Here is a 54,957-nt window from a genome sequence, read left to right as displayed (position 1 = left end):
GTCGCGATGTATATCGCCCATGTCGATCTGGGGCTGTCGCTGACGGAGACCGGCGGCCTGTTCGAGCGCGATCGCACGACGGCGGCGCATGCCTGTCGGGTGGTGGAGGATCGCCGCGATGACGGCGATCTCGATCGGCTACTGGATGCTATCGAGGCGGTTGTCGTGGCGTGGAAGTTGACGCTGGAATGCTGCCGGCGGCGCGCGGTCCCGGGGAGGACGCACTGATGGCGGCGCGCAAGGCCAAGCTGAAATCCCGCATGCCGACCGTGGGGCCTGCCTTCAACGACGCCGAGAGCCCACTTGCGTGGCTGGCGCGGCGCAAGGACCGATCGGGCGCTCCGATCCTGGACGAGGCGCAGTTCAGAGCCGGCGAACGGCTGCGGGCGGATTTCACGCGCGGACAGATGATGCCGCGCATGTCGGTGGATTTGTCGCTCGGCATGCCGTCGGGTGGGCGAAGCGGTGCTGCGGGCGGGGTGCAGGATCTCACCGATACGGCGATGGCCGCCCGCGAGCGGGTCAACCGGGCGCTGATGACCGTCGGGCCGGAGCTCTCCGGGGTGTTGATCGACGTATGCTGTTTCTTGAAGGGGCTGGAAACGGTTGAGCGTGAACGTGGCTGGCCGGCCCGCTCCGGCAAGGTGGTGCTATTGATCGCGCTCGGTCGGCTCGCCGGCCACTACGGCTATACCGCCGAGGCGCGGGGCGCCGATCGTTCCGCCGGTCCGCGCCATTGGGGCGCGCCGGATTATCGCCCGAAGGCGTAGAAATAGATTTGTCGCTCGCGCCAGCTCGCGGCTGCGCGGGCGCGGCCTTAACGCTGGCGCGCGGTCGCGCGCTGGCTTTGCAAATCCGGGAAAGGGAGAATTGGGCCGCCTCAGGCGGCGGCGAGGGCGGCTTCCGCGTCGCGGCGGATGCGGGCGACCATCGCCGTCAGCCCGTTGGAGCGCTGCGGGGTCAAATGCTCGCGCAGCCCCAGCGTGGCGAGCGTCGCCTCCGCATCGGTCTCCAGGATGCCGCGGGCGCTCTGGCCGGAATAGAGCGCCAGCAGGATCGCCACCAGACCGCGCACGATCAGCGCGTCGCTGTCGCCCTTCAGGTGAAGGTGCGGTCCATCCGGCTCCGAGGCGAAGGTGGTTTCCAGCCAGACCTGGGACACGCAGCCGCGCACCTTGTTGGCCTCGGTGCGCGCCTCCTCCGGAAAGGGCGGCAGCGCCTTGCCAAGCTCGATCACGTAGCGATAGCGCTCTTCCCAGTCGTCGATGAGCTCGAACGCCTCGATGATGGTGTCGATATCCTGGATGTCTTCGGCCATTCCATTTCCCTGCAACACTCCCTCCATATAGGCAGGAATGGCGTGCGGGGAAATCCCGTGCGCGTTCTTCGGCCGGTCAGGGGCCGCCGCGCCAGCGCTGCCAGAGCTTCTCGCCGATCAGACAATCGATCTTCGGCGCGTTTGGTCGCAGATCCTGGGCGGGCACCACGCGGGGCTGGGCTCCCGCGATCTCTAGGATCAGCTTGCGCCGGATGGCTTCGGCGAACTCGTCGGCATCCTTGACCACCACCATGAAGGCCCCGAAGCCGCCGATCACGCAGTCCTCGTAGTAGACGTCGAGATTGTCGACCTGGAAGAACGGGTCGTAGGCGGAACGGCGGATCATGATCGGCAGGCCATTCACGGTGACGCCGGCCTCGATCAGCTTGTCGCGCTCGGCGGTCACCGGACCGCCCATATTGTTGGGTCCGTCGCCGGAGATGTCGATCACCCGGCGGAAGCCCTCGTAGCCGTTGTCGTCGAAGAGCGTGCCGGAAAAGGCGAGCGCCCCGGATATGGAGGTGCGTCTCAGCCGGCCGATCGGGGCGTCGGCCAACTGGTGGGCAAACGCTTGCGCGCTGTCCTCGCCATCGACCACGGTCCATGGCACGCGCACGTGCTGTAGCCCGGCGCCGGCCCATTCCACATAGGTGACCGCGATCCGACCCCAGTCGCCGCTCTGGATGGCGGCCGTCACTTCCGGGTCGAGGAAGGCCGCCATGTAGCCCTGGCGCTGGAGAATCTGCTCGTCATGGTCCATCGACCAGGACACGTCGACAGCCAGCACCAACTCGATATCGACGACGTCGTCCACTTGGGCCGCCGCCGAGAGCGGGTACCCGGTTGCTAGGGCCACCACGGCCCGCAGGATCCACCACCGCACCGCTCGGTCTCCTTCGTTCGAGCGTTTCCAGGCGAAGTGGGAACCGGTTCACCGTCCGGAAACGCGTAAGACAAAGGCCCCTCTGCCCGCGACACCGATCCCATTGACTAGGTTAGGGCGGGAAGGCGGCGGCGGCGAGACGAAAGGACGGGCACGCCGTGTCACAACTTTGAGCGGCGAGAGCCCGTTTGACGGACACGGACCTCAAACCGAAACGGCGCCCGATCCGAAGATGCGGGCGCCGCTGCTCAAATGATGGTCAGCCGAAAGGGCCGTTTCGTTTACGTCGGGAATTAGGCCCGAAGCCGGGCATTGTCCGGATCGAACGGGGATTCGGCCACCACCGTCGCCATGTGGCGCTTGCCGAGGATGGAGATCTCCAGCTCGGTCCCGACCTCGGCGAGTTCCGGACGGACCATGCCGAGCGCGAAGCTCTGGTCGGTCCGCCAGCCGAAGCCGCCGGACGTCGCACGCCCGACCAGCTTGCCGTCGACATAGATCGGCTCATTGCCGCGCGCGTCCGCCTCCGAAATCTCATGCACGTTCAAGGTCGCGAACGCCCAGTCGAAGCCCTGCTGCTGGCGCTTGACCAGTGCGTCGCGGCCGATGAAGCCGGCCTTGTTCAGGTACACGAACCGGTCGAGACCGGATTCCAGCGCGGCATATTCCACCGACAGCTCACGCGGGATCAGCCGGTAGGACTTCTCGATACGCATCGCGTCCATGGCGCGGATGCCGAACGGCTTCAGCCCATAGGGCTTTCCGGCCTCCATCAGCAGATCGAAAATGGTGGTCTGCATTTCGATCGGATGATGCAGCTCCCAGCCGAGCTCGCCGACGAAGTTCACGCGCAGCGCCTTGGCCGTGGCATGGCCGACATTGATGGTCTTGCCGCTGAGCCAGGGAAAGGCGGGCGTCGACAGGTCCGTATCGGTTAGCGTCTGCAAGACGTTGCGTGCCTCCGGACCGGCCAGCACCAGCACGCCATACTGGGTTGTCACCTTCTGCAGCATCACCGAGCCGTCGGCCGGCAGAAGCTTCTGCAAGGTATCGAAGTCGTGCCGCTCGAACGCGCCGGCGGAGACCAGATAGAAGCGCTGCGGCCCCTCCCGATAGATCGTGAACTCCGAGCGCACGCCGCCCGACGGGGTCAAAAGATGGGCAAGTCCGATCCGGCCAATCTTCGGGATGCGATTGGCGACGAGGGAATCGAGCCAAGCTTCCGCCCCCGGACCCCAGACCTCGAACTTGGAAAAGGCCGACATGTCGAGCAGGCCGGCCTGCTGGTGAACGTGGCGAGCCTCGGCGCCCACTTGCTCGAAATAGTTCGACCGACGGAACGACCAGACCTCTTTCACCTTGCCGTCGGCGGCGGGGGCGGGATGGTTGTGGTTCAAGAGCACGTCCGGCTTGTCGAGCTTGTCGGCGTCGATGCCGAAGCCTTCCGGGGCGAACCAGTTCGGCCGCTCCCAGCCGTAGACGGAGCCGAAAACGGCGCCGAGCTCCTTCATGCGGTCATAGCAGGGCGCGCGCTTGAGCGGCCGGCCGGCCAAACGCTCCTCGTCCGGATAGTGGACGGTGAAGACGTTGGCGTAGGCCTCCTCGTTCTTCTCGCGCAGATAGCCGCGAGTGGCATAGGGGCCGAACCGGCGCGGGTCGACGCCCATCATGTCGATGGTCGGCTCGCCTTCCACGATCCATTCCGCAAGCTGCCAGCCGGCGCCGCCGGCCGCCGTCACGCCGAAGGAATGGCCCTCGTTGAGCCAAAAATTCTTCAAGTCCCAGGCCGGGCCGACGATCGGCGAGCCGTCCGGGGTATAGGCGATGGCGCCGTTATAGACCTTCTTGATGCCGACTTCGCCGAACGCCGGGACGCGGGCGATGGCGGTTTCGATATAGGGCATCAGCCGGTCGAGATCCTCCTGGAAGAGCTCGTATTCCGACTGGTCCGAGGGGGAGTCGACGTAGCAGCACGGCGCGCCGACCTCATAGGGGCCAAGCAGCAGGCCGCCGGCCTCCTCGCGCATATACCATGAGGAATCGGCCTCGCGCAGCACGCCCATCTCCGGCAGCCCCTGGGCCTTGCGCTCCTTGATGGCGGGATGCGCCTCGGTAACGATATACTGATGCTCCACCGGGATCACGGGCAGGTCGAGGCCGACCATGGCACCGGTCTTGCGGGCGAAGTTGCCGGTGGCCGAGATCACGTGCTCGCAGGTGATGTCGCCCTTGTCGGTCTTCACCAGCCATTCGCCGGAACGGGTCTGCTCGATGCCGAGAACGGTGGTGTAGCGGTTGATCTCCGCACCCCGCGCACGGGCGCCCTTGGCGAGGGCCTGGGTGAGATCGGCCGGCTGAACGTAGCCGTCGTCGGGGTGCTGGATCCCGCCCAGAAGACCGTCGGTCTCGCACAGCGGCCAGATCTCCTTGATCTCATCCGGCGTCAGGATCTTCACGTCGACGCCGATCGTCTCCGCGATGCCGGCATAATACATGAACTCGTCCCAGCGATCGCGGGTGCGGGCGATGCGGATATTGGAGACCTTACGAAGGCCGACGTCCTGGCCGGTTTCCGCCTCCAGCTCCTCGTAAAACTTGACGGAGTATTTGTGGATCTGGCCGACCGAGTAGGAGACGTTGAACAGCGGAAGCAGGCCTGCGGCGTGCCAGGTCGAGCCGGAGGTCAGCTCCTTGCGCTCGATCAGCGCGACATCGTCCCATCCCTTTTTGGCGAGGTGATAGAGGGTCGAGACACCGACCACCCCTCCGCCGATCACGACTGCGCGCGCATGGCTTTTCATGGCAACCGACTCCAAATGTGACCCGGTCCGGCCCGTCGCCGTGGGTCGTTCCCCGCATTCCGTTCGATCTGGAGCATCTGGCGGTTTGTCCACGTCGCCCGATGCTCGTATTTCGGTGGCGCGCCGTTATCGCGAAAAACCGGTACCCACTTTTTCGCTCGGCGCTTTGAGCTTGGCAGTCTGGTCGGGGGCGATGCCGGAGCCGAACCACTGTCCGGCTGCCACTATGGCGGGGCTAGGGCGACCGCGATCCCGTGAATGCGACAGACGGCCCGTCGCCCGGCGACATCGAGCACGCAACAAGTGGCGGTGGGACGGTGCGTTGAGCTCATGCCGACGGGCGGTCGGGCTTGCTTCGACAGCTCCTCAGAAAAGCGGGAACCGATTTTCCGGCCGGGACTTGTCAAAAAAAGCGCGACCGCTCTCGGAAGCTTGGGAAATTACCGGACAGGAGCAGGAAAGATTTTCCGCCCGTCGGCTGATCCGTCTCAAAGACCGGGCCTTCGGAGCCTGACAGGAGTGTCCCGCCGTCTGTGAAAGGAACCGCCCATGTCCGAGCGTGCGCCCCGCTCCATTGCCCTCGTCCAGGGCCATCCCGATCCCAATCCGGACCACCTCTGTCAGGTGCTGGCCGACGCCTATTGCGAAGGCGCGCGCGGCGCGGGCCATGAGGTCGCCGTCATCGATGTCGCGAAGCTGGATTTTCCGATCCTGCGCTGCCCGGCCGCCTTCGACAACGACCCGGTCCCGGAGGTATTGGTGCCAGCGAAAGAGGCGCTTCTGGCTGCCGACCATCTGGTGGTGGTCTTTCCGCTCTGGCTGGGGACCTTGCCGGCGCTCACCAAGGGCTTCTTTGAGCAGGTGCTGCATCGGAGCGACATGTTTGAGGATACCAACGGGCGCGGCTGGCCGAAGGGGCGTCTTGCGGGCAAATCCGCCCGGATCGTCGCGACCATGGGCATGCCGGCGGCCGTGTTTCGCTGGTGGTATTTCGGACACGGCGTGCGAGCGTTCGAACGCAGCGTTCTCGGCGTGGTTGGCGTCAAGCCGATCCGCGAAACGCTGTTCGGCGGCGTGGAGACTGTCGACGATGCCCGGCGCACGCAGTGGCTCGACACGATGCGAAAGCTCGGCGCAGAGGCGCGGTAAGGCAGCCATTAGGGTGAAATTCCCCTGTTTACCTACCGGCCTCGTCTTCTACGATATCGCGCGGAGAGACTGAGCGCGGGGGCGAGGCCAGTGAGCAATCGATCGATCCTTTTTTCTGGCGAGGCAGGTTTGCCGCGCCGCTATCTTTCCCGTGCAGCCGGGGTCTTGGTCTCAGGAGCCTTGGCAATGGCGCCCGGGGTGGCGGAAGCCGATATCTCGATCCCGGAGTGTGGTCCGCTGGCGGAATGGGCGGAAGAGGGACCGAAAAGCGATCTCGACATTGCGATCGGGGGGCAATCGTCCAGGCCCCGGCGGGTCATTTTGCCCGGTGCCTTTCGCACGTCGGAGGCAGCGACCCTGTTCGGGTCAACGGGCGAGAGCTGGACCAAGCAGGAGATGCGCCAGCTCGAAAATGCGCTGCGGCGCTGTGCCCATGCAGCCGAAGACGCCGATCAGGCTGCGGCGCTTGCCGCAGCGCGCGAGTGGGCAAAGCAGGGTCAAGACTATCTGGGCGCCAGCGCGGCGGCGCTGAAGCGGGTTCCCGGCGCGCTCGAGACCATCGCCGCGCAGCCCTTCAGCCTGCCGATCCTCGTGTTTCTCGAGACGCTGTCGCAAGAGCACACTGCGGAGACCTTCACCAAGCTGCGCGGGATGCTTCGCGATCTGCCGCCGCCCCTGCGTGCGGGCGGGTTGGTCGAGTTGAACATCCTTAATTCCTGGGGGCACCTGCCGCCGGACGCCCTGGAGGAGCGCTTCGCTCCGGAAGTGGCTCGCCAGCTCGACGTCCGCCGGGCGGAGCTTGCCGCAATCTTGCTGGCCGAGATCGAAACCTTGAAGACGGGGCCTTCGGCCAGGCCGGATCCGGCCACGATGCGCAAGCTCGACGAGCTTGCCAAAGCGCCGTTGCTCGACCTTCTGGACCCAACGCGGCGCGAACAGATCGAGGCTGCGATCGCCGAACAGAAGGAGGGCATGGCTACGGCGGCAGCCTCCGAGGTGGACCAATGGCTCGAAGCGGTCCAGCCGGGCACCGGCGGATTGATGATGCTGATGGACCTTCATTCCAGCCATGCCTTTCGCTCGCTCTCCCGCGAAGAGCAGGCGGAGGTTCGCCAGCGGATCCAGGCGCTCTATCCCGACGTGATCCGCGGCGCCTCGGCGGAACGGATCGAGCGGATCAAGACGGCGCCGGAAGGACCGAAGGGTCTCAACCGGTCGCTGTTGGACTATGATCGCCAGACGAGCCTCCTTGCCGACCATGGGATGGAGGCGGAGCTGAAAGACTTCAAGGCGGCGACGATCCCGCTCCTTGAAGAGCGCGCGGAAGCGGTGCTCCAGACCTATTATCTACCAGCGCTGCAAACCGCTCCGGTAGACGAAAAGACCTTGCCCGGGTTGGCGCGCGAGCGCTACCGGGTCCGGGACTGGCCGGAACCGCTCGCTCCCTATGCCCAACAATATATCGACGCCGTCGAGGCACGCCTGGCGGAGATCGAAAGCGCGCTCGCGGCCGCCGAGGCCGGCCCACTCGTCGGTCGCACCTACCGACTGGCGTCTGGCAATACGCTGATCGAGAAACTGGAGTTCATCGACGACAGCCGCGTGCTGGTGTCTCTGTCCACCGGGCTGGTGCAGGCCGGGACCTACGAGGAACTTCCGGGAGGTCGGGTCATTTTGACGTCGGAGCGGTCCGGCAATTTCGTCGTCGAACGCGATGGCCCGCGCCTGGATGCCGGCCAGTTCGTCTTTGAGCGGGTCCGCGAGTAGGCGCGGCCAGTCGGTATTTTCTTCGATGGGGAAGGCGGGGCTCGACCAAAGAAAAAGCCCCGGACGAGGATCGTCCGGGGCGTTATGGGGGCTTCCAGTCCGTGAGGCCAGCGCGCGACTGCACGCCAGCCGGTCAGGCCGCCCACGCGAGCCGCGAGTAACGCGTGCTGGCGTGAGCGAAAAGAGTCTTTAGACGCAAATCCGGACGGAAAACCGGTTTCCACTTTTCCTGGATTTGCTCAGAGCCCCTTGACGATCTCCTCGACCATCTTCTTGGCGTCGCCGAACAGCATCATTGTGTTGTCCTTGTAGAACAAGGAGTTGTCGATGCCGGCGTAGCCGGAGCCGAGCGAGCGCTTGACGAACAGGCAGGTGCCGGCCTTGTCCACGTCCAGGATCGGCATGCCGTAGATCGGCGAGGAGGGATCGTCGCGCGCGGCCGGGTTGGTGACGTCGTTGGCGCCGATGACGAAGGCGACGTCGGCCTGCTGGAACTCCGAGTTGATGTCCTCCAGCTCGAAGACCTCGTCGTACGGCACCTGGGCTTCGGCGAGCAGCACGTTCATGTGGCCGGGCATGCGGCCGGCGACCGGATGGATCGCGTACTTCACCTCCACGCCGGCCTCCTTCAGCTCGTCCGACATCTCCCGCAGCGCATGCTGGGCCTGGGCCACCGCCATGCCGTAGCCCGGCACGATGATGACCTTGCCCGCGTTCTTCATGATGAAGGCCGCGTCTTCCGCCGAACCCTGCTTCACCGTGCGGTCGCCGAGATCGTCGGCCGGGCCCGCGCTTTCGCCACCGAAACCGCCCAGGATCACCGAGATGAAGGAGCGGTTCATGCCCTTGCACATGATGTAGGACAGGATCGCGCCCGACGAGCCGACCAACGCGCCGGTGATAATCAGCGCGGTGTTGCCGAGCGTGAAGCCGATGCCGGCGGCGGCCCAGCCGGAGTAGGAGTTCAGCATCGACACCACGACCGGCATGTCCGCGCCGCCGATCGGCACGATGATCAGCCCGCCCAGCACCAGCGCCAGAATGGTGATCAGCCAGAACAGGGCGTGGATCTCGGTGGTGACGAACAGGATCACCAGCACGATCAGCGCGATCGCCAGCGCGGCATTCACCAGATGGCGGGCCGGCAGGATGATCGGCTTGCCGGACATGCGGCCGTCGAGCTTCAGGAAGGCGATCACGGAGCCGGTGAAGGTGATGGCGCCGATCGCCACGCCGATCGACATTTCTACCAGGCTGGCACCGTGGATCGCGCCGGGATGGCCGATACCGAAGGCCTCCGGCGCATAGAGCGCGCCGGCGGCCACGAACACCGCGGCGAGACCGACCAGCGAGTGGAAGGCGGCGACAAGCTGCGGCATCGCGGTCATGGCGATGCGCTTGGCGATCACGCCACCGAGCACGCCGCCGATGGCAATCGCCAGGATGATCCAGAACCAGCCCGATGCGGACGGGGCCGACACCGCCAGCGTGGTGAGCACGGCAATCGCCATGCCGACCATGCCGTAGTGATTGCCCCGGCGCGAGCTTTCCGGATGGGAGAGGCCGCGCAACGCCAGGATGAACAGGACGCCGGCGACGAGATAGAGAATGGCTGCGAGGTTTGCGTTCATCGATCCGGCCCCCTCACTTCTGCTTCTTCTTATACATGGCCAGCATTCGGCTGGTGACCATGAAGCCGCCAAAGATGTTCACGCTGGCCATGACCAGGGCGAGAAAACCGAAGATGCGGGCCCAGATCGCCCCGTCGGAGGCGGAGAGATCGATGCCGACGGCCAGAAGCGCGCCGACCACGATCACCGAGGAGATCGCGTTGGTGACCGACATCAGCGGCGTATGAAGCGCCGGCGTCACCGACCACACCACGTAGTAGCCGACGAAAATCGCCAGCACGAAGATGGAGAGCCGAAACACGAACGGATCGATCACGCCGCCGGATGCGGTGTGCGCGGCGGCGGCCAGCCCGTCGACCACGCCGTCGGAGGGCGCGAAAAGCTGAGCTTCTGCCGCGCGGGCCGCAGCTTCCGCCTTGTCAGCCGCCTGGCGGGCGATCTCGGCGGCGTTGCGGGCCTGTTCGACGACGTCGTTGGCCATGGTGTCGCTCATTCCTGCCCCCCTTGGTCCTGCGGTGCTGGCGCGAAGTTCGGATGCACGATCGAGCCGTCACGGGTCAGCGCGGTCGCCTTGACGAGTTCGTCGTCCCAGTTGATCGCAAGCGTCTTGGCGTCCTTGTCGACCATGGTCGCGTCGACGAAGGTCAACAGATTCTTGGCGTAGAGCAGCGACGCGGAGGCGGCGATGCGGCCCGGCATGTTGCGATAGCCGATCACGCGCGCCGGCCCGACTTCGACGATCTGGTCGGGTTCGGAGCCTTCCACGTTGCCGCCGCGTTCCACCGCCATGTCGACGATGATGGAGCCCGGCCGCATGCTGTCGATCATCTCGCGCGAGATCAGGCGCGGCGCGGGCCGGCCCGGGATCAGCGCGGTGGTCACCACGATATCCTGCTTGGCGATGTGGTCGGCGACGAGGTCCGCCTGCTTCTTGCGGTACTCCTCGCTCATCTCCTTGGCGTAGCCGCCGGCGGTCTCGGCCTGTTTGAACTCCTCGTCCTCGACCGCGATGAATTTCGCGCCGAGCGAGGCGACCTGCTCCTTGGCGGCCGGGCGCACGTCGGTCGCCGTCACCACCGCGCCGAGCCGGCGGGCGGTCGCGATCGCCTGCAGACCCGCGACGCCGGCACCCATCACGAACACCTTGGCGGCGGGCACGGTGCCGGCGGCCGTCATCATCATCGGGAGCGCGCGGTCGTAGACCTCCGCGGCATCGATGACCGCCTGATAGCCGCCGAGATTGGCCTGGCTCGACAAGACGTCCATCGACTGGGCGCGGGTGATGCGCGGCATCAGCTCCATGGCGAAGGAGACCAGGCCGCGCGCGGCCATGTGCTCCAGCGCGCCGACATTGCCGAACGGGTCCATGATCGCGACCACGGCGGCGCCGTGTTTGATCTGGTCGATCTCGTCGCCGGTCGGGCGCTGCACCTTGAGCACGAGGTCGGCCTCGCGCACGGCATCGGCCGTCGACGGCGCGATTTCCGCACCGGCGGCCGCATAGTCCTCATCGGGAATGCGCGATCGCGCACCGGCGCCGCTCGCCACCACCACGGTCGCCCCCAAGCCGACGAACCGCTTCACCGTGTCCGGTGTCGCGGCCACCCGCGGCTCGTGTTCCCCCTCGCACGGAACGCCAATGCGCATGCGTCAGCTCCCTTCGTCCGCCTTGTCCAATCGAAGTCTCACCCGTGCCGCGCCGCGGATGACGCGCGCGACAGGCCTTCCGAGGTCGCCCACGCGCCGGCCGCTATCGCCAGCTCCGTTGGACGGATCGTCTCGGGAACTCGTGTGCGATGGCCGGACGCACGTTTCGAACATTTCCCGTGCGGATTGATCTCATCCGGACGAACGGGAAGTCCTCAACCTATTGACTCTAAATCCATTTCCTATCGGTCCAGTGGGTTTGCCCGATCGGAAACGGCTTCAGCGTCCGCACCCTCTCTCCAGCACGGGCCGTGTCGGCCCGGCCTTTGACGTCGTCAGGTCAGGAAGAGCGCCATCAGCGCGAGGATGACGATGATCGCGGTCATGGCGAACTTCAGGAGCTTCAAGAAGCCGGTGTAGGTCCGCTCGTGCTCCTGATAGTCCATCGGGCTCATGTGGCCTTCGTCGTCGATTGTCGGCACGTTGCCGATAGTCCCCTCAGACATGCACGTCCCCACTTCACTTCTGCGTTGGCCAAACTAATACCTGCGGAAACGCTTCGGGGCAACGCAGGTTAAGAGTAGATCGAAATTGTATGCATTTGGATATATCTCGCTCCGCCATGCGATCGATTCGCGGCGAGGGTGAACCGGAATGACGGCCTCGATCACTCCGGGTTCCCGGCGGCCGCCAGAACCGTTTCCAGCCCGGCATCCCAGTAGGGCACCGGTGCGTAGAGGCTTGCAAGGAAATCGATGAATACACGCACCTTCGCCGGCAGGAAGCTGCGGGTGGGATAGATCGCGTGGACGGCGACGCGCTCCGACGCCCGGTAGGCGGGCATGACGACCTTCAGCTTCCCGGCGGCGAGCTCCGGACCGACATCCCAGGTGGAGCGCAGGGCGATGCCGAGACCGGCGATAACGGCTTCGCGCACGACCTCGTTGGAATTGGTGGCGAGCGGTCCTTGCGGACGGATGGTCACGGTTCCCTCCGGTCCTTCCAGCGACCAGGGGATCTGCGGGGCCGCTGCCAGGCAGACATGGCGCCGCAACGCGTCGAGCGAGGTCGGCGTGCCGTGGTGGTTCAGGTAGGACGGAGCGGCGCACAGCACTCGGTTGATCGGGGCGAGGCGTTTGGCCACCAGGCTGGAATCGGTCAGCGCGGCAATCCGGATCGCAAGATCGAAGCCCTCGGCGACGACGTCGACGAACTCGTCGGAGAGCACCAGGTTGATCTGCAGATTGCCGTGGGTTTCGATGAAGCGTCCCAGATGCGGCGCCACGTGGAGGCGCCCGAACGAGGTGGGGGCGGCGATCTTGAGGGTGCCATGGGTCGTTCGGGAGCGTTGTGTGACGAATTCTTCCGCCTCTTCGATGGCGGCGAGAATCACGACCACGCGCTCGTAGAAGCCCTGGCCGGCCTCGGTCAGAGCCAGTTGGCGGGTGGTGCGTTGCAGGAGGCGCGTTCCGAGCCGGGTCTCCAGACGCCGGATGCGTTTGGAGATGACCGCCGGTGACAGACCCATTTCGCGGCCCGCGGCGGACATCGAGCCCGCGCTCACGACGCGGGCGAAAATTTCCATGTCGGTGAAGTCACTCATCGAATGTTATCGATAGGCTGTCGACGGACGTCGAAGAGGGAACGGAAAACACAAGAGCCCGAGCGGGGGCCGGGCCGACACCAAGGGAGGTGAGCGCTGTGACGGGTCTGGTGATGCCGGACATCGATCCGGACGCGCTGTCGCGCCGCGCCGAAATCGTTGCCGGTCTTCGGGCGATCGTTCCCGGAGAGGGTGTGATCGCCAACGAAACGGAGATGCGCGCCTACGAATCCGATGGCCTGACGGCGTATCGGCAGATGCCGCTCGCCGTGGTCCTTCCCGAAACCGTCGATCAGGTGAGCCGGGTGCTCGCCTTTTGCCATCAGAACGACATCAAGGTGGTGCCGCGCGGGGCGGGCACGTCGCTCTCCGGCGGCGCGTTGCCGCTCGGCGACGGAGTGCTCCTGTCGATGATGAAGTTCAACCGCATTCTTGAGATGGACATCGCAAATCGGGCCGCACAGGTGCAACCGGGCGTGACCAACCTGGCCGTCACTCGTGCAGCCGAGCATGCCGGCTTTTACTATGCGCCCGATCCGTCCTCTCAGATTGCCTGTTCCATCGGCGGCAACGTCGCGGAAAATGCCGGCGGCGTGCACTGCCTCAAATACGGACTCACCACCAACAACGTGCTCGGGCTGGAAATGGTTCTGGTCACCGGCGAGGTGATCCGGATCGGCGGCAAGCATCTGGATGCCGCCGGCTACGATCTCCTCGGCCTGATGGTCGGCTCGGAAGGGCTGTTGGCGGTCGTGACCGAGGTCACCGTGCGCATCCTGAAAGCGCCGGAGACCGCGCGGGCGATGCTGATCGGCTTTCCCTCCAGCGAGGCGGCCGGGGCCTGCGTCGCCGAGATCATCGCCGCCGGCATCATCCCCGCCGGAATGGAGATGATGGACCGTCCGGCCATGCTTGCCGCGGAGGATTTCGTCGAAGCTGGCTATCCGCGCGATGCGGAAGCGCTTTTGATCGTAGAGTTGGACGGTCCGGCCGTAGAGGTCGATCATCTGCTCTCGAACGTTGAAGGTCACGCCCGCCAGAACGAGGCCTTCTACATCCGAGTGTCGACTTCGGAGGAGGAGAGAGCCACATTCTGGGCCGGCCGAAAAGCAGCCTTTCCAGCCGTCGGTCGCCTGTCCCCCGATTACTATTGTATGGATGGAACAATTCCCCGCAAGTCTCTTCCGCAGGTGCTCCACCGAATGACCGAGCTTTCGGAAAAATTCGGTCTCCGGGTCGCGAACGTTTTTCACGCTGGCGACGGCAATCTTCATCCGCTTATTCTTTACGATGCCAACGTGCCAGACGAGTTGGAGAGGGCGGAAACGTTCGGGGGCGAAATATTGCGGTTATGTGTCGAAGTCGGCGGGTGCTTGACCGGAGAGCACGGAGTGGGGGTCGAAAAGCGCGACTTGATGCCGGCGATGTTCTCCGAGGATGACATGAAGCAGCAGCAGCGTGTGAAATGCGCCTTCGACGAGCGCCATCTGCTCAATCCCGGCAAGGTGTTTCCGACGTTGCATCGCTGCGCGGAGCTGGGACGGATGCACATTCATCGCGGTGCGCTTCCCCATCCCGACATTCCGCGGTTTTAGAGGCTGGCATGGCCGGACCGGCGTTTCAGCAGGAGGACCCTACCCGGCCGGCAACGGCCGAGGAGGTGCGGTCCGTCGTCGCCTGGGCGGTGGGCGAGGAGAGACCGCTGGAAATCGTGGGCTCCGGCGCCAAGCGGGCGATCGGGCCGCCGGTAACGGCCCGCCATGTCGTCGAGCTGTCGCGGCTGTCGGGCATTACGCTCTATGAACCGGAAGAGCTGGTGCTGTCCGCCTTGGCGGGAACTCCGCTTGCGGAAATCGAGGCCACGCTTGCCGACGCGGGCCAGGAGCTCGCCTTCGAGCCGATCGACTATGGCCCGCTCCTGGGCGCGGCGGCGGGCGGCGGGACCTTGGGCGGTCTGGTGGCCACCAATCTCTCCGGCCCGCGCCGGATCAAAGCCGGGGCCGCCCGCGATCATGTGCTGGGCGTGGAGGCCGTTTCGGGACGCGGCGAGGCGTTCAAATCCGGCGGCCGCGTGGTGAAAAATGTCACCGGCTACGATCTCGGGCGCGGGCTTTCCGGCTCTTGGGGCACGCTTGCCGTCTTCACCGCGCTCAGCCTGAAGGTGCTGTCGCGCAGCGAAACCGGCGCGACCCTCGTGCTCCCCGGCTTGGATGACGCGCGCGCGATCCGGGCGCTGGCCGCGGCGCTCGGCTCGTCGGCGGACGTTTCCGGGGCGGCCCACTTGCCTGCCGGGCTCGCACAGCAGATTGCCCCCCTTGCCGGAGCGGACGGCTCGCTGACGCTGGTGAGGGTGGAGGGCTTCGCGCCATCGGTGAAGGCGCGGATCGAGGCGTTGTCGGCTCTCTTGAAGGATGTCGCGCCGGTGGAGGTGATCGAGGGCGATGCCTCGGTGGCGATCTGGCGGGCGGTTCGCGATGTCCGCCCGTTCTGGACGACACCGGAGCAGGCGGTCTGGCGGGTTTCGGTAACGCCGAGCGAAGGGCCGGCCGTCGTGTCGGCGGTGGCTGGCGGCGGCGATATCCGCGCCTTCTACGATTGGGGCGGCGGGCTGATCTGGATCGAGCATCCGAGCGAAGGCGATGCGGGGGCGTCAACGATCCGGCAGGCCATCGCAGCCAACGGTGGAGGACATGCGACGCTGATCCGGGCACCTGTCGCGCTGCGCTCGGACGTATTGGTGTTTCAGCCGGAAGCAGACGGCCTTCAGGCCTTGACCCGCCGCATCAAGGCGCAGTTCGATCCCACCGGCATCCTCAATCCCGGACGTATGGGGGCCGGTCGGTGAGCTCCGCCTCGACGCAATCTTCTCCGACGCTCCCCTTTTTCAACGCAGGAGGCACTTCGTGAGCGATCCCGTGACCCAGCCCCAGAGCGAGCCCGGATTGTTCGATCCGGGTCGATCGAACGTCCAGTTGATCTACATTCTTTATCTTGTCAGCCTGGTTGTGGGCGTGACCTCGATCGTCGGGCTGATCATGGCCTATATCAGCCGGGGAAAGGCGGATGGATGGCCGGTGAGCCACTATACCTACCAGATCCGGACGTTCTGGATCGGTCTGGTCTACGCTCTGATCGCCGGAGTGCTGTCCGTGATCGGTATCGGTATCATCCTGTTTTTCGCGGTCGCGATCTGGGGCGTCGTGCGCTGTGTGAAGGGGTTGCAGGCGACCGGGCGGCGTCAGGCGATCGCGAATCCGTCGACTTGGTGGGTGTAGGCTATCTGGAGCCATGTCTTGTCGCTCGGATGTCTCCATCTGCGCGGAAAAGGATCTAGCGGCGGACGTCAGGCGGCGTACGCCGCGCCCCATGGCGTGAGGCGAGTTTCATGCAGACGCGATTCTCACCCGAACAACTTACAGATCCGGCGGTGGCCCATTCGGAGACCATCATCCGCAAGTGTGTGCACTGTGGCTTTTGCACCGCCACGTGTCCGACGTTTGCGCTGCTTGGAGATGAGCTCGACAGCCCGCGCGGCCGGATCTACCTGATCAAGACCATGCTGGAGGAGGACCAGCCCGCGACGGCGGACGTGGTGAAGCACGTCGATCGCTGCCTGTCGTGCCTTTCCTGCATGACGACATGTCCGTCGAGCGTGAACTATATGCATCTCGTCGACCACGCTCGGGCGCACATCGAGAAGACCTATCGACGCTCCTGGGACGATCGGGCGCTGCGCCGGCTTCTGGCGGCGATTCTGCCCTATCCGACGCGCTTCCGTCAGGCGATGCGGCTGTCGGTGCTGGGGCGACCGTTCGCGGGCTTGTTTCGGCGCGGAAAGGCGGCGCGGATCGGCGCGATGCTCGACTTGGCGCCGACGACCATGCCGGCTCAGCACAAAGTTCCGGACCACGTGCCGGCTACCGGTCCGAGGCGGGGGCGGGTGGCGCTCCTGTCGGGCTGTGTCCAGTCGGTGCTTGCCCCGGACATCAACGCCGCCGCGACCCGGCTTCTCTCCCGCGCGGGCTATGACGTGGTGCAGGCGAAGGGCGAGGGGTGCTGTGGAGCGCTGGTCCATCACATGGGCTGGGAGGACGACGCCCAGCGCTCCGCCCGCGCCAATGTCGATGCTTGGTGGCGTGAGATCGAAGGCGACGGTCTGGATGCGATCGTGATCACCGCATCCGGATGCGGCACCACCATCAAGGACTATGGCCATATGCTCTCCGGCGATCCGGCCTATGCGGAAAAGGCGGCGACGGTGTCGGCCCGCGCGAAAGACGTGAGCGAGGTGCTGGCGGACGCGGATCTCGGGCAGCCGGAACGCGGGTCGACGGCGCGCGTCGCCTACCATTCCGCCTGCTCCATGCAGCATGGCCAGCGCATCCGGAGTGAGCCGAAGACGCTTCTTGCGGGAGCCGGATTTGAGGTTCGCGACATACCGGAAGGCCATCTCTGCTGCGGCTCCGCCGGCGTTTACAATATCCTGCAGCCGGAGATCGCCGATCGGTTGAAAACCCGCAAGATCGAGAACATCGACAAGACCGGCGCCGACTTGATCGCGACCGGCAATATCGGCTGCATCACCCAGATCGCCACCGGATCCGAGCGGCCGATCGTGCACACGGTGGAGCTTTTGGACTGGGCTTATGGCGGGCCGCCGCCGCGCGCGCTTAAGGGCCGCGACGATCTGTTGGCCGCTGCCGTCGCGCCGCAAGCGGATCGGGCGGCGGTTGCCGTGCAATAGAGCGCCAGTCCGAGCGAGACCGCGAATGCGCGTGCTTCGCCTCACCCTCTGCCTGTTGGTGGGCCTTGCTGCCGGGACGGTCTCCGCGGCCGAGGCGCCGCTGCTGGTCCGTGCCGACGATGGCTTCACGTCGGGGCCGTCCGGCCAGGCGCCAAGCACGGAGAGCGCGGATGAGAACGCGCGGGCGGCGCTTTGCCGATCGCTCAGCGACGCTGCCGCCGCTCATGACGTGCCGTTGGACTTCTTCGTGCGGCTGATCTGGAAGGAAAGCCGCTTCAACCCGAACGCCGTCAGCCCCGTGGGCGCACAAGGGATCGCCCAGTTCATGCCCTATACGGCGCGTGCCTGGGGGCTTTCCAATCCGTTCGACCCGGCCGAGGCGTTGCCGGCGTCGGCCTCGCTCCTGCGCTGGCTGGCGGATCGGTTCGACGGCCACTGGGGGCTCGCCGCCATGGCCTACAATGCCGGTGCCGACCGGGTGCGGGGGTTCCTGGACGGCGGCTTCCTGCCCTACGAGACCCGCGACTACGTCTTCGCCATCACCGGTCGAACCGCCGACGACTGGCGGCTTCACCGGTCCCGCGAGCTGGCGATCGAAGCCGTCGAGATCAACCTCGATCCGCATCCGCCGATCGGCCTCCTTGGGGCCCAGCCGGATTTCGGCGCCGACAAGCCGGCCGATCCACCGTTGCTTTCGGGCGGCGACCCGCCGAGCGGCAACGGGGGGACGATCTCCGTCATGCCGACCCGGCGACCGGCCGACCTCGTGACCGGGCCGGTGGACTGCGAGGCGCTCGTGGTTGCGCTCGGGGAGGGGCGGGCGACGCCGCGGCGTCTGATCGGTGGCGGCTGGAGTCCTTGGGGCGCCCAGGTCGCGGGGCATGCGAATCCGTCGATCGCCATGCGCCAATTTGCGCGGGTTCAGCGCACCATGCCGGCAGAGCTGCGCAGTCGCAGCCCCGTGGTCGTTTCCAAGCGCGTGCCCGGCATGGGACGGCGGCAGATTCATGCGGTTCAGCTCGGTGCGCCGTCCCGCCAAGCCGCGCAAACGCTTTGCGCACGCATCAGTGCGTCAGGCGCGGCGTGCGTCGTGGTGCGCAATTGAGCGCGCTCGGCTCAGACCGGTTCCGCTTTTCTTCCGATTCACGGAGCGGGTCTCGGTTCTTGTTTCGACACGTTTCCGGACGGCCAACCGGTTTCCATGTGGCCTGGGAACGCTCAGTTCGGCTGGTCGGCCAGATCGTCTTTCATCGCGGCCACGGCGAGGTCGAGGGCCTTTTCCGCCTCGGCGTCCGAACAGGCCGGGAAGCTTCGGCGAAAGCCGTACATGAATTCCGAGCGGGCCTTCGGATCGGTTTCGAGGGTCTTGAGGCGGGCGACCAGATCCTGCTTGGCCATCCGCTCCGACAGGGTGTCGAGCGTGGTTCGGATGGCGGAGCGGAGCTCGCCCGCCACCGCATCGACGTCGCATTCCTGGGCCTGTCCGGCATGGCCGACCGCAATCGCAATCGCGATCCCCAGACAGGCACTCGTCAGATACCGCGCCACGGTGCTCATTCCCCTCGTCCATCCCTGCAATCGTCGTCTTCGGCGAATAGAGGTCGCGCGCTCGCCGGTCAATGCGAATAGGCGCATTGTGTGCGTGAGGAGGAGCGTGAGTAACGACGAGTGTGGGTGCCGCCGACGATCCCGGTAGGGGCGGGGATAGCGTTCCGCGCTCGGAAGCCGCCAAGGCCGCGCGGAACGCGCCGAGGAAAAGCGCCTATGCGACCGCGCGAGCGAGCGCGCAACGCGACCAGAGACTTTCCAGCGCGCCGACCAGATGGTCGATGTCGGCGTCGGTGTGCAGCGGAGACGGGGTGATCCTGAGCCGCTCGGTGCCCTTGGGAACCGTCGGATAGTTGATCGGCTGCACGTAGATCCCGTAGGTGTCCAGGAGGATGTCGCTGATCCACTTGCACTTGACCGGGTCGCAGACCATCACCGGCACGATGTGGCTCGGGTTCGCCATGTAAGGAATGCCGATGGCATCCAGCCGCTGGCGGACCTTGCGGACGTTCATCTGATGGCGCTGGCGCTCAAGCTGGCTCTCTTTCAGATGCCGGATCGAGGCGGCGGCACCCGCGGCCACATGCGGCGGCAGCGCGGTGGTGAAGATGAAGCCGGAGGCGAACGAGCGGATGAAGTCGCACAGCGCCGTCGACGCGGCGATGTAGCCACCCACCACACCGAAGGCCTTGCCGAGGGTGCCTTCGATCACGGTCAGCCGGTCCATCAAGCCTTCGCGCTCGGCAATGCCGCCGCCGCGCGGGCCATAAAGGCCGACCGCATGGACCTCGTCGAGATAGGTCATGGCGCCGTAGGAATCGGCGACGTCGCACAGTTCCTTGATCGGCGCGATATCGCCATCCATCGAATAGACCGATTCGAAGGCAACCAGTTTCGGCCGGCCGGGCTCGATCGCCGCAAGCCGGCGCTCCAGATCCTCGGGGCTGTTGTGCTTGAAAATCTGGCGTTCGGCGCGGCTGTGGCGGATGCCCTCGATCATCGAGGCGTGATTCATCTCGTCCGACAGGACGACACAGCCGGGAAGCTTTGCGGCGAGCGTCGTCAGCGTCGCCCAGTTGGACACGTAGCCGGAGGTGAACAGGAGCGCGGACTCCTTGCCATGCAGATCGGCGAGCTCCTGCTCCAGCATGACATGATAATGGTTCGTTCCGGAAATATTGCGGGTGCCGCCGGCACCGGCGCCGCAGCGGTCGATCGCCTCGTGCATGGCGGCGAGCACGACCGGGTTCTGGCCCATGCCGAGATAGTCGTTGGAGCACCAGACGGTGACTTCCGAGGTCTCTCCGTTGACATGCCGCTTCGCGCGCGGGAACTGACCGCGATGCCGCTCAAGGTCTGCGAAGACGCGGTAGTTGCCTTCGCCACGCAGCGATTCGAGCTGGTCCCGGAAGAAGCCTTCGTAATCCATCACACCCTCGATCGGTCGAGCGGAAGAGGGGACCCTACGCGCTCGCACTTCAGACGAGTTCCAATCCAGATCTCGTCTTTAAGGCACGCCGACCGTCAGCGACAGTTGCGGCAAACCCTATCCGTAATTTCCCCGACCCCCGACGTCTCGACCCCGATGTCTTAACCTTGGTGTTCTCGACCTTGGTGTTGAGGCGTGACCCTGGTGCCGAGGGAGAAGGCCGGCCGGCATGGGATGCCGACCGGTCCCCACTAGCACATTTAATTTAGAAGGAATCCAGCGCCAGAATGCAAATCGTAATGTCGCTGCGTCGGTTGGCCACAGCGACCCGCGCGATGCCCGCCGATCACTCGCCGGTGAAGCTCGGTTTCCGCTTTTCCAGGAAGGCGGTCATGCCTTCGCTCTTGTCCTTGCTGGCGAACAGGAGCTGGAACGCCTTGCGCTCCAAGGCGAGACCAGACTCCAACGAGCCGTTTTCCGCCTGAAGAACCGATTCCTTCACCGCCTGGGTGGCAAGCGGCGGCAGGCCGGCGATGGTCTTGGCCATCTTCATGGCCGTCTCGAACACCTCTTCGTCGGGCACGACCTGGCTGACCAGCCCGATCTGGAAGGCTTCCGTGGCGGAAATCGGTTTGCCGAGCAGACAGAGCCGCATGGCGTGGAACTTCCCGACGGCGCGGGTCAGCCGCTGGGTTCCGCCGGCGCCGGGCATAATGCCCACTCGAACCTCCGGCTGGCCGAGCTGGGCGGTTTCGCCGGCGACGATGATGTCGGCCATCATGGCCAGCTCGAGCCCGCCACCGAGCGCATAGCCGCTGACCGCGGCAACGATCGGCTGCGGCGTACCGGAAATCGCCCCCCAAAGCCGTTCCACCCGCCGCTTGGCCACCTCGATCGGGTCGGCGTCGACGAATTCCTTCAGATCCGCGCCCGCCGCGAAGGCCTGGTCGTCGCCGGTCAGCACGATCGCGCGGATTTCGCCGTCTTCGGCCAGGGCGGTGAAGGCATCCGCCAGCGCCCGACGGGTCGCCATGTTAAGGGCGTTGCGCGCCTTCGGACGGTTGATCCGGACGACGGCGATGCCGCTTTCGGGACGTTCGGTCAGGACGGGGGCCTCGGTGTTGCTCATCGCGTTGCTCTCCTCGTTCGCGGTTTCGGCGCGGCAAGCTACGCGCTTTCGTCGGCTCGTCCAGCCCGGTGCGCCCCGGCGACACCGTCGCCTCTTCACCTTGGGTGAAAATCGGATAGGAAGGCGGCCAAGCGAGACGATTTGATGTGGATTGGAGGACGAGCAATGCGCGACGTGAAGGATCCCGAATTCACCGTTGGCGTGGTCGGGGCCGGCGTGATGGGGCAGGGGATCGCCCAGGTTGCCCTTGCCGGCGGCATGCGCGCGGTGATCTTCGATGCTAAGGAAGGCGCAGCGGAAGCCGGGCGCGGCGAGGTCTTCAAGCGCATCGACCGGCTGGTGGAGAAGGGGCAGCTCGACCAGGCGGCCGCCGAGACCCAGAAGGGTCGGCTTTCGGTCGCCTCCAGCCTTTCCGACTTTTCCGGCTGCGACACTGTCGTCGAGGCGGTGGTGGAGAACCTGGACGTCAAGCGCAAGATCTTCGGCGAACTGGAAGGCATCGTCGCCGAGGATGCGATTCTGGCCACCAACACCTCCTCGCTTCCGATCGCTTCGATCGCTCGGACTTGCGCGCGGCCGGGCCGCGTGGCCGGCATGCACTTCTTCAATCCGGTTCCCTTGATGCGCCTGGTGGAGATCATCGAAGGACCGGCGACGGAGCCGGCGGTCGCCGAAAAGCTGGCAGCCCTCGGCGAGCGGATGGGGCGCACCCCGGTCAAGGTGAAGGATTCGCCGGGCTTCCTGGTCAATCTCGGCGGCCGCGCCTACTACACCGAGGCGCTCCGGCTGTTGGACGAAGGGGTGGCGACGCCGTCCCAGATCGACGCCATCCTGGTGGATTGCTGCGGCTTCCGCATGGGTCCGTTCGCGCTGATGGACCTCACCGGCATGGACGTGAACTATCCGGTCTCCATGATCGTCTACGAGGGCTTCCTGAACGATCGCCGGCTGGCCACGACGCCGCATCACAAGCTGCTCTACGAGGCCGGCCGGCTTGGGCGCAAAACGCGCGCCGGTCACTTCGACTACGACGAGAAAGGCAAGCTCACAACGCCGAGCGATGCCGACTATCAGCCCACAGGAATGCCGGCCGCTACGGTGTTTTTGGCCGAGCCGTCGGAAGCGCTCGCTGCTTTCTGCCGCGAGGTCGGCCTGTCGGTCATCGGCGCCGACGACGGCATCAGCCCGATCCTCGGCTATCCGATTGGCGAGGACGCCACCACCTATGCCGTACGTCTCGGCCTGGACGCCCGCCGTCTGGTGGCGGTCGATCTGTCGGTGAACACAGCCAAGCGCGTCACGCTGATGACGGCGCCCGGCGCCGACCATGCCGCGCTGGACGGGGTGGCCGAGGCGATCGTCGATGCGGGCCGGTCGGTAACGGCGATCAAGGATTCGCCGGGCTTCGTGGCGCTTCGGGTGCGCGCCGCGATCGCCAATCTGGGTGCCGCGATTGCCGAAGCCGGCCTTGCCGCGCCGGCCGACATCGACCTCGCTCTCAAGCTGGGCCTCAACTATCCGATGGGGCCGTTGGAGATGGCCGAGGATCTGGGCGTCGCCACCACCCATCAGGTGATGGAGCGGCTGCATGCGATCACCGGCGACGATCGTTATCGGTCCTCGCTCTGGCTGCGCCGGCGCGCGCTGCTCGGCCTGCCGATCCATACGCCGGGTTAAGCGGGATCAGGAAAAGTGGGGACCGGTTTTCCGCCCGGATCCCGCTTAAAATTTGGGTCGATCAACTTGTCCCTTCGGACGCGGTCCGAAGGGGTTGATCTTGGGCGGGATCAGGAAAAGTGGGGACCGGTTTTCCGCCCGGATCCCGCTTAAAATTTGGGTCGATCAACTTGTCCCTTCGGAGGCGGTCCGAAGGGGTTGATCTTGGGCGGGATCAGGAAAAGTGGGGACCGGTTTTCCGCCCGGATCCCGCTTAAAATTTGGGTCGATCAACTTGTCCCTTCGGAGGCGGTCCGAAGGGGTTGATCTTGGGCGGGATCAGGAAAAGTGGGGACCGGTTTTCCGCAGTTTCTTTTCGCTCACGCCAGTGCGCTTCGCGCCCGGCTGCGCGGGCGCGGCCTACCGGCCGGCGCGCGGTCGCGCGCTGGCTTCGCAAGTCGTGAGAGAGGTGGGCAACGGGCTTTCGCCCGCGGACTGCTCGAAATGAAGACCGGTCAACAGGGGCCGAATCGAACAGGGCGCCGATCCGGCGCCCCTGCAATGGACATCGGTCAAACCGGCGGGAGCTTGTCGCCATCGCCCTGCCATTCCGGATCGCGGTCTTCCGGCGTCAGCGTGCCGGAGGAGGACGGATCATATTGCGGCTGAGCCTGCTGGACGGAGGTGTCGTCCTCCGCATCGTTCAAGGCTTCGTTGAGCAGATAGGCCAGGGTGGCGGCCCCGTCGCGCAATTGCGAGCCGATGGCGGAGACCACCGACTTGCCGGCATCGCAGGCGTCGGGCTGGCGCTCGCAGAAGCTAGAGGCATCGCTGACGGCGCCGGAAAGGGCGGCAACCGCCTCGCGAGAGCCGGCCTGGGGCTCGGTATCAACGACGTTGGAGCGGCTCTCCGGTCGTGAAATCACGAACGGCAGCACGAGCAGGACGACGGCGAGCCAGAAGACGGAACGGATGAAAAAACGGATCATGGGTCTTGTCCGATCGTGGTCCAATCGAAGCGGCAGCCCGCAGGCGCGGGCAGGCTTGGGGATGAGCCTGCCATGCGGCCGCTGAAGGTTCGGTTGTCCGGATCGGTCAAATTCGATCGATCGAATCCATGAGGTTTGAGGGGGACGTCGACGGTCAAACATCGCCGACATTTTTCTTGGGTGTGTCGCAGCCCTATTGGAAGTTCATAACAGCCCCTAGAGATCTGCGGGGGTGGTTGAATTCGAGCCTTCGGGTTCAGCGTTCCTTAAGGCGCTGCCGTCACCATTTCGCCGCGATCGGGGGCGTCGGCCGGGCTGGTGGGGCGGAGCTTCACTCAGATGCCGGCCTCTTGCGATCGCCGGGAGGGGATGCGCTTTCCCAAAGTGTGGCTCCCCGGCCACCCCTGAACCGAACCATGCACGCGACAACGACGGAAAGACGACGAGCCCCGTGAGCGCGACCAGGCGAGACCGGACCCGCAGCCAGCCCGAGACCAAGGCCGGCGAGCACGACGACGGCCGCGAGCGCGGCGCGCCAAGGCTGGCTTTGCGCCGCCGCACGCTGGTGGCGATCGGCGGGTGCGTGCTGGTGTTCGGCTTTATCGTGACGAATGCGCTGTTTCTGCAGCCGGGACCGCATCCCGCGCCCTTGTTCGCCTCCGCCCCTGAGCTGCAAACGTCCGCCGACGGGATGGGATCGACCCAGGTTGCCTCCACGACCACGCCGGCAGCACCGGCGCAACCGGCTCCGGCGGAGGCGCCGCCGGACAATCTGGTGGCGGCAATCCAAACCGCGCTTGCCGAACGCGGGCTCTATTCCGGCACGGTCGACGGCATGATGGGCCCCGCCACCCGCACCGCGATCGCAGCCTATGAAACCAAGGCGGGATTGGAGGCGACGGGCGCGCCCTCGGTGGGGCTGCTTGCGAGCCTGTCGACCCCGGCCGAGACCACGCCGCCTAAGCCGCAGGCGGCCGAGCCGTCGCGGGCGACGGTTGAGCAGTTGCAGAAGGCGCTGGTGGACGCCGGCTACGGTCCGATCACCGTCGACGGGCTCTACGGGTCGGAGACGGCCGGTGCGATCCGCCGCTACGAGCTCGATCACGGCCTGTCGGTCACCGGCAAGGTCTCCGGGACCATCTTGAGCCGGCTCGGCGTTGCGCCGGCCGGGCCGGAAGGCTGACGGGCGGTCCGCGGCATGCGCCTCACCTCGTCGATTTGGGTCTCCGCCTATCTGCGCCGCTGCCAGGCGGAGGGCGCTTTCGGCGCGGTGCTGAGCAAGGGCGCGGAAGAGGCGGGCGCGATCTTCCTGAAGATCAATCGGCTCGACGGTACCGTCGACCTCTATGCCCCCGCGCCCCAGGCGCTTACGGCAGAGGGAGACGCCGGCTGGGGCGGGCGCAGCTTCGAGCGGGTTCTCGAACGCCAGCCCGAGGCCGATGCCGACGCCCGCATCGTGCGCGAACGCGACTTCGACCCCGATCTCTGGGTGGTGGAGATCGAGGATCGCGAGGGCCGCGTGTTTCTGGATTGACGCCGGCTTTTTGAGCCGTTTCGGCGTCCGAAGGAGCGGGTCGATTTGCCCGACTGCTGCGTCGCAAAATCTTGAAAACCGGCCGGGTTTCCTGCGCTCTTGCTCCTGGCATTCGACCAAATCGCCTCCGCCCGGACCGTCCGGATTTATGAGTTCATGACCTAGGCGTCGTCGCCATCGGAGCTGAGGCCCGACTGCGGATAGCTGCGCGCGGTCTGGAACACCATGTAGAACGGATCTTCTTCCTCGGTAGCAAAGCCCCAGCTTTCCTCGTCGGCGGCGATCGCCGCGGGAACGAGCAGGTTGGGCGTGCGAAGGCGGCGGGCGGGGATCTCTTCCGAAAAAGACATGATTGGGGGTTTTCCTTCCTGGGACCGTGAGCGCGACGGGCGCGTTCGGCGATCGGCAACTTGTGGCTGATCGCCCCTGCGATCTCTGGCGTGCCTCGCTTGCGCGAGGCTTGATCGAACGCCATACCGCCACACATCGATGGCATCGCTGCGTTGACCGTGTTCCGCACCCGTTTGAAAGAGACCCGACCGCCATGCGCGACCCGCGTGATCCTCTGGACCTTGCCGCACTTGCCGATGGCGCCGCGCCGCCGGACGCGGGCGAGCGGCCGCGCCCGTTTTGGGAGGAAAAGCGCCTCGACCAGATGACCGGCGAGGAGTGGGAGCAGCTGTGCGACGGGTGCGCCCGATGCTGCCTCAACAAGCTGGAGGATTGGGACACCGGCGAGATTTACTGGACCAACGTCGCCTGCCGTCTCCTCGACGACAAAAGCTGCCGCTGTCGCGACTATCCCAACCGCGCCACCATCGTACCCGATTGCATTCCGCTGACCCCGAAGGCGATCGAGGAACTGACCTGGCTTCCGCCGACCTGCGGCTACCGGCTGATTTCGGAGGGAAAGCCGCTCTACTGGTGGCATCCGCTTGTCTCGGGCGACCCGGAGACCGTCCATCAGGCCGGCATTTCCGCCCGTGGCCGGACAATTTCCGAAGAAGGGCTGGCACTGGAAGACTACGAGCGCTTTCTAGTTGATTGGCCGGGGGAGGAGTGAGCGATGTCGCCGGTGCGTGTATGACGTATTGCGTTATATAACGCCTCGCGTTATATAAGGGGCATGATCCGGAGTTTTGCCGACCCCGAAGCCGAAGTGATTTGGTCCGGTCGGCTCAGCCGCAGGCTGCCGCCCGACATTCAGGCTGTCGCGCTCCGCAAGCTCCGCATGATGAATCAGGCGCGTGTCCTGCAGGACCTCCGGGTACCGCCTGGAAACCGGCTCGAGGCCCTCAAAGGGGGGCGCCAGGGACAGCACAGCATCCGGATCAACGGGCAGTGGCGGATCTGCTTTAACTGGACGGACGGAGGACCGAGCAATGTCGAAATCGTCGACTATCACGGCTGAATTGCTGCCGAATCCCCATCCGGGCGAAATCCTGTCGGAAGAGTTCCTTATCCCGATGGGCCTCAGCCAGAACGCGCTCGCCCGCGCCGTTCATGTCCCTCCTCGGCGCATCAACGAGATCGTGCTCGGCAAGCGTGCGATCACAGCCGACACCGACCTGCGGCTTGCCCGCTATTTCGGCGTCTCGGAGGGCTTCTTCCTCGGCCTGCAGGCCGATCACGACCTGATGCAACGGCGGCGGGAGATCGAAACGGAACTGGAGGGGATTGAGCCGCGGGCGGCTTAAGGCTGTCCGACTTGCACCTCCCGGTTGCTGCGGATCAATCTAGGATGAGGTGCAGCAATCGGGGGGTAAGGCAGAGTGTTGACAAGTGTCAACATTGATATCATGTTCGGGTCGGCCGCGTGAGGCGGCCCCGGCATCCGAATAAGGAGATCGAAGCGGCCGTTGCCAACCTCGAGGCCTTGGGATGGGCCTTCCGGAAGCCTGGCGGCAGCGCCCACTGCTGGGGTCGCATGGTCTATCCCTTCCATGATCGGACAGGTTGCCGGATTTCGGTCTATTCGACGCCGCGCAATCCGACGGCGCATGCGGCAGCGTTTCGCCGGGCCGCCAAGCGCTGCGATCACTAGACTTATTTTTTCGCACAATTGTTTCGGTTCGCACGGGCGATTCTCGAAGGGCGGAGAGCCGCGATGAAAAGCTTTTCCTTCACGATCGTGGCGTCCGGCCTGAACCCCGAGGCGGAGGACTTCGAAGACCGCTTTTTCGCAGCGGGATGCGATGACGCAACCATCTCGCTTGTGCGCAGCCGAATTCTTCTCGACTTCGACCGCGAGGCCAAGAACCTGATCCAGGCTGTCGTCTCGGCGGTGCGCGATGTGGAGCGCGCCGGGGCACGGGTCGAACGGATCGAGCCGGACCCGCTGGTGTCGATCTCCGACATCGCCGAGCGATCGGGCCTGACCCGCCAGGCCGTCAGCCTCTACGCCCGGGGCGAACGCGGGGCAGGATTTCCTGCGCCGGTGGCCCGGGTGTCGTCCGACGCTCCGCTCTGGGATTGGGCGGAGGTCGCATCCTGGTTTTGCCGGCGCGGCAAGCTGTCGGCCCAGACCGCCGTGGCTGCGCGGGTCGTGGCGTGGGCCAATGATGGCCGGAGAGCCCCAACGGTTAATTGTGTTCTTGAGGTGGTGGGTTAGGAAGCCTGGCCGCATGAAGTCTCGCGCAGTAGGGGCGACCTGCTTGCCGCAAAGGATAGCGGGGACTGTTGGAACATTTAGGGAACAATGGATTCGACACACAAGCAGTAGGGTCGTATATAATACGGCCCACGACACCTTGTGCCGAGGTGTCGTGGGCCTAAACCCGCCATCCATAGGAGGACCCTCTGATGGCAGATTATTTCGATATTGCCGGTATCGCCGGAAACTACCGCTATTTCATCCTCAGCAACCCAACTAGCGCCAGCATCAAACCGGTCGCCGGCAATTACATGTTCATAAAGCCGGAACAGTACGGATGGGTTCCTGTCTATATCGGGGTTGCTAGCAACCTTTCAGACCGCATACCCAACCACGAGATGGCCACAACAGCTGCGCGAGCAGGAGCTACGCATGTTGCTGCGCACATCAACGCCAATGAGCAAGCGCGATTGGCGGAAGAACGGGATCTGATCCATTGGTGGCAGCCCGTCTGCAATACCCAGCATCGCACACAACGACGCGGGCTTCTGGGTTAGCCGGATCTAGAGCACTTTCCAGGGTGGCGGGGCGCACTGTCAGCGCCGCCACCCGATTGTCGTTTACGGCCTTCATCTGTCCCCTCTAAATTTTTCTCGCGGTGGCGTTTTCAGCATACGCCGCAACGCGTCATCACGACGCGAATCATCCGCGGCCTCCGATCCACCTTTTTCCGATTTGTCACCACCCATTGGGTCGATTCCGCTTTTGTTCCCGATCTTCCACAGTGGATAGTCCGAGTAATAGGTGGATTGCAGCCACTTAGGCTTGCTGCGGGCGCCGACTCGCGCGACTCTCTCATCGCTCTCGCGATGGAGGGGTGCGCGATTCGCTTTGCCGGGCAATCGCACACCCCGTCTCACCGCAGGCCCGAGGGCTGGCGCAACCCGTTACGGGTGCCTTCAGGAGTGACCATCGGCTCCTGTCGTAACGCCTTGGCTAGTGGGGGTGCGGGCTGGTCGCCCAGGGTGCGGATTGCTGACCCCTCCCGCCGGGTTCGATTCCCGGCACCTCCACTAACAAGATGTAAGCACCCCTTTCGGGGTATTTCCAGTCCTTGACGGAAAAATCCGTAAACGCCCGGCCTGTCACGCCAGCGAATCATACTCACGTTCCGGCTGCTTTATCACGTATATAATTAGGAAAATAATCCTTGACAGCGTGACGCTGGTTCGCTAGGGTGCAGGCATCGTCGGACAGGTGCGGCTGAGGCCGGACGGCAGTTCGAGGGTGTGGCCAGTCACTCCGGAGTTTTCGAGAGTGGTGCCGGGGGTGTCCGACGGGCGATACGGTTGTCGTCGGCGGGCGACGACAGATTGCGGGATCATTCAACACATGGCGCGCTTCGGCGCGCCGTTTTCGTTTCGGGCGTGGCGGGTTCCGCCGCGCCCTTTTTGTTTCTGAACACCGGAACACGCCGATGGACGAGCCAAGCTGTGGCAGCGAGCCCGACTGGGCTCAGATCCGCATCGCCTTCGAAGCCGGGCTGACGAGCCAGCGCAAGATCGCCCGGCGCTACGCCGTGTCCGAAAGCGCGATCCGTTATCGAGCCCGTACCCAGGGCTGGGACCGCACGCATCGGCCCGTGCGCGAGAGGGCGACTGGAACCGAGGAAGCCGACGACGCGGCGGAGGCGGTTGAGCTTCCCGGAGCCGGTGCGTCGCGCCGCCGCAAAAAGCCGCCCGATCGGGTGGAGATGATCGCTCGGCTCTACCGGATCTTCGAGGCGCGCATCGCGGCGCTGGAGGCACGGTTCGACCCCGACGGCGGGGCGGAAGCGGAACGCGACACCAAGCTGCTCGCCGCCCTGGCGCGCACCCTCGATACCTTGATCGCGCTCGACCGCAAGGCCGGCAACGACGCGGCGTCCGCCGCGGAGGAGAGGTCCGATCTCGACGACATCCGACAGGACCTTGCGCGCCGGCTTGATCGCCTCGCTCGATCGGCTGGCGGCGGATGAGCGGGCCGCCTTCCTGGCGGACCTGCCGCGCGAGACGGTGGCGTGGCTTGCCCGCGAATGGATGTTCCAGGCGCGCGAGGAGCAGCTGCCGCCCTTAGGCGACTGGACCGTCTGGCTGATCCTGGGCGGACGCGGCGCCGGCAAGACGCGCGCCGGCGCGGAATGGGTGAAGGGGCTGGCGCTTGGCAAAAGCGGGTTCGCGCCCGCGCCGGTCGGCCGGATCGCGTTGGTTGGCGAGACCCTCATCGATGCCCGCGCGGTGATGGTGGAGGGGGTGTCGGGCCTTCTGGCCGTCCACGACAAGGACGAACGCCCGACCTGGCAACCTTCTCGCCGCCGGCTGGAATGGAAGAACGGCGCGGTCGCGGAGCTTTATTCGGCGGAGGATCCGGAAAGCCTGCGCGGGCCGCAATTTGCCGCCGCTTGGGCCGACGAGCTCGCCAAGTGGCGCCAGGCGGAGGCGGCCTGGGACATGCTGCAATTCGCGCTCCGGCTCGGCGACCGGCCGCGCCAGGCCGTCACCACCACGCCGCGACCGATCCCGCTACTCGCGCGGTTGATGGAGGCGCCGGCGACCGCGGTCGCCCGCATGCCGACCCGGGACAATGCGGGAAATCTCGCCCCAGGCTTTCTGGAGGCCGTGGTCGGGCGCTATCGCGGCACCCGGCTTGGCCGACAGGAGCTGGACGGCGAGATCCTAGCCGATCGCGAGGACGCACTCTGGAATCGGGACGCTGTGGAGCGAGCGCGGGTGGACCAAGCGCCGGCGCTCGCTCGGATCGTGGTCGCGGTGGACCCGCCGGCCTCAGGTGGGCGCACCTCGGTGTGCGGGATCGTGGCGGCTGGTCTCGGCGCGGACGGGCTCGGCTATGTGGTGGCCGACGACACGGTGTCGGCGGCGGCCCCCGACGTCTGGGCGGCGCGCGCGGTCGCGACCTATCGCCGTCTGGAGGCCGATGCGCTGATCGCGGAGATCAACCAGGGCGGTGACATGGTGGCCGCCGTGATCCGGCAGGTCGACTCGACCGTGCCGGTCAGAAGCGTGCGGGCCAGCCGTGGCAAGTGGCTCAGGGCGGAGCCGGTGGCGACGCTGTACGCCCAGGGTCGGGTGCGCCATGCCGGAGCCTTTCCTAAGCTGGAGGACGAGTTGTGCGGGTTCGGCCCGGACGGGACGTCGGGCGGGCGCTCGCCGGACCGGCTGGATGCGCTGGTGTGGGCGTTGACGGAGTTGATGCTCTCGCCCGGCGGACGCCCCGCGATCCGGCGGTTTTGAGGGATGGTTCTTTTCCCTCCCGCCGAGTTCGCTTGCGCTCACCGGTTGCGGGCGAGCGCCCTGACCGGGAGGCCGACAGTCGTCGGCTGGTTGGTGCGGTCCGTCCAGGCCGGTGCGGGTTTGGAGTGAAGCGGGATGTCCGATGAGCGACGTACCTCTGCCCAACCGGACAACTCCAACCAGCTGTCGACCGTGCGCCGGCCGATCAAGAGGCGAAGAGCGGAGCGACCGGGGCAAGGAAACAAGCCGCACCCGCGCGCCGGCGAACGAAGTGAGCTCGCGCGAGCGGAAAGAAGGACCAACCATGCTGATCGATCGCTTTTTCAGGCGGGTGGGCGGGACGGCCGCGCCCGAGGCGAAGGCTTCGCGGACCGGGCCGGTGATTGCGGTCTCGGCGGTTGGCCGGCCGATGTGGACGCCGCGTGATTACGGTGCGCTGGCGCGGGAGGGCTACGCCCGCAATCCGATCGTCTATCGCTCGGTCCGGACGATTTCGGAGGCCGCCGCCTCGGTACCGGTGCTCGCCTATCGCGGCGCCGACGAGGTGGAGCGCCATCCGCTGCTCGATCTCATTGCCCGGCCCAATGCCGGCGAGGCGGGCGCCAGCCTGATGGAGGCGATCTACGGCCATCTTCTGGTGGCGGGCAACGCCTATCTGGAAGCCGTCAGCGTCGAGGGGCGGGTGCGCGAGCTGCATGCACTCAGGCCAGACCGGATGAAGGTGCTGCCCGGTGCGACCGGATGGCCGGAGGCATTCGAATACACCGTCGGCGGGCGCTCGGTGCGATTTTCCCAGACCGGCGAGGAGCTGCCGCCGATCCTGCATCTGAAGCTGTTTCACCCGTTGAACGACCATTACGGCTTCGCCCCGATCGAGGCGGCGCAGGTGAGCCTCGACATCCATAACGCCGCCGGCGCCTGGAACAAGGCGTTGCTCGACAATGCCGCCCGGCCGTCTGGCGCGTTGGTCTATTCCGGCGGCGACGGCACGCTGACGGCCGACCAGTTCGACCGGCTGAAGCGGGAGCTGGAGGAGGGCTACCAGGGCGCCCGCAACGCCGGCCGGCCGCTGCTTCTGGAAGGAGGTCTCGACTGGCGGGCGATGGCGCTGACACCGAAGGACATGGATTTCATCGAGGCCAAGAACCAGGCCGCGCGCGAGATCGCGCTCGCCTTCGGGGTGCCGCCGATGTTGCTCGGCATTCCGGGCGACAACACCTATGCGAACTACCAGGAGGCGAACCGGGCGTTCTGGCGCCAGACCGTGCTGCCGCTGGTCGGCCGCACGCTTGCAGCCGTGGGCGCCTGGCTCGGCCCGACGTTCGGGGAGCCCTTGCGGCTCACCTTCGACGCCGACCGGGTGGAGGCGCTTTCGGTGGAACGCGACGCGCTCTGGCGCCGGCTGGAGGCGGCCTCGTTCCTGAGCGACGACGAAAAGCGGGCGGCCGTCGGCTATTCGCCGCGCGGCGAGGCGGGCTGAGGTGGACCCTGTCACCCAGTCGGTCATGGAGCGCGGGGATCTCGCGCACCTGGCCCTGTTTCTGTGGGCCAGTTCGGCGAGCGGGCTCCTGGTCTGGGCGCTGAGGGAACTCGCCCAGTCGAACCGACGCTTCAACGACTTCGTCAACGAGATCGCCCGACTGACGGCGGTATTCCGGGACTGGGAGTAACAACCTCAAGGTTCCGCTCACTCCCGCGAAAGCGGGAGTCCATAGGGCTTTTCGGCCTGCACGTGCCCGTTAGTCCGTTCGACCTCGCCAGCTGCAAGGTCTGTCGCGAGCTCCAGATCCACATCCGTCTCCCCATGGGTTCCCGCTTTCGCGGGAACGAGCGGGAGATGGTGACACCGAGGACACCCCATGCATTCCAAATCCAAAAAGTCGGCGGCTTCCACCGCCGACCACCGGCGCGTGTTTGCCGCCTTCGCCGTCGAGATGGCGCGGCTGATGGCCGAGCGGAGCCAGTTCCGGCCGACCCATGGTCCGCGGATCATTGAGGTCGGGCGATGAGCGGGCGGTCGGGGGCGCGGGACTCTCTGGAAGTGAAGTTTTCACCGGCGCCGCAGCCGACGGTCGCCGCCGACGGCACCTTCTCCGGCTACGCGACCCTGTTCGGAAGGGCGGATCTTGCCGGTGACGTTGTGGCGCCCGGCGCATTTTCGGCAGCGCTCGCCAAAAAGGGGCCAGCCGGACTCAAGCTGCTCTATCAGCACGATCCGGCAGAGCCGATCGGGCGCTGGCTGACGATCGCCGAAGATCGACGAGGTTTGTTCGTTCGCGGCCGGCTCACCAGCGAGACCACGAAGGCCCGCGAGGTTCGGGCGCTCATGCGCGAGGGCGTGCTCGACGGGCTGTCGATCGGGTTCAAGACGGTGCGCTCGCGCACCGAGCCCAAGACGGGCCATCGCCTGCTCCTGGAGGTCGACCTCTGGGAGATCTCGATCGTGACCTTTCCGATGCTGCCCGAAGCGCGTGCTCGGGCCGCGAAAGCCGCGGCGGTCTCCGTCGCAACCGACCGGGCGCGGCTTGCCGCCGGTTTCCGGCAGGCCGCCCGCCGTCTTTCCGAAATGAGGGAGATTTCATGACCGCAACCGATATCCGGGCGCCTGAGACCAAGGCGGCCGGCGACGGCGAGCTTGGCGCCGCCTTCGCCGACTTCATGGGCGCATTCGAGGTCTTCAAGGAGACCAACGACCGCCGGCTCGACGAGTTGGAGCGCCGCTCGGCCGGCGATGTCGTCACGCTGGAGAAGCTCGACCGCGTCGACCGGGCGCTGGACGCCCACAAGGCGCGGGTGGACGAGCTCGTGCTCAAGGCCCGCCGGCCGGTGTTGGGCGGCGAAGGCGGGGTGATCCGCTCCGGCGCTGCGCTGGAACACAAGGCGGCGTTCGAGGCCTATGTGCGTGGCGGCCGCGATCACGACCTGAAGGCGCTGGAGACCAAGGCGCTGACGGCGGCCTCCGACGATGCCGGCTATCTCGTGCCCGAAGAGGTCGACCGCGAAATAGGCCGCCGGCTGGCCGCGATCTCGCCGATCCGCGGGATCGCCAGCGTGCGCCAGATCTCCGGCACCGGCTTCAAGAAGCCGTTCGCGATCTCCGGTCCGGCGGTCGGCTGGGTCGGGGAGACCGACGCCCGGACAACGACCGATGCGCCGACCCTGAAGGAGCTCTCGTTTCCGACCATGGAACTCTACGCCATGCCGGCGGCGACCGCGACGCTGCTCGACGATGCCGCGATCGATATCGGCCAGTGGCTGGCGGAGGAGATCGACCAGGCGTTCGCGCTGCAGGAAGGCGCGGCCTTCATCACCGGCGAGGGCGAGACGGAGCCGACGGGCTTTTTGCACTACGACACCGCGGCGGAGCCCGCCTGGGTCTGGGGCAAGCTCGGCTATATCGCGACCGGCGTCGACGCGGCGTTCCCGGCGGAAGATCCCGGCGACAAGCTGATCGACCTCGTCTACGCGCTGAAGGCCGGCTATCGCCAGAATGCGAGCTTCGTCATGAACCGGCGCACCCAGGCGGCGGTGCGCAAGATGAAGGACGACGACGACGCCTATCTCTGGCAGCCGCCGGCCGTTCCCGGCGGCACCGCCTCGCTGATGAACTTCCCCGTGGTGGAAGCGGAAGACATGCCGGACATGGCCGCCGACCAGATGGCGATCGCGTTCGGCGACTTCCGGCGCGGCTATCTGATCGTCGACCGGCTGGGCGTGCGGGTCCTGCGCGACCCGTACTCCTCCAAGCCTTACGTTCTGTTCTACACGACCAAGCGCGTCGGCGGGGGCGTCCAGGACTTCGACGCCATCAAGCTCCTGAAGTTCGGCGAGAGCTGATTTCCCGCCTGCAAATGCGCTCCCTGCGCCTGGCCCGGCTCTGTCCTCGGAGCCGGGCCATTTTTTTGGAGGGGTCATGACAAGCATTTTGACCGAGCCGCCGACGCTGGAACCTGTCACATTGGCGGAGGCTAAACAGCATCTGCGTGTCGACACTGACGCCGAGGATACCCTGATCGCCGATCTGATCGCGGCGGCGCGCCGGCATGTGGAGGCCACGACCGGCCGGGCGCTGTTGGCTCAGGGCTGGCGGATCGTGCGCGAGACCGTTCCGCATTCCGGCATCGTCCGGCTCGAGCCGCAACCGGTGCTTTCCATCGATGCGGTGACGGTGCGGGCCAGCGACGGCACCGCCTCGGTGCTTGGGGCCGAGGACTATGTGATGGATCTGGTGTCGTCGCGGCTGCGGCTGTTGCCCGGCGGTGCGGGCCGGTGGCGGGCGGACCAGGTGGAGATCGACATCACCGCCGGCTACGGCACGGTGGCTGGCGACGTGCCCGCGCCGCTGCGCCAGGCGGTGCTGATGCTGGTGGCCCATTGGCACCAGCACCGAGAGGCCGCGTTGGTCGGTCCGCCCGATCCGGTCTCGCTCGGCGTTTCCAGCCTTGTCCGCCCCTATCGGCTGGCGAGGGTAGCATGACCGGCGCACCCGCGATCGGGGCGCTGGACCGCCGTCTGACGATCGAAACGCCGACGGCGACCTCCGACGGCGCCGGTGGAGAGACGGTCGTCTGGACCAAGCTTGCCGACGTCTGGGGGCGGGTGGATGCGCTGTCGGCGGCCGAGCGCGACCGCAGCGGCCGTCTCGACGGCGTGGCCACGCACCGTGTGACGATCCGGGCGCGGACCGGCGTTACCGGCGGCCAGCGGCTCAAGGTCGATGGCCGCACGCTGATGATCCTCGCGACCCGGCCGGTTGGAGTCCGCGATCGGTTTCTCTTGATCGAGGCGGAAGAGGAGGGACGGTGATGGATGCCGGACAGGCGCTACGGGCTGCGATCTACGCGAGGCTTGCCGGCGATGCGGTGCTGATCGACCGTCTCGGTGGCGCGCGCATCTACGACCGGCCGCCGCGCGCGGCCGCGCATCCGTTCGTCGCGTTCGGTGATGCAAGCGATCGCCGGCTCGACGGGGACTTGCCGCCGATGAGCGAACATCGGGTGGCTCTGGAAGTCCGCTCCACCTCGCATGGCCGCAAGCAGGCGGCCGAACTCGCTGAGCGGATCGAAACGCTTTTGATCGGTGCGGCGCTCGCACTCGACGGACACCGGCTGGTGTCGCTGTCTCTGGTCGACCGGGCCACGCGGTTTGCCTCGGACCGCAAGTCGGTGCTCGCGGTTCTGCGACTGCGCGCGGTGACGGAGCCGGTGCAGTAGGCGGTGCCATGGTCTCCGCTCATTCCCGCTTGCGCGAGGACCCCGCACCAACGTCGTGACGCTGTCGGCCGTCGCCGCTATCGTTCCCCCGACCGACCGATTTCCGGTCTCAAAGGAGCGATGCGATGGACAAGAAGGCACTTTTGGTTGCGGCGATGGTGTGCGGCCTGGCTCAGCCGGCGATGGCGGCGACGAGCGGGAAATGGGGCGCGCTCAGCAACACCGCGACCTCCATCACCGGCGACATCGACGTCTCAGCGAACGCCGTGACGTTCGCCAACGGCAAGAGCCTGAAGATCGAAGCGGTCGGCAGCAAGAAGGGCGCCTGGAGCGGCACCGGAGATCCGGTCGAGGGCGAAATCTTCAAGCTGGTTCCGCCGTCGGATCCGGTGCTCTTGAACGGCAACCAGTTTTGCGGACTGCCGGACCATCCGGCTACCTACATCGTGCTCGCTCCCGACACGGATGACGGGATGAGCATGGTGGTTTTCACCACCGACAGCGCGCCGACGCCTGAGTCCAGCCCCTGCGCGATCTACAACTACGGCAAGTAGATCGGCCGGGCTGAGATCGCCCGTGCGCCTCGGTGTTTCTGGTTTCTTGGAGACAGAGGAGGCGCCGATGGGCGCACAGCGCGGCACCGATCTGGTGCTTAAGCTCGATCAGACCGGATCGGGCTCCTACGTCACCGTCGCCGGGCTTCGCGCCCGGCGATTGTCGTTCAACGCCGATACCGTCGATGTCACCGACACGGAGTCCGCCGGCCGCTGGCGAGAGCTTCTGGCGGGTGCGGGCGTGCGTCGGGCGAGCCTGTCCGGCTCCGGCATCTTCAAGGATGCGACCTCGGATGCGGCGGTGCGGACGATCTTCTTCGCCGGGGCGATCCGAAGCTGGCAAGTGATCGTGCCCGATTTCGGCACCGTTTCCGGACCGTTCCAGCTTTCGGGCCTCGACTATGCCGGCAATCACGACGGCGAAGTGACCTACGAGATCTCGCTGGAATCGGCCGGCGAACTCACCTTCGCCGCGGCGTGACCATGGCGAACCGGCACCGAGGCGAAATCGATGCCGTCCTGGACGGGCGGCGCTTCACCCTTTGTCTGACGCTGGGGGCACTCGCCGAGCTGGAGGACGCCTTCCAGTCCGGCGATCTGGTCGGCCTTGCCGAACGCTTTGCGAGCGGCCGGCTGAAGGCGGACGATGCGGTCAAGGTGATCGGCGCGGGCCTGCGCGGAGCCGGCCATGCCGTCAGCGACGACGACGTCGCGATGATGACCACGGCCGGCGGGGCCGCCGGCTATGCCGCGATCGTCTCCGATCTCCTGACAGCGACCTTCGGCGATCCGGACGCCCAGCCCGAAAACCCTTGAGGGCCGCGGCGGGGGATCCCGTCGCGGCCTTTCCCTGGCGCGCAGCGATGGCGGTGGCGATCGGCCGGCGCGGTCTGGCGCCGGAGGCGTTCTGGCGCCTCACGTTGCGCGAATTGAGGGCGGTGCTTGCGCCGGAACGCACCGCGCCGGCGGCGGACGTCGGCCGCTTGCGGGCGCTGATCGGTGCCGCGGAGCAGACCGACCAATAGAGGGCAAGCGATGGCGAACGAGTTCGATGACGAGACCGGGTTCGACGGCAACGCCGCGCTTGAGGCGAGCGCGGCGCTGGAACGCTCGGCGGAACGGTTTTCCGCCACCGTCGTTCGCGGCCTCAAGGACGCCGTCGTCGAGGGCAAGCGGCTCGACACGGTGCTTGCCCAGGCGGCGCGCAGCCTGTCCTCTTCGGTGCTGAAATCGGCACTTTCCGGCCTCGGCCAGCAGTTGGTCGGGCAGCTTGGTGGGGTAGGTGGTGAGGTGCTGTCGGCCGGTGCGGCAAGTGCCGCGCACGCTGCCGGCAACCTGATGCCGTTCGCCGAGGGTGGAGTGATCGGTACGCCCACCCGGTTTCCGCTTGTGGACGGCCGCACCGGGCTTGCCGGCGAGGCGGGGCCGGAGGCGATCCTGCCGTTGTCGCGCGGGCCGGACGGGCGGCTCGGGGTCGCGGCCGGCGGGGGAGGGGCGGTGCAGGTCACGTTCAATATCACCACCCAGGACGCCGACAGCTTTCGGCGCTCCGAAGCGCAGGTCACGGCGATGCTCGCGCGCGCTGTCGGCCGGGGCCGGCGCGGAAGCTGACAGGCTCTTTTCAGACGGAAAACGCGATCATGCCGCACGCCTTTCACGAGGTGCTGTTTCCTCTCGCCGTGGCATTTGGTGCCGCCGGCGGGCCGGAACGCAAGACCGAGATCGTGATCCTCGGCTCCGGTCACGAGGAGCGCAACAGCCGCTGGGCGGATTCAAGGCGCCGCTACGACGCCGGCTCCGGGGTGCGCTCGATCGAGGATCTCTATGCCATCGCCGCCTTTTTCGAGGAGCGACGCGGTCGGCTCTATGGCTTTCGCTATCGCGATCCGGTCGATCACCGCTCCAGCACGCCGGGCACGTCGCCGGTGCCGTTCGACCAGACGATCGGCACCGGCGACGGGACGCGTGCCACCTTCCAGCTCACCAAGACCTATGGCGGGGTCCACGCGCCTTGGGTGCGACGGATCGACAAGCCGGTCGCCGAGAGTGTCCGCGTCGCCGTGGCCGGAAGCGAGGTCGCTGTGGGCGCCGGTTTCACCGTCGATGCGGCGACCGGCGTGGTGACCTTTCAACCCGGACACGTCCCGGCCGGCGGAGCGACCGTCACCGCGGGTTTCGAGTTCGACGTGCCGGTGCGCTTCGATACCGACCGGCTGGAAATTTCGCTGACCGCCTTCTCGGCAGGGTCGCTGCCCTCCGTTCCGATCGTGGAGATCCGGCTGTGAAGACGCTCCCCAGCGAATTGGCCGCGCACCTTGAGAGCGGGGCGACGACGCTCTGCCGCTGCTGGCGACTGACCCGGCGCGACGGCACCGTGCTCGGCTTCACCGACCACGACCGCGACATCGCGTTCGACGGGGTGATCCATTCCGCCTCCGGCGGGGCGGCGACCAGTGCGGATGTGGCGTCGAGCGGGCTTGCCGTCGGCGGCTTCGAGATCGACGGGGCGCTCGCCGACGACCGGCTGGCGGCGGAGGATCTGGCGGCCGGCGCCTATGATGGCGCGGTAGTGGAGCTCTGGCTGGTCAATTGGGCGGATATCGATCAGAGGCTGAAGCTGCGGGTCGGCACAGTTGGCGAGGTGACGCGAACCGACGGGGCGTTCCGGGCCGAAATCCGGGGGCCGACCGCCGACCTCGACATCGTGCGGGGGCGACTGTTCCAGCCGCGCTGCGACGCCGATTTGGGCGACAGACGTTGCGCCATCGACTTGTCCGCGTCGGCCTTCCGACTGGAGGCGGAGGTGACGGGTGTGTTTTCTCGCGCAAGCCTCTCGGTCTCGGGTCTGTCGGGCTACGCCGACGGCTGGTTCACGCGCGGCCACGTGGCATTCGAGAGCGGAGCGAATGCCGGGCGGGCGTCGGAGATCAAGGCGCATTCGAACGCGACCTGGCGGATCGCACTGTGGCAGCCCATGGCCGGCGAGATCGCGCTCGGCGACCGGGTGGTGTTGACGGCCGGCTGCGACAAGCGCTTTGCGACCTGCACGGCCAAGTTCGCCAACGCGGGGAACTTTCGCGGCTTCCCGCACATGCCCGGCAACGACGTCGCGCTCGCCTCCGTCTCCGCCGATGGCGGAAACGACGGCGGCACGCTCGCGTGATGGTCATGCGTGCGGACATCGTGTCGACGGCGCTCGCCTGGCGCGGCACGCCCTATCGCCATCAGGCCTCGCTGAAAGGCGTTGGTTGCGACTGCCTCGGGCTGTTGCGCGGCGTCTGGCGCGAGACGATCGGGCCGGAGCCGGAAGCGCCGCCGCCCTATTCGCCGGACTGGGCGGAGGCGGGACGGGCGGAAACGCTGGCGGCGGCCGGCTTTCGCCATCTGGTGCCGGTCGCGATCGGCGCGCAGGCGCCCGGCGACGTGCTCCTGTTTCGCTGGCGCCCGACGTTGCCGGCCAAGCACGTCGCCATCCTGATCGCGCCTGCGCGGTTTCTGCACGCCTACGACGCCGCCGGACAGGTGGTGGAGAGCAGCCTGTCGCCCTGGTGGCGGCGCAGGCTCGCCTATGCGTTCGCCTTTCCCGGCGCGCGCGACCCGGAGTGATCGATCGATGAGCACGCTGGTTCTATCCACCGCCGGCCAGGCCGTCGGTGGCCTGTTCGGCCCGTTAGGGGCCGTGGTCGGCCGAGCGGCGGGCGCGATCGCGGGCGCCGTGATCGACGACGCGTTGTTCGGCGGCAACGGCGGCTCGACGCCCACCGGCAAGCTTGAGGATCTGGACGTCCAGGCTTCGCGGGAAGGGGCGCCGATCCCGCGCGTCTATGGCCGGATGCGGCTGTCCGGCAGCGTGATCTGGGCGACCCGCTACGAAGAGGCGGTGGTCTCGGAAGAGCCGGCCGGCGGCAAGGGCGGCCCCTCCAAGCCGAGCACGCAGTCCTATGCCTACTACGCCAACTTCGCCGTTGGGCTCTGCGAGGGACCGGTGGCGCGGATCGGCCGGATCTGGGCCGACGGCAAGCTGCTCGACCGCTCGGAAGTGACGCATCGGATCTATCTCGGCGACGAAGACCAGATGGCGGATCCGCTGATCGAGGCCAAGCAGGGCACGGCACCGGCCTATCGCGGGCTTTGCTATGTCGTGTTCGAGCGCCTGCCAATCGGCGATTTCGGCAACCGCCTGCCCCAGCTTTCCTTCGAGGTGATCCGGCCGGTGGACCGGCTGGAGACGATGATACGGGCGGTGACGCTGATCCCCGGTGCGAGCGAGTTCGGCTATGCGCCCGAGGAGGTGCGGCGCAGTCTTGGGCCCGGCCGAAGCGCCACCGACAACCGGCATCTCCCGATCGCGGCCTCCAACCTGGAAGCCTCGATCGACGAGTTGGTCGCGCTCTGCCCGAACCTGGAGCGGGTCGCCCTGGTGGTCGCCTGGTTCGGCGACGACCTACGCGCCGGGCACTGCCGGATCGAACCGAAGGTGGAGGCCGAGCCGCGCCCGACGACCGGCGGCGACTGGCAGGTCGCGGGGCTTCCGCGCAGCGCCGCGCGACTCACCAGCCGGATCGACGGTCGGCCGGCTTATGGCGGTACGCCGTCCGACGAAACGGTGCGGGCCGCGATCGCCCATTTGAAGGCGCGCGGGCTGAAGGTGGTGTTCTACCCGTTCGTGCTGATGGATGTGCCGCCCGGCAACGGTCTGCCGGACCCTTATGGTGGAGTCGAGCAGGCGCCCTATCCCTGGCGCGGGAGGATCACCGTCTATCCGGCACCGGGTGAGCCGGGTTCTCCGGACAAGACCGGTGCTGCATCCGGTCAGGTCGCAGGCCTGCTCGGGACCGCCGAGCCGGCGGATTTTTCGGTATCGGGCGGCAGGGTCGCCTATTCCGGGCCGGCGGAATGGTCGCTCAGGCGGATGATCCTCCACTATGCGCATCTGTGCGAGGCGGCCGGCGGAGTCGATGCTTTCCTGATCGGCTCGGAGCTGCGCGGGCTCACCACCATCCGTTCCGATAGCAGCCACTATCCGTTCGTGGATGGGCTGTGCGCGCTTGCCGACGATGTCCACACTGTGCTTCGGGCCGAGACCAAAATCTCCTATGCCGCCGACTGGTCGGAGTTTTTCGGTCATCAGCCGGCGGACGGGACCGGCGACGTCCATTTCCATCTCGATCCGCTGTGGGCGCGGCCGTCGATCGATTTCGTCGGGATCGACGTTTACTGGCCGCTGTCGGATTGGCGCGACGGCACTCCGCTGGATGCCGAGATCGGCTACGGGCCGAGGGATCTCGCCTATCTCGCCGGGAACGTGGCCGGCGGTGAGGGCTACGACTGGTTCTATGCCAGCCAATCGGACCGCGAGCAGCAGATCCGCACGCCGATCACCGATGGCACCGCCGGCAAACCCTGGGTGTTTCGCTACAAGGATCTGAAGAGCTGGTGGACGAACCGGCACTACGACCGGCCGGGTGGGGTGGAGGTGGGGGCTGCAACCCTCTGGCAGCCGGAGATGAAGCCGGTCTGGTTCACCGAGGTCGGCTGTCCCGCGATCGATCGCGGGGCGAACCAGCCGAACGTGTTCTACGATCCGAAATCGTCGGAATCCTTCTTTCCCTACTTCTCCAATGGCGGGCGCGATGACGCCGTTCAGCGCCGCTATCTGGAAGCGATCCTCGGTCATTTTGATCTGATTTTCGGTGCCACCGCCGATGCGAACCCGGTCTCGTCGGTCTATGGCGACCGGATGGTCGTGCCCGGCGGCGTCCACGCCTGGACCTGGGACGCGCGGCCGTTTCCGGCGTTTCCGTTGCGCGAGGACGTTTGGTCGGACGGGCCGAACTGGCAGCGCGGCCACTGGCTGACCGGTCGGCTGGGCGGTACGAGCCTGTCCGGGCTGGTGCGGGCGCTCTACGCCGATTGGGCGCTTACGGATCCCGAGATCGTTGGCCTCGACGAGGCGATCGACGGGCTGGTGGTGGCGGCGCCGTCGGATCTGCGCTCCGTCCTGTCGCCGCTCGGTGAGGCATTCGGCTTCGTCGGGCTCGATGCCGGCACCCATGTGCGGTTCGCCGACCGGGCCGGGCGTTCGCTTGCGACGATCGACGAACTGGATCTGGTCGACGATCGTGACGGGACGCTGGCCGCGCTGGTGCGCGAGCAGGCGAGCGAGCTGCCGATCGAGCTGCGGATCGGCTATCGCGACACGCTGAAGGACTTTCTCGCCTCCAGCGCCGCGTCGCGCCGGCTGGTGGGCGAGAGCCGACAGGTGGCGGACATTGCGCTTCCCGCGGCGCTCTGGGACGGGCTGGCGGTACAAGCGGCCGAGCGCCGGCTCCATGCTCGCTGGGCGGAGCGCACGCGGATCTCGTTTGCGTTGCCGCCGAGCCGGATCGCCCTGGAGCCGGGCGACATCGTGGAGGTCGTCACCCGCGCGGGGCCCATGGTTGCAAGCCTTGCGGAGATCGAGGATGCGACCTTCCGCCGGGTCGAGGGGCGCAGCCACGAGGCGGACGTCTATCGGGCCTCCGCCGGGATCGGCATCGGACGGGCGCCGGCCGCTCCGGTCGGGTTTGGGCCACCGCTTGCCGTGCTGCTCGATCTGCCGCGGGTGGTCGACGGCGACGATCATCGCCCACGAGTGGCAGTGTTCGCCTCGCCGTGGCCGGGAACGACGACGATCTGGCGCTCCGGTTCGGGAAACAGCTTCGATGCCATTGCCGCCATCACCGCTCCCGCCGTCATCGGCACGCTGGCCGCGCCCCTGTCGTCCGGACCGATCGGCCGGTGGGACGGCGCCAATTCCATCCTCGTGGATCTCGCCGGCGGCAGCCTGGCCAGCCGGACCGATCTGGAAGTGCTGTCCGGCGCCAATGCACTCGCGATCCGCGCGTCGAGCGGAGCGTGGGAAATCGTCCAGTTCGCGTCCGCCGAGCTGGTGGCGGAGGGCCGCTATCTCCTGACCCGGCTTCTGCGCGGCCAGCTCGGCACCGAGGATGCGATGGCAGCCGGTCACGCGGCCGGAACGATGGTGGTTCTCCTCAACACCGCGCTTGCGACGCTGCCACTCGACCGCAGCACGTTGCGGCTGGAGCGCAGCTATCGGATCGGACCGTCCGCAGGTGGGCTGGCCGGTCCTGCCGTTACCGAGATGGCGTTTACCGGCACCGGGCGCGGCATCGCACCGCTCAGCCCGGTCCATGTCCGCGCCATCCGCCGGACGGGCGGCGAAATCGAGCTCTCCTGGATCAGGCGCACCCGGATCGGCGGCGACGACTGGGTCAGCGAGGACGTGCCGCTGGGCGAGACCGGCGAGGCCTACCGGCTGGAGATCCTGGCCGGAGCGACGGTCGTGCGCACGCTGGAAACCCAGACACCCGCCTACACCTACGGCCTCGCCGAGCAGGTCACCGACTTCGGCGCGCCGCCGTCTTCTCTTCGAATCCGCGTGGCGCAGCTTGCCGGCGGGTTCGGTCCCGGAATCGTTCGCGAGGTCGAGCTTGATGTCTGACACCACCCCGCACCTGAAACTGCCGACGGTCTGGCCTTCCCAGGCCCAGAAGCATGTGCCCGTCAACGAGGCGTTCGCCCATCTGGACGCTCTGGTCCAGCTCTCGGTGATCGATCGCGATCTCGCCAGCCCGCCGTCAAGCCCGGCGAGCGGCGATCGCTATATCGTCGCCGCCGGGGCGAGCGGTCTGTGGTCGGGGAGGACGGGCAGCGTCGCTGCCTGGATCGACGGCGCATGGGTGTTCTTTGTGCCCCAGACCGGCTGGACGGCCTGGATCGCGGACGAGGCGGTGCTGGTCTACTGGGATGGGGCGGCCTGGACGCATGTGACCTTCGTCAGCGCGGCGACGGCCGCCCTGTTCGGCGTTAACACGACCGCCGACATCGTCAGCCGGCTGTCGGTGAAGTCCGATGCGGTCTTGTTTTCCCATGACGACGCGACTCCGGGGAGCGGCGATCTTCGCCTGTCGTTGAACAAGGACGGGGCCGCGCAGACGGCGAGCGTGGTGTTTCAAACCGGCTATTCCGGGCGGGCGGAGTTCGGGCTGGCCGGAGACGACGATTTCCACGTCAAGGTCAGTCCCGACGGCGAAAGCTGGCACGAGGCGCTGGTCATCGATCGCGCCAGCGGGCGGGCGCGCTTTCCCGCCGGCGCGGACGGACTGCCGGTGGGAACGGTGATCTGGCACGCGGCCGCAAGCCCGCCCAGCGGCTTTCTGAGGGCCAACGGGGCGGCAATTTCGCGGACGGCCTATGCCAACCTGTTCGACGTTATCGGAACGGGGTTCGGGGCCGGCGACGGCTCGACGACCTTCAACCTGCCGGATCTGCGCGGCGAGTTCGTTCGCGGCGTCGACGATGGACGCGGTGTCGACCCGGGACGTGCGTTCGGGTCCTGGCAGCAGGACCAGTTTCAATACCACACCCACCGAACAAACATCACAGGCACGCCCGGGAGCGCGACGGCGCAGTTCTCCTATGTCGGGCCCGGTATAGACGACGAGACGGTCGTCCATTCGGCAGGGCCCGTAAACGGGCGCTTCGGCGGCGAAACCCGTGGCCGCAACGTCGCGCTGCTGGCTTGCATCAAATATTGAGGCGGGCCCGTTGTTTTGACGTGCCAGCAGCCGATTTCGCCTACTCTCCAGGAGCCATTCATGTCCTTCACCCTCACATCGCGCGACCGCGCGGCGCTCAACGGCGTGCACCCGGATCTCGTCGGCGTGGTCGAACGGGCGGCCGAACTGACCCCGGTTCCCTTTCGCGTGTTCGAGGGCGTGCGCTCGATCGAAAGACAGCGCGAGAATGTCCGTCGCGGTGTCTCCAAGACCATGAATTCGCGCCATATCCCGGGTGCGAACGGGGTCGGCCACGCCGTCGACCTGGTGCTTGCCTTCGATGTGAACGGGGACGGGGCCGTCGACGGCGCCGACTATTGGGCGAATCCGGCGGCGCCGTCGGGGGCGGATGCCTGGCGCCGGCTGGAGACGGCGGTCAAGACGGCCGCACGGGAGCTTGAGGTGCCGGTGGAATGGGGCGGCGACTGGCGAACCTTCAAGGACTATCCGCACTGGCAGCTTCCTTGGGAAAGCTATCCGGTGAGCCGACCGGCCGAGCCATCGCGGAAGCCGAAGATGGGATCCGCGGGCCAAGCGCTCTTCCAGCCGGGCGATCGGGGCGATGCGGTCGAACGCTATCAGACCGCTCTCGACCGGCTCGGCTACACCGTGCCGCTCTCCGGCGTGATGGACGATCGCACGGTATTCGTGGTCCGGGTCGTGCAACGCCAGAACGACCTCGCGGTCGATGGCATCCTCGGCCCGCGCACCATGACGGCCATCGACGCCATGGATGCGGCGAGGCGGCGTGGGGAGGCCGCCGGGGCGGCCATGGCGACGGCGGATAAGGAGGCGGTTGCGGCCGCGCCTCCCGTCGCGGAGGAGATGGAGCAGGCCGCGGCCACGAAACAGGCAGTCGTCGTCGGTGGGGGAGGGGCCGTCGCCGGATTGACGATCGCCGGCGATGGGGTCGATCGGGCGCTTCAGGCCGCTCGCCATGGCCAGGCGATTTTTCAATCCGGTTCGCTGCTTTCGATCGCGTTCGGGCTGGCGGTGGTGGCGCTGCTGGGTTTGCAGGCCTGGCGGGTGGCGAAACGCGCCGGCGCGCTGCCGGGCTGGTTGGGAGGCGCGGCATGATCGCCGCGTTTCTTGGCAGCATGCCTCGGTCGGTCTGGCTCGCCATGGCGAGCGTGGCCGTTGTCGCCGGGAGCTATTGGGCGGGGGGAGAGGCCGCCCGCACCGCGTGCGAAGCCCGGATTGCGGTTGCCGAAGCCACGCTCCTTTTTCGTATCCAGGAGGATGCAGATGCGACCACGCAAAAGGCTCTCGACGCGCGCCGGCGCGTTGAGCGCGATCACGATGCTGGCCGGCTGCCAGACGCCGACCCCTATCGTCGCGACTGAAAGCGCCGCCTGCACGGCGTTTTCGCCGATCACCTATTCGATCGAGGACACGGCGCCGACCATCCGACAGATCCGTGGGCACAACGCGGCCTGGGGAGCGGTTTGCAACGAGACGGACGGATCTGTACCGGGCCAGCCCCCAAAAAATCATTGAAAGGTTGAAGGGGACACTCAGTATGGGGAGGGCCGGCTTGGCCCGCTTTCCTTCACCCGCCTGATCGGATTGATCGGCGCTTCCTGTTCATGGCCGGTTCAGCCGACTGCCGGTAGAAGACGGATCGCTATGACCCATCGCCGCCGTCTCGCTCTTGCCGTGTTCTTTCTGCTCGCTGCCTTCGGGGCGGCCGAGGCGCAGTGCCTGTCCGGCGATCAGCAGCGTCAGGCGGTGCAGTCGGGCCAGGCGGTTCGTCCCTCGTCGGTGCAGAGCCAGGTTCAGGGCGAACTGATTCGGCTGGACCTGTGCAACGAAGGCGGCCGGCTGGTCTATATCGCGACCGTGCTCGGTGGCGGCGGTCAAGTGAGCCGGGTGGTGTTCGATGCCCGCACTGGGGCACGGCAAAACTAGGAGTGCTTTATGCGCGTGCTCGTCGTCGAGGACGACCGTGACCTGTCGCGGCAATTGAAGGATGGCCTGGCCGATTCCGGCTATGTGGTCGATTGCGCCTTCGACGGCGAAGAGGGGCATTTCCTGGGTGATACCGAACCCTATGACGCCATCGTGCTCGATCTCGGTCTGCCGGTGATGGACGGGATTTCGGTTTTGGAGCGCTGGCGGCGCGATGGACGGGCCATGCCGGTGCTGATCCTGACCGCGCGCGATCGCTGGAGCGACAAGGTGGCCGGCATTGACGCCGGCGCAGACGACTATGTGGCCAAACCGTTCCACATGGAGGAGGTGCTCGCCCGTATCCGCGCGCTGGTTCGTCGGTCGGCGGGACACGCCAGCAATCTTGTGGCTTGTGGGCCGCTGGAGGTGGACACCCGCTCGGGCCGCGTCAGCGTCGACGGCCAGCCGGTCAAGCTGACATCTCACGAATACCGGCTGATCGCCTATCTAATGTTGCACAAGGACCGCGTGGTCTCGCGCACGGAATTGATCGAGCATCTCTACGATCAGGATTTCGATCGCGATTCCAACACGATCGAGGTGTTCGTCGGGCGCTTGCGGAAGAAAATCGGCGCGCCGGTGATCGAGACCATCCGTGGGCTCGGCTATCGCGTCACCGATCCGGGCGAAGCGACGGCGGATGATGCGAACTAGTTCGCTCGCCCGGCGCCTCCTTCTCATATCGGCGATCTGGAGTGCGGCCGCGCTCGTCGTTGCCGGCGTGATTCTGGTGGCGCTCTATCACCAGTCCGTGGTGCGCAACTTCGACGATCGGCTGGAGGTCTATCTGAAGACCATCGTCGCGGAGCTTGCCGCCGACGATCCGAACGCGCCGGTTCCCAATGTGGGCGATCTGGGCGAACCGCGCTTCGCGCTGCCTCTCTCGGGGTGGTACTGGACCGTTTCGCGCCCGGACAATGGCGGTATCGTCGTGGCTTCGCGCTCGCTTGCCGGCGATGCGCTAGCCTTTCCCGAGCGCTTCAGCGACGAGGGGCCGTCCCGGCCCGAGACGGCCTCGATCAAGGGGCCCGACGGCGAGCCGCTGCGTCTCGTTAGCCGCCAGTTCCGTCTGCCGGGTGGCAAGCGCTACCGCGTCACCGTCGCCGGCGACATCACCGAAGTGCAGCGCGAAGTCGCGTCCTTCGGCACACGGGTGGCGCTGACGCTGTTCGTGCTCGGCGTCGGCCTGGTCGCGGCGATCGTCGCGCAGGTGAAGATCGGTCTGAAACCGCTCGACCGGATGCGGGCATCGCTGCAGGCGATCCGGATCGGCCAGAGCGAGCGGCTGGAGGGCGATTTCCCCCGCGAGATCGCACCGCTGGCAAGCGAGCTCAACGCGCTTCTGGAAAGCCATCGGGAGGTGGTGGAACGCTCCCGAACCCATGTCGGCAACCTGGCTCATGCGCTGAAGACGCCGCTGAGCGTCGTGCTCAACGAGGCGCGCGACAGCGAAGGCCCCTTCGCCCGCAAGGTGGAGGAGCAGGCCACGGCCATGCAGACCCATATCGCTCACCATCTTGACCGGGCTCGGATCGCCGCCCAGCGCCGGGTGATCGGTGCCGTCACGCCGGTGCAGCCGGTGGTGGACTCCATCGTGCGCACCATGCGGCGCCTCTACGAGGACAAGGGCGTCGAGATACGTGCCGTGGATGGGCCCGCGCTCAGCTTTCGCGGCGAAAAGCAGGACCTGATGGAGATCATCGGCAATCTCGCCGACAACGCGTGCAAATGGGCGGGGAACGAGGTTGTTCTGGAGATCAGACGGGGGCGCGACGGGCCGGATGGGCGCAGCTTTTTGGATCTGATCGTGGAAGACGATGGGCCGGGCCTGCCGGAGGCCGAGCGCGATCTGGTGCTGGAACGCGGCCGTCGGCTGGACGAGACCAAACCCGGAAGCGGCCTGGGGCTCTCGATCGTGGCCGAACTGGTGCGTCTTTATGGTGGCGACCTCGTTCTTGCCGAGGCGCGCAGCGGCGGCTTGCGGGTCGAGGTCCGCTTGCCTCGGATCTAAATCCAAAGAAGGGAAAGTGGGCACCGGTTTTCGCCCCGCATCCCGCTCCAAGATGTTGGCGATGCGCCAGAGCGCGTAAGCGCCTATCCCTTCGCGCGACAGTGGCGTATCCGTGCCACACCCCTCGGCTCACGTCATTGCAAGGGGTTGTGCAGACGCAATTCGGTCACCAAGGTGTGGCAGACACTTTTTCGCCCACCTTCCAAGTTCGCTATGATGCCCGTCGCCGAACTCCTCCGCCCGTTCAGGCCTCGCCCGCGGACGCGCTTCGTCCGCTTCGCCGGTGTGCTGGCGCTGGCGATGGTCGCGGCTGCCTGCACGACCACCGACACATCGGACTCGTCGAACGGCGATGATGCGGACAAGGTGCAAGGCTCGTTGATTGCCGACGACCAGACCTTGGGGTTGACCGCGGACGATCGGCTGGTGGCGCTCAGGGCGGAATTTCGGGCGCTGGAGGCCACGCCTGCGGGCGCTGCCGTTTCCTGGCGCAATCCCGGTACCGGCCACGCCGGCGATATCCGTCCGGGTCCAGCCTATCAGGTGAACACCCAGAGCTGCCGCGACTACACCCATACGGTCACGGCCGACGGCGAACCGGCGCGCTTCCAGTCAACGGCCTGCCGCAGCCCCGAGGGCGAATGGTTCATCGTCACTTGACGCGAATGTGACTAGGGAACCCCCGCCGTTCGCCATGGGCTGACGAAACGCCGCGTCTTGATCTGTTTGGAATCGCTTCCATCTCCGGACGATCCAAATTAGGAGGGCGCATGGTGTTTTGGGTCCTCTCCGTCCTGTTGACTGCGGTCGCGGTGTTCGCGGTGCTCTGGCCGATGTCTCGACGCAACGGGCACGACGGCGCAGAGTCCGATCCCGATGTGGCGGTCTATCGCGACCAGCTCGTCGAACTCGACCGCGACGTCGATCGCGGTGTGATCGGTGCCGGCGAGGCGGAAGCCGCGCGCACGGAAGTGGCAAGGCGGCTTTTGAGGGCGAGCCGCGCTGCCCGCGAAGCGACGACGCCGAGCCGGATCCGCCGGCGGGCAGTGGTGATCGTCGCCCTGGTCGCGGTGCCGCTGGTCGCGGCTATTATCTATGCCCGCCTCGGCGACCCGAGCTATCCCGATCAGCCGCGCGCGGCGCGGCTTTCCGCCTCGTCCGACGATGCCCAGGGACTGCCGGCGCTGGTCGCCAAGGTGGAGGACCATCTTGCCCAGGATCCGGACGACGCTCGCGGCTGGGCCGTGCTGGGCCCGGTCTATCTCCGCCTGGGACGGCCCAACGACGCCGTCGCCGCCTACGAGAACGCGATCCGGTTGGGGACGGCGACGGCCGAACTCTATGCAGGGCTCGGAGAGGCGGTTACCCAATTGAACGGAGGCGTGGTCACGGACGCCGCCGCCGCGGCGTTCGAGCAGGCGCGCGCGCTGGATCCGGACGCGGTGAAGCCGCGCTTCTTCCTGGCGCTGGGACTGAGCCAGGCCGGCCGGACGCAGGAGGCGACGGAGGCCTGGCGCGCGCTGATCGCCTCGGCGGACGGGGCCGAACCATGGCTTCCGATCGCGCGGCAGCAGCTCGCCATGTTGACCGGGGAAGAGGCGCAGCCGGCCGCACCTGGGCCGTCCGCTCCGGGGCCGAGCGCCGCCGAGGTTGAGGCGGCGGCCGAGATGAGCGACGCTGATCGTCGGGCGATGGTCGAAGGCATGGTGTCGCGACTTGCGACCCGGCTTGCCGAAGAGGGCGGCAGCGTGGACGAATGGATCCGCCTGATGCGGGCCTATCAGGTGATCGGCCAGACCGACGAGGCAGCCCAGGCTGCGCGCTCGGCGAAGGCGGCCTATAGCGATCAGCCTGAGGCACAAGCGCGCATCGAGGCGACAGAACGCCAACTTGGCCTAAATCAATAACCGTTCTATGGAAGCGGAGTAGGGCTGGCGCGTATGCTCAATGCCGGCAAGCCGTTTTGTAACTGGATCGCGACGGCACGGACGGGACTTGGATGACCAGAAAGCAGCGGCGACTGACATTCATCGGCGTTGTGGGCGCGGTGCTGGTCGCCGCGGTCGGGCTGGTGTTTGCCGCGATGGGTGACAAGGTCGCCTTCTTCAAGACGCCGAGCGAATTGCACGCAATGCTGCCGGATCCGGACCGGCGCATCCGTCTCGGCGGGCTTGTGGAGGACGGCTCGCTCGACCGCGGCCACGACACCACCGTCACCTTCCGCGTCACCGACCTGAATGACGAGGTCACGGTAACCTACACCGGCATCCTTCCGGACCTGTTTCGCGAGGGCCAGGGCGTGGTCGCCGAAGGCGTGCTGACCGAGGGCGGCGTGTTCAAGGCCGATACCGTGCTGGCGCGCCACGACGAGACCTATATGCCCAAGGAAGTCGCGGACGCGCTGAATGAGCAGAACCACTATTTCGAGAGCGAGACCGCCACCCGGTGATGGGGTAGCCTCGCCGCGAACCAGAAATGACCGGCAGGAGCGTCCTTGAATGTTGAACGAGCTCGGCCACTACACCCTGGTTCTCGCGCTGACCATGGCGCTGGTGCAGTCCGTGGTGCCGTTGGCGGGCGCGCGGGTGCGCGACGAGCAACTCATGCGGGTGGCGGAGCCGGTAGCAGGCGTCTTGTTCCTGCTCGTCGGGCTGTCCTTTGCGATCCTGACGGTCGCCTATATCCGCTCCGACTTTTCGCTGCTGAACGTCTTTGAGAATTCCCACTCGGCGAAGCCGCTGATCTTCAAGATCTCCGGCGTTTGGGGCAATCACGAAGGCTCCATGCTGTTGTGGGTGCTGATCCTGGCCCTCTTCAGCGGGCTGGTGGCCGCTTTCGGCGGCTCGTTGCCCCGGCCGTTGAAGGCCACGGTGCTCTCCGTTCAGGCCTGGATCCTGTTCGCCTTCCTGCTCTTCATTCTGGCCACGTCTAATCCGTTCACCCGGCTTTCGCCGGCGCCGCTGGAAGGCCAGGATCTCAATCCGATCCTTCAGGATATCGGTCTCGCGATCCATCCGCCGCTGCTCTATCTCGGCTATGTCGGTTTCTCGATCGCCTTCTCCTTTGCCGTTGCGGCACTGATCGAAGGCCGCATCGACGCCGCCTGGGCGCGCTGGGTCCGGCCGTGGACGTTGCTTGCCTGGGTCTTCCTTACCCTGGGCATCGCGATGGGCTCCTACTGGGCCTACTACGAACTCGGCTGGGGCGGTTGGTGGTTCTGGGACCCGGTGGAGAACGCCTCCTTCATGCCGTGGCTCGCCGGGACGGCGCTGCTTCACTCGGCAATCGTGATGGAGAAGCGCGACGCGTTGAAGATCTGGACCATTCTGCTCGCGATCCTGACCTTTTCGCTGTCGCTGCTGGGCACCTTCCTGGTGCGCTCGGGCGTGCTGACCTCCGTTCACGCGTTCGCCACCGATCCGACGCGGGGCGTGTTCATTCTTGCGCTTCTGGTGCTTTTCATCGGCGGGTCGCTGGCGCTCTATGCGTGGCGAGCGCCGCTCTTGAAGCCCGGCGGCGTGTTCGCGCCGATCAGCCGGGAAGGGGCGCTGGTCTTCAACAACCTGTTCCTCACTGCGGCCTGTGCGACGGTGCTGGTCGGGACGCTCTATCCGCTGGTGTTGGAAGCGCTCACGGGCCAGAAGATTTCCGTTGGCGCGCCCTTCTTCAATCTGACCTTCGGTCCGCTGATGATCCCGCTCTTGATCGCGGTGCCATTTGGGCCGCTGCTGGCCTGGAAGCGCGGCGATATCAAGGGCGTCCTGCAACGTTTGTGGATGGCGCTCGCCGCCGCCGTCTTGGCGATCGCGGTTGTGGCGTGGCTCGCGGGCGCCGACAAATTCCTGGCTGCGCTGGGCGTCGGGCTTGCGGTTTGGCTGATGGTCGGGGCGCTCGCGGAGCTCGCCTTCCGGATCAAGCTCGGGCGCGAGGCCATCGGCGTGTCGCTCCGGCGCCTGACTGGACTGCCTCGATCGGCTTTCGGCACCACGCTCGGCCATTTCGCGCTCGGACTGACCCTGCTCGGGATCGTGGCGGGAACGGCGTTCGAAACCGAACGCATCCTGGTGATGAAGCCGGGCGACACCGTGGACGTGGCCGGCTACACGCTCGCCTTCCAGGGCATGGAGCCGGAGGTCGGGCCGAACTACCGCCAGGATGTCGCCGTTTTCAATGTGTTCTCGGGCGGGCGCGGTGTCGCGGAACTCCGGCCGGCCAAGCGGCTTTATACCGCCCGGCAGATGCCGACCACGGAAGCGGCGATCCACACCCGCGGCTTGTCGCAGCTTTACGTCTCCCTCGGTGATCAGAAAGAGGGTGGGGGCATCGTCGTGCGGGCCTACCAGAAGCCGTTGATCCTGTTGATCTGGCTCGGCCCCGTGGTGATGGCGCTCGGGGGCTTCGTGTCGCTCTCCGACCGTCGTCTCAGGATCGGGGCGCCGAAGCCGGCCAAGGCCCGGGTCTCCAGCGGAGCGCAGGCATGATTCGGGGAGCGCGTGCGATCGCCGCGGCCGGGCTTCTGCTTCTCGGCCTCGCCTTGCCGGCGGTCGCGGTCCAGCCGGACGAAATGCTGGACAATCCGAAGCTTGAGGCGCGGGCGCGCGAGCTCTCGGAAGAGCTGCGCTGCCTGGTCTGCCAGAATGAATCCATTGACGCTTCGAACGCTCCGCTCGCCCGCGATATCCGGATCCTTTTGCGTGAACGTATCAAGGCCGGCGACAGCGACGAGCAGGTGATGGACTTTCTGGTTGCCCGCTACGGCGAATTCGTTCTCCTCAAGCCGCGCTTCAACGCCCATACGTGGCTTTTGTGGCTCACCCCGGTGCTGGTTCTTGTGGCCGGCGGGCTGGTTGCGGCGTTCGGATTGCGCCGGCGCCGATCGGCAGGTTCCGCGCCGCTC

General features: G+C 66.6%; 60 protein-coding genes (2 of these 60 running past the window's edge). 47 read left to right on the top strand and 13 right to left on the bottom strand.

Going from position 1 to position 54,957, the window contains the following annotated elements:
• Positions 1 to 228, top strand: the 3' portion of a protein-coding gene (locus HNS03_RS05895; RefSeq protein WP_367193767.1) for a helix-turn-helix domain-containing protein. The gene continues 96 nt to the left of window position 1, outside the view; the window shows 228 of its 324 coding nt (coding positions 97-324); its start codon lies beyond the left edge, outside the window; its stop codon occupies positions 226 to 228.
• Positions 228 to 770 carry a DUF6456 domain-containing protein gene (locus tag HNS03_RS05890; RefSeq protein ID WP_367193766.1) on the top strand — a complete coding sequence of 181 codons (543 nt, stop codon included), beginning with the start codon at positions 228 to 230 and terminating at the stop codon, positions 768 to 770. The genes HNS03_RS05895 and HNS03_RS05890 overlap by 1 nt, the downstream gene beginning before the upstream one ends.
• Positions 771 to 880: 110 nt before the next feature.
• On the opposite strand, the gene HNS03_RS05885 is transcribed toward HNS03_RS05890, so the two are convergent.
• The 3 genes from HNS03_RS05885 to HNS03_RS05875 form a co-directional block, all read right to left on the bottom strand.
• Entirely contained in the window at positions 881 to 1,318 is a 438-nt protein-coding gene (locus tag HNS03_RS05885) for a SufE family protein (RefSeq protein ID WP_367193765.1), read from the bottom strand.
• 76 nt (positions 1,319 to 1,394) lie between these two features.
• Positions 1,395 to 2,201: a DUF1194 domain-containing protein gene (locus HNS03_RS05880; protein ID WP_367193764.1), complete on the bottom strand. Its 807-nt coding sequence runs from the start codon at positions 2,199 to 2,201 to the stop codon at positions 1,395 to 1,397.
• 293 nt (positions 2,202 to 2,494) lie between these two features.
• Entirely contained in the window at positions 2,495 to 5,002 is a 2,508-nt protein-coding gene (locus HNS03_RS05875; RefSeq protein ID WP_367193763.1) for an FAD-dependent oxidoreductase, read from the bottom strand.
• Positions 5,003 to 5,551: 549 nt separating this feature from the next.
• On the opposite strand from HNS03_RS05875, the gene HNS03_RS05870 reads away from it, so the two are divergent.
• Together HNS03_RS05870 and HNS03_RS05865 are read left to right on the top strand one after the other, a co-directional pair.
• Entirely contained in the window at positions 5,552 to 6,151 is a 600-nt protein-coding gene (locus tag HNS03_RS05870) for an NAD(P)H-dependent oxidoreductase (RefSeq protein WP_367193762.1), read from the top strand.
• A gap of 186 nt (positions 6,152 to 6,337) precedes the next feature.
• On the top strand, positions 6,338 to 7,918 hold the full coding sequence (locus HNS03_RS05865; RefSeq protein WP_367193761.1) for a hypothetical protein: 1,581 nt from the start codon (positions 6,338 to 6,340) through the stop codon (positions 7,916 to 7,918).
• A 239-nt stretch (positions 7,919 to 8,157) separates the two neighbouring features.
• Here the strand turns inward: HNS03_RS05865 and HNS03_RS05860 are convergent, their stop codons facing one another.
• The 5 genes from HNS03_RS05860 to HNS03_RS05840 all read right to left on the bottom strand — a co-directional run bounded on the left by HNS03_RS05860 (position 8,158) and on the right by HNS03_RS05840 (position 12,799).
• Positions 8,158 to 9,549, bottom strand: coding sequence for an NAD(P)(+) transhydrogenase (Re/Si-specific) subunit beta (locus tag HNS03_RS05860; protein ID WP_367193760.1), 1,392 nt, complete (start codon positions 9,547 to 9,549; stop codon positions 8,158 to 8,160).
• Between the two features lie 13 nt (positions 9,550 to 9,562).
• On the bottom strand, positions 9,563 to 10,042 hold the full coding sequence (locus tag HNS03_RS05855; protein WP_367193759.1) for an NAD(P) transhydrogenase subunit alpha: 480 nt from the start codon (positions 10,040 to 10,042) through the stop codon (positions 9,563 to 9,565).
• Positions 10,039 to 11,196, bottom strand: a complete 1,158-nt coding sequence (locus tag HNS03_RS05850; RefSeq protein ID WP_367193758.1) for a Re/Si-specific NAD(P)(+) transhydrogenase subunit alpha — start codon at positions 11,194 to 11,196, stop codon at positions 10,039 to 10,041. Before HNS03_RS05850 ends, HNS03_RS05855 begins: the two co-directional genes overlap by 4 nt.
• A 335-nt stretch (positions 11,197 to 11,531) precedes the next feature.
• Positions 11,532 to 11,651, bottom strand: coding sequence for an aa3-type cytochrome c oxidase subunit IV (locus HNS03_RS05845; RefSeq protein ID WP_367193894.1), 120 nt, complete (start codon positions 11,649 to 11,651; stop codon positions 11,532 to 11,534).
• A gap of 212 nt (positions 11,652 to 11,863) precedes the next feature.
• Entirely contained in the window at positions 11,864 to 12,799 is a 936-nt protein-coding gene (locus HNS03_RS05840; protein WP_367193757.1) for a LysR family transcriptional regulator, read from the bottom strand.
• 98 nt (positions 12,800 to 12,897) lie between these two features.
• Between HNS03_RS05840 and HNS03_RS05835 the strand changes: the two genes are divergently transcribed.
• The 5 genes from HNS03_RS05835 (at position 12,898) to HNS03_RS05815 (ending at position 18,648) form a co-directional block, all read left to right on the top strand.
• A complete protein-coding gene (locus tag HNS03_RS05835) occupies positions 12,898 to 14,394 on the top strand; it encodes an FAD-linked oxidase C-terminal domain-containing protein (protein ID WP_367193893.1) in 1,497 nt (498 codons plus the stop codon).
• An 8-nt stretch (positions 14,395 to 14,402) separates the two neighbouring features.
• Entirely contained in the window at positions 14,403 to 15,644 is a 1,242-nt protein-coding gene (locus tag HNS03_RS05830) for an FAD-binding protein (RefSeq protein ID WP_367193756.1), read from the top strand.
• A gap of 58 nt (positions 15,645 to 15,702) precedes the next feature.
• The gene (locus HNS03_RS05825) at positions 15,703 to 16,074 is read left to right on the top strand and encodes a DUF4870 family protein (protein WP_367193755.1); all 372 of its coding nucleotides are present in this window, start codon (positions 15,703 to 15,705) and stop codon (positions 16,072 to 16,074) included.
• A gap of 110 nt (positions 16,075 to 16,184) precedes the next feature.
• Positions 16,185 to 17,543: a glycolate oxidase subunit GlcF gene (gene glcF / locus HNS03_RS05820; protein WP_367193754.1), complete on the top strand. Its 1,359-nt coding sequence runs from the start codon at positions 16,185 to 16,187 to the stop codon at positions 17,541 to 17,543.
• 25 nt (positions 17,544 to 17,568) lie between these two features.
• Positions 17,569 to 18,648, top strand: a complete 1,080-nt coding sequence (locus tag HNS03_RS05815; protein ID WP_367193753.1) for a lytic transglycosylase domain-containing protein — start codon at positions 17,569 to 17,571, stop codon at positions 18,646 to 18,648.
• Between the two features lie 113 nt (positions 18,649 to 18,761).
• On the opposite strand, the gene HNS03_RS05810 is transcribed toward HNS03_RS05815, so the two are convergent.
• From HNS03_RS05810 to HNS03_RS05800, 3 genes are all read right to left on the bottom strand, one after another.
• Entirely contained in the window at positions 18,762 to 19,100 is a 339-nt protein-coding gene (locus HNS03_RS05810) for a hypothetical protein (RefSeq protein ID WP_367193752.1), read from the bottom strand.
• A gap of 205 nt (positions 19,101 to 19,305) precedes the next feature.
• Complete coding sequence (hemA, locus tag HNS03_RS05805) at positions 19,306 to 20,520, bottom strand: 5-aminolevulinate synthase (protein ID WP_367193751.1); 1,215 nt, start codon at positions 20,518 to 20,520, stop codon at positions 19,306 to 19,308.
• A 346-nt stretch (positions 20,521 to 20,866) separates the two neighbouring features.
• On the bottom strand, positions 20,867 to 21,649 hold the full coding sequence (locus HNS03_RS05800) for an enoyl-CoA hydratase-related protein (protein WP_367193750.1): 783 nt from the start codon (positions 21,647 to 21,649) through the stop codon (positions 20,867 to 20,869).
• Positions 21,650 to 21,814: 165 nt separating this feature from the next.
• On the opposite strand from HNS03_RS05800, the gene HNS03_RS05795 reads away from it, so the two are divergent.
• The gene (locus HNS03_RS05795; protein WP_367193749.1) at positions 21,815 to 23,326 is read left to right on the top strand and encodes a 3-hydroxyacyl-CoA dehydrogenase; all 1,512 of its coding nucleotides are present in this window, start codon (positions 21,815 to 21,817) and stop codon (positions 23,324 to 23,326) included.
• Between the two features lie 551 nt (positions 23,327 to 23,877).
• On the opposite strand, the gene HNS03_RS05790 is transcribed toward HNS03_RS05795, so the two are convergent.
• Positions 23,878 to 24,294 (bottom strand): DUF5330 domain-containing protein, encoded by a 417-nt coding sequence (locus tag HNS03_RS05790; protein ID WP_367193748.1) that lies wholly within the window; start codon positions 24,292 to 24,294, stop codon positions 23,878 to 23,880.
• A 451-nt stretch (positions 24,295 to 24,745) separates the two neighbouring features.
• On the opposite strand from HNS03_RS05790, the gene HNS03_RS05785 reads away from it, so the two are divergent.
• Together HNS03_RS05785 and HNS03_RS05780 are read left to right on the top strand one after the other, a co-directional pair.
• The gene (locus HNS03_RS05785) at positions 24,746 to 25,477 is read left to right on the top strand and encodes a peptidoglycan-binding protein (RefSeq protein WP_367193747.1); all 732 of its coding nucleotides are present in this window, start codon (positions 24,746 to 24,748) and stop codon (positions 25,475 to 25,477) included.
• A gap of 15 nt (positions 25,478 to 25,492) precedes the next feature.
• Positions 25,493 to 25,828 carry a DUF1491 family protein gene (locus HNS03_RS05780; protein ID WP_367193746.1) on the top strand — a complete coding sequence of 112 codons (336 nt, stop codon included), beginning with the start codon at positions 25,493 to 25,495 and terminating at the stop codon, positions 25,826 to 25,828.
• A gap of 161 nt (positions 25,829 to 25,989) precedes the next feature.
• Here the strand turns inward: HNS03_RS05780 and HNS03_RS05775 are convergent, their stop codons facing one another.
• Entirely contained in the window at positions 25,990 to 26,178 is a 189-nt protein-coding gene (locus tag HNS03_RS05775) for a hypothetical protein (RefSeq protein ID WP_367193745.1), read from the bottom strand.
• A gap of 194 nt (positions 26,179 to 26,372) precedes the next feature.
• Between HNS03_RS05775 and HNS03_RS05770 the strand changes: the two genes are divergently transcribed.
• The 35 genes from HNS03_RS05770 to HNS03_RS05600 all read left to right on the top strand — a co-directional run.
• Positions 26,373 to 26,891, top strand: a complete 519-nt coding sequence (locus HNS03_RS05770) for a YcgN family cysteine cluster protein (protein WP_367193744.1) — start codon at positions 26,373 to 26,375, stop codon at positions 26,889 to 26,891.
• Between the two features lie 63 nt (positions 26,892 to 26,954).
• Positions 26,955 to 27,239: a type II toxin-antitoxin system RelE/ParE family toxin gene (locus tag HNS03_RS05765; protein WP_367193743.1), complete on the top strand. Its 285-nt coding sequence runs from the start codon at positions 26,955 to 26,957 to the stop codon at positions 27,237 to 27,239.
• On the top strand, positions 27,211 to 27,525 hold the full coding sequence (locus tag HNS03_RS05760; protein ID WP_367193742.1) for a HigA family addiction module antitoxin: 315 nt from the start codon (positions 27,211 to 27,213) through the stop codon (positions 27,523 to 27,525). The genes HNS03_RS05765 and HNS03_RS05760 overlap by 29 nt, the downstream gene beginning before the upstream one ends.
• 410 nt (positions 27,526 to 27,935) lie before the next feature.
• Positions 27,936 to 28,439, top strand: a complete 504-nt coding sequence (locus HNS03_RS05755) for a helix-turn-helix transcriptional regulator (protein WP_367193741.1) — start codon at positions 27,936 to 27,938, stop codon at positions 28,437 to 28,439.
• 191 nt (positions 28,440 to 28,630) lie between these two features.
• Positions 28,631 to 28,978, top strand: coding sequence for a hypothetical protein (locus tag HNS03_RS05750; protein ID WP_367193740.1), 348 nt, complete (start codon positions 28,631 to 28,633; stop codon positions 28,976 to 28,978).
• Between the two features lie 920 nt (positions 28,979 to 29,898).
• Positions 29,899 to 30,438, top strand: coding sequence for a hypothetical protein (locus HNS03_RS05745; RefSeq protein WP_367193739.1), 540 nt, complete (start codon positions 29,899 to 29,901; stop codon positions 30,436 to 30,438).
• A 61-nt stretch (positions 30,439 to 30,499) separates the two neighbouring features.
• Complete coding sequence (locus tag HNS03_RS05740; protein WP_367193892.1) at positions 30,500 to 31,711, top strand: DNA-packaging protein; 1,212 nt, start codon at positions 30,500 to 30,502, stop codon at positions 31,709 to 31,711.
• Positions 31,712 to 32,015: 304 nt separating this feature from the next.
• Positions 32,016 to 33,191, top strand: coding sequence for a phage portal protein (locus HNS03_RS05735; protein WP_367193738.1), 1,176 nt, complete (start codon positions 32,016 to 32,018; stop codon positions 33,189 to 33,191).
• A 1-nt stretch (position 33,192) separates the two neighbouring features.
• The gene (locus tag HNS03_RS05730) at positions 33,193 to 33,381 is read left to right on the top strand and encodes a hypothetical protein (RefSeq protein WP_367193737.1); all 189 of its coding nucleotides are present in this window, start codon (positions 33,193 to 33,195) and stop codon (positions 33,379 to 33,381) included.
• 189 nt (positions 33,382 to 33,570) lie between these two features.
• Positions 33,571 to 33,720, top strand: a complete 150-nt coding sequence (locus HNS03_RS05725; protein WP_367193736.1) for a hypothetical protein — start codon at positions 33,571 to 33,573, stop codon at positions 33,718 to 33,720.
• Positions 33,721 to 33,752: 32 nt separating this feature from the next.
• Entirely contained in the window at positions 33,753 to 34,295 is a 543-nt protein-coding gene (locus tag HNS03_RS05720) for an HK97 family phage prohead protease (protein ID WP_367193735.1), read from the top strand.
• Entirely contained in the window at positions 34,292 to 35,548 is a 1,257-nt protein-coding gene (locus HNS03_RS05715; protein ID WP_367193734.1) for a phage major capsid protein, read from the top strand. Before HNS03_RS05720 ends, HNS03_RS05715 begins: the two co-directional genes overlap by 4 nt.
• Before the next feature lie 76 nt (positions 35,549 to 35,624).
• The gene (locus HNS03_RS05710; RefSeq protein WP_367193733.1) at positions 35,625 to 36,188 is read left to right on the top strand and encodes a head-tail connector protein; all 564 of its coding nucleotides are present in this window, start codon (positions 35,625 to 35,627) and stop codon (positions 36,186 to 36,188) included.
• Complete coding sequence (locus HNS03_RS05705) at positions 36,185 to 36,517, top strand: phage head closure protein (RefSeq protein WP_367193732.1); 333 nt, start codon at positions 36,185 to 36,187, stop codon at positions 36,515 to 36,517. The genes HNS03_RS05710 and HNS03_RS05705 overlap by 4 nt, the downstream gene beginning before the upstream one ends.
• Complete coding sequence (locus tag HNS03_RS05700; protein ID WP_367193731.1) at positions 36,517 to 36,924, top strand: DUF3168 domain-containing protein; 408 nt, start codon at positions 36,517 to 36,519, stop codon at positions 36,922 to 36,924. The genes HNS03_RS05705 and HNS03_RS05700 overlap by 1 nt, the downstream gene beginning before the upstream one ends.
• Positions 36,925 to 37,049: 125 nt before the next feature.
• A complete protein-coding gene (locus HNS03_RS05695) occupies positions 37,050 to 37,478 on the top strand; it encodes a hypothetical protein (RefSeq protein ID WP_367193730.1) in 429 nt (142 codons plus the stop codon).
• A 67-nt stretch (positions 37,479 to 37,545) separates the two neighbouring features.
• Positions 37,546 to 37,959, top strand: coding sequence for a phage major tail protein, TP901-1 family (locus tag HNS03_RS05690; protein ID WP_367193729.1), 414 nt, complete (start codon positions 37,546 to 37,548; stop codon positions 37,957 to 37,959).
• Between the two features lie 2 nt (positions 37,960 to 37,961).
• A complete protein-coding gene (locus tag HNS03_RS05685; protein ID WP_367193728.1) occupies positions 37,962 to 38,294 on the top strand; it encodes a gene transfer agent family protein in 333 nt (110 codons plus the stop codon).
• Positions 38,291 to 38,503, top strand: a complete 213-nt coding sequence (locus HNS03_RS05680) for a phage tail assembly chaperone (protein WP_367193727.1) — start codon at positions 38,291 to 38,293, stop codon at positions 38,501 to 38,503. Before HNS03_RS05685 ends, HNS03_RS05680 begins: the two co-directional genes overlap by 4 nt.
• Before the next feature lie 10 nt (positions 38,504 to 38,513).
• On the top strand, positions 38,514 to 39,089 hold the full coding sequence (locus HNS03_RS05675) for a phage tail tape measure protein (RefSeq protein ID WP_367193726.1): 576 nt from the start codon (positions 38,514 to 38,516) through the stop codon (positions 39,087 to 39,089).
• A 29-nt stretch (positions 39,090 to 39,118) separates the two neighbouring features.
• Positions 39,119 to 39,763 (top strand): TIGR02217 family protein, encoded by a 645-nt coding sequence (locus tag HNS03_RS05670; protein WP_367193725.1) that lies wholly within the window; start codon positions 39,119 to 39,121, stop codon positions 39,761 to 39,763.
• A complete protein-coding gene (locus HNS03_RS05665; protein WP_367193724.1) occupies positions 39,760 to 40,641 on the top strand; it encodes a DUF2163 domain-containing protein in 882 nt (293 codons plus the stop codon). Before HNS03_RS05670 ends, HNS03_RS05665 begins: the two co-directional genes overlap by 4 nt.
• Entirely contained in the window at positions 40,641 to 41,084 is a 444-nt protein-coding gene (locus HNS03_RS05660; RefSeq protein ID WP_367193723.1) for an NlpC/P60 family protein, read from the top strand. Before HNS03_RS05665 ends, HNS03_RS05660 begins: the two co-directional genes overlap by 1 nt.
• A gap of 7 nt (positions 41,085 to 41,091) precedes the next feature.
• On the top strand, positions 41,092 to 44,982 hold the full coding sequence (locus HNS03_RS05655) for a glycoside hydrolase/phage tail family protein (RefSeq protein WP_367193722.1): 3,891 nt from the start codon (positions 41,092 to 41,094) through the stop codon (positions 44,980 to 44,982).
• Positions 44,975 to 46,078: a DUF2793 domain-containing protein gene (locus HNS03_RS05650; RefSeq protein WP_367193721.1), complete on the top strand. Its 1,104-nt coding sequence runs from the start codon at positions 44,975 to 44,977 to the stop codon at positions 46,076 to 46,078. The genes HNS03_RS05655 and HNS03_RS05650 overlap by 8 nt, the downstream gene beginning before the upstream one ends.
• 60 nt (positions 46,079 to 46,138) lie before the next feature.
• Complete coding sequence (locus HNS03_RS05645) at positions 46,139 to 47,176, top strand: peptidoglycan-binding protein (RefSeq protein WP_367193720.1); 1,038 nt, start codon at positions 46,139 to 46,141, stop codon at positions 47,174 to 47,176.
• Complete coding sequence (locus tag HNS03_RS05640) at positions 47,173 to 47,442, top strand: hypothetical protein (protein ID WP_367193719.1); 270 nt, start codon at positions 47,173 to 47,175, stop codon at positions 47,440 to 47,442. Before HNS03_RS05645 ends, HNS03_RS05640 begins: the two co-directional genes overlap by 4 nt.
• Before the next feature lie 283 nt (positions 47,443 to 47,725).
• The gene (locus HNS03_RS05635) at positions 47,726 to 48,007 is read left to right on the top strand and encodes a PepSY domain-containing protein (RefSeq protein WP_367193718.1); all 282 of its coding nucleotides are present in this window, start codon (positions 47,726 to 47,728) and stop codon (positions 48,005 to 48,007) included.
• Between the two features lie 9 nt (positions 48,008 to 48,016).
• Positions 48,017 to 48,703: a response regulator transcription factor gene (locus tag HNS03_RS05630; protein WP_367193717.1), complete on the top strand. Its 687-nt coding sequence runs from the start codon at positions 48,017 to 48,019 to the stop codon at positions 48,701 to 48,703.
• The gene (locus HNS03_RS05625) at positions 48,690 to 50,060 is read left to right on the top strand and encodes an ATP-binding protein (RefSeq protein ID WP_367193716.1); all 1,371 of its coding nucleotides are present in this window, start codon (positions 48,690 to 48,692) and stop codon (positions 50,058 to 50,060) included. Before HNS03_RS05630 ends, HNS03_RS05625 begins: the two co-directional genes overlap by 14 nt.
• Positions 50,061 to 50,273: 213 nt before the next feature.
• Positions 50,274 to 50,720 carry an RT0821/Lpp0805 family surface protein gene (locus HNS03_RS05620; RefSeq protein WP_367193715.1) on the top strand — a complete coding sequence of 149 codons (447 nt, stop codon included), beginning with the start codon at positions 50,274 to 50,276 and terminating at the stop codon, positions 50,718 to 50,720.
• Between the two features lie 110 nt (positions 50,721 to 50,830).
• Positions 50,831 to 51,967 carry a c-type cytochrome biogenesis protein CcmI gene (gene ccmI, locus HNS03_RS05615; protein ID WP_367193714.1) on the top strand — a complete coding sequence of 379 codons (1,137 nt, stop codon included), beginning with the start codon at positions 50,831 to 50,833 and terminating at the stop codon, positions 51,965 to 51,967.
• A 92-nt stretch (positions 51,968 to 52,059) separates the two neighbouring features.
• The gene (ccmE, locus tag HNS03_RS05610) at positions 52,060 to 52,509 is read left to right on the top strand and encodes a cytochrome c maturation protein CcmE (RefSeq protein WP_367193713.1); all 450 of its coding nucleotides are present in this window, start codon (positions 52,060 to 52,062) and stop codon (positions 52,507 to 52,509) included.
• Between the two features lie 49 nt (positions 52,510 to 52,558).
• Positions 52,559 to 54,541: a heme lyase CcmF/NrfE family subunit gene (locus HNS03_RS05605; RefSeq protein ID WP_367193712.1), complete on the top strand. Its 1,983-nt coding sequence runs from the start codon at positions 52,559 to 52,561 to the stop codon at positions 54,539 to 54,541.
• A protein-coding gene (locus HNS03_RS05600) for a cytochrome c-type biogenesis protein (protein ID WP_367193711.1) crosses the window boundary here: on the top strand, positions 54,538 to 54,957 show its 5' portion. The gene runs 66 nt beyond the window's last position; only the first 420 of its 486 coding nucleotides appear in the window; it begins with the start codon at positions 54,538 to 54,540; its stop codon lies beyond the right edge, outside the window. The genes HNS03_RS05605 and HNS03_RS05600 overlap by 4 nt, the downstream gene beginning before the upstream one ends.

It is taken from the genome of Amorphus sp. 3PC139-8 (assembly GCF_040750475.1).
GTDB lineage: Bacteria > Pseudomonadota > Alphaproteobacteria > Rhizobiales > Amorphaceae > Amorphus.
The sequence above is the reverse complement of the archived record's forward strand: the minus strand, read 5'-3'. Positions and strand labels throughout refer to the sequence as shown.

Bases quoted from the DNA above. Each gene is read 5' to 3' on its own strand.
- HNS03_RS05845 (WP_367193894.1), bottom strand. From the start codon at position 11,651: ATGAGCCCGATGGACTATCAGGAGCACGAGCGGACCTACACCGGCTTC.
- HNS03_RS05885 (WP_367193765.1), bottom strand. From the start codon at position 1,318: ATGGCCGAAGACATCCAGGATATCGACACCATCATCGAGGCGTTCGAG.
- HNS03_RS05695 (WP_367193730.1), top strand. From the start codon at position 37,050: ATGGACAAGAAGGCACTTTTGGTTGCGGCGATGGTGTGCGGCCTGGCT.
- HNS03_RS05810 (WP_367193752.1), bottom strand. From the start codon at position 19,100: ATGAGCACCGTGGCGCGGTATCTGACGAGTGCCTGTCTGGGGATCGCG.
- HNS03_RS05745 (WP_367193739.1), top strand. From the start codon at position 29,899: ATGGACGAGCCAAGCTGTGGCAGCGAGCCCGACTGGGCTCAGATCCGC.
- ccmE (WP_367193713.1), top strand. From the start codon at position 52,060: ATGACCAGAAAGCAGCGGCGACTGACATTCATCGGCGTTGTGGGCGCG.
- HNS03_RS05640 (WP_367193719.1), top strand. From the start codon at position 47,173: ATGATCGCCGCGTTTCTTGGCAGCATGCCTCGGTCGGTCTGGCTCGCC.
- HNS03_RS05690 (WP_367193729.1), top strand. From the start codon at position 37,546: ATGGGCGCACAGCGCGGCACCGATCTGGTGCTTAAGCTCGATCAGACC.
- HNS03_RS05650 (WP_367193721.1), top strand. From the start codon at position 44,975: ATGTCTGACACCACCCCGCACCTGAAACTGCCGACGGTCTGGCCTTCC.
- HNS03_RS05620 (WP_367193715.1), top strand. From the start codon at position 50,274: ATGATGCCCGTCGCCGAACTCCTCCGCCCGTTCAGGCCTCGCCCGCGG.
- HNS03_RS05850 (WP_367193758.1), bottom strand. From the start codon at position 11,196: ATGCGCATTGGCGTTCCGTGCGAGGGGGAACACGAGCCGCGGGTGGCC.
- HNS03_RS05795 (WP_367193749.1), top strand. From the start codon at position 21,815: ATGCGCGACGTGAAGGATCCCGAATTCACCGTTGGCGTGGTCGGGGCC.
- HNS03_RS05875 (WP_367193763.1), bottom strand. From the start codon at position 5,002: ATGAAAAGCCATGCGCGCGCAGTCGTGATCGGCGGAGGGGTGGTCGGT.
- HNS03_RS05725 (WP_367193736.1), top strand. From the start codon at position 33,571: ATGCATTCCAAATCCAAAAAGTCGGCGGCTTCCACCGCCGACCACCGG.
- glcF (WP_367193754.1), top strand. From the start codon at position 16,185: ATGCAGACGCGATTCTCACCCGAACAACTTACAGATCCGGCGGTGGCC.
- HNS03_RS05750 (WP_367193740.1), top strand. From the start codon at position 28,631: ATGGCAGATTATTTCGATATTGCCGGTATCGCCGGAAACTACCGCTAT.
- HNS03_RS05855 (WP_367193759.1), bottom strand. From the start codon at position 10,042: ATGAGCGACACCATGGCCAACGACGTCGTCGAACAGGCCCGCAACGCC.
- HNS03_RS05705 (WP_367193732.1), top strand. From the start codon at position 36,185: ATGACCGGCGCACCCGCGATCGGGGCGCTGGACCGCCGTCTGACGATC.
- HNS03_RS05760 (WP_367193742.1), top strand. From the start codon at position 27,211: ATGTCGAAATCGTCGACTATCACGGCTGAATTGCTGCCGAATCCCCAT.
- HNS03_RS05660 (WP_367193723.1), top strand. From the start codon at position 40,641: ATGGTCATGCGTGCGGACATCGTGTCGACGGCGCTCGCCTGGCGCGGC.
- hemA (WP_367193751.1), bottom strand. From the start codon at position 20,520: ATGGATTACGAAGGCTTCTTCCGGGACCAGCTCGAATCGCTGCGTGGC.
- HNS03_RS05860 (WP_367193760.1), bottom strand. From the start codon at position 9,549: ATGAACGCAAACCTCGCAGCCATTCTCTATCTCGTCGCCGGCGTCCTG.
- HNS03_RS05815 (WP_367193753.1), top strand. From the start codon at position 17,569: ATGCGCGTGCTTCGCCTCACCCTCTGCCTGTTGGTGGGCCTTGCTGCC.
- HNS03_RS05890 (WP_367193766.1), top strand. From the start codon at position 228: ATGGCGGCGCGCAAGGCCAAGCTGAAATCCCGCATGCCGACCGTGGGG.
- HNS03_RS05685 (WP_367193728.1), top strand. From the start codon at position 37,962: ATGGCGAACCGGCACCGAGGCGAAATCGATGCCGTCCTGGACGGGCGG.
- HNS03_RS05830 (WP_367193756.1), top strand. From the start codon at position 14,403: ATGGCCGGACCGGCGTTTCAGCAGGAGGACCCTACCCGGCCGGCAACG.
- HNS03_RS05770 (WP_367193744.1), top strand. From the start codon at position 26,373: ATGCGCGACCCGCGTGATCCTCTGGACCTTGCCGCACTTGCCGATGGC.
- ccmI (WP_367193714.1), top strand. From the start codon at position 50,831: ATGGTGTTTTGGGTCCTCTCCGTCCTGTTGACTGCGGTCGCGGTGTTC.
- HNS03_RS05655 (WP_367193722.1), top strand. From the start codon at position 41,092: ATGAGCACGCTGGTTCTATCCACCGCCGGCCAGGCCGTCGGTGGCCTG.
- HNS03_RS05840 (WP_367193757.1), bottom strand. From the start codon at position 12,799: ATGAGTGACTTCACCGACATGGAAATTTTCGCCCGCGTCGTGAGCGCG.
- HNS03_RS05700 (WP_367193731.1), top strand. From the start codon at position 36,517: ATGGATGCCGGACAGGCGCTACGGGCTGCGATCTACGCGAGGCTTGCC.
- HNS03_RS05735 (WP_367193738.1), top strand. From the start codon at position 32,016: ATGCTGATCGATCGCTTTTTCAGGCGGGTGGGCGGGACGGCCGCGCCC.
- HNS03_RS05800 (WP_367193750.1), bottom strand. From the start codon at position 21,649: ATGAGCAACACCGAGGCCCCCGTCCTGACCGAACGTCCCGAAAGCGGC.
- HNS03_RS05775 (WP_367193745.1), bottom strand. From the start codon at position 26,178: ATGTCTTTTTCGGAAGAGATCCCCGCCCGCCGCCTTCGCACGCCCAAC.
- HNS03_RS05670 (WP_367193725.1), top strand. From the start codon at position 39,119: ATGCCGCACGCCTTTCACGAGGTGCTGTTTCCTCTCGCCGTGGCATTT.
- HNS03_RS05780 (WP_367193746.1), top strand. From the start codon at position 25,493: ATGCGCCTCACCTCGTCGATTTGGGTCTCCGCCTATCTGCGCCGCTGC.
- HNS03_RS05715 (WP_367193734.1), top strand. From the start codon at position 34,292: ATGACCGCAACCGATATCCGGGCGCCTGAGACCAAGGCGGCCGGCGAC.
- HNS03_RS05710 (WP_367193733.1), top strand. From the start codon at position 35,625: ATGACAAGCATTTTGACCGAGCCGCCGACGCTGGAACCTGTCACATTG.
- HNS03_RS05625 (WP_367193716.1), top strand. From the start codon at position 48,690: ATGATGCGAACTAGTTCGCTCGCCCGGCGCCTCCTTCTCATATCGGCG.
- HNS03_RS05755 (WP_367193741.1), top strand. From the start codon at position 27,936: ATGAAAAGCTTTTCCTTCACGATCGTGGCGTCCGGCCTGAACCCCGAG.
- HNS03_RS05645 (WP_367193720.1), top strand. From the start codon at position 46,139: ATGTCCTTCACCCTCACATCGCGCGACCGCGCGGCGCTCAACGGCGTG.
- HNS03_RS05675 (WP_367193726.1), top strand. From the start codon at position 38,514: ATGGCGAACGAGTTCGATGACGAGACCGGGTTCGACGGCAACGCCGCG.
- HNS03_RS05635 (WP_367193718.1), top strand. From the start codon at position 47,726: ATGACCCATCGCCGCCGTCTCGCTCTTGCCGTGTTCTTTCTGCTCGCT.
- HNS03_RS05865 (WP_367193761.1), top strand. From the start codon at position 6,338: ATGGCGCCCGGGGTGGCGGAAGCCGATATCTCGATCCCGGAGTGTGGT.
- HNS03_RS05605 (WP_367193712.1), top strand. From the start codon at position 52,559: ATGTTGAACGAGCTCGGCCACTACACCCTGGTTCTCGCGCTGACCATG.
- HNS03_RS05740 (WP_367193892.1), top strand. From the start codon at position 30,500: ATGTTCCAGGCGCGCGAGGAGCAGCTGCCGCCCTTAGGCGACTGGACC.
- HNS03_RS05790 (WP_367193748.1), bottom strand. From the start codon at position 24,294: ATGATCCGTTTTTTCATCCGTTCCGTCTTCTGGCTCGCCGTCGTCCTG.
- HNS03_RS05870 (WP_367193762.1), top strand. From the start codon at position 5,552: ATGTCCGAGCGTGCGCCCCGCTCCATTGCCCTCGTCCAGGGCCATCCC.
- HNS03_RS05765 (WP_367193743.1), top strand. From the start codon at position 26,955: ATGATCCGGAGTTTTGCCGACCCCGAAGCCGAAGTGATTTGGTCCGGT.
- HNS03_RS05630 (WP_367193717.1), top strand. From the start codon at position 48,017: ATGCGCGTGCTCGTCGTCGAGGACGACCGTGACCTGTCGCGGCAATTG.